This window comes from Paenibacillus aceti (assembly GCF_003614185.1).
Taxonomy (GTDB): domain Bacteria; phylum Bacillota; class Bacilli; order Paenibacillales; family Paenibacillaceae; genus Fontibacillus; species Fontibacillus aceti.
Map to the genome: position 1 here is coordinate 4946017 of NZ_KZ987724.1, position 51835 is coordinate 4997851.

The following is a 51835-nucleotide window of genomic DNA, read 5'->3' on the forward strand; positions in this document are numbered from 1 at the left end:
TGGCATAAATTCCTGCATAAATGCAGGAATTTTACGAAAAATGAGGATATCCGGCTGAAAAACTGCATTTTTGCAGTTTTTCTTTGTTACAGGGAGGAGGAATCGTTATCGTGATCCAGACATGAGGCAATCGTGGGGCAAGAGCAAGATCTAGCTTACTGTGCATTAATATTGAATGTTTTCTTATAATGCTAAATGCGGTTGATTCTGTCGTTTTATGTCCATTATCTGTGCTAAATCGAGGAAAATTTATGCAGTTTTTTCGTATATTTTGCGGATTCATCCTAGAATTTTTCAATTCTGTTGCAAAGTCTAGTCCAAATCCGATGAATTGAAACTTTTTTCCTACTAATGTGACTTTATGGCCGTGCAAACGTTGTTCTTTTGTCCTATAATGTTAAATAGTTACAGTAACAAACCTTACCAATATTCATCCTTTTTGCCTACTTCATGTCGCATAATTAATATTGTACGACATCATTCCCGTGGTGATCATTTTTTATTCATATCGGCTAAATTGCGGCGTTATTCTACAGCTGAGTGGATGGTAGTTTCTTGAAAACTTGATGATGGGAGCAGGGGTCATACAAGAGGCGGTACGTGAGTTTCGAGAAATGTAACTGGAGCTTCAGACAGACTAAGGTTTTAGGGGGATAAACGTGGTCGTATCAGCTGATCTTATAAAACAACTGTATATCGATAAACATTCGGATATGGCGTCCTGGATCAAGTTATTGTTGTACAAGCATCCCGAGACTTACCATCATTCCGTAAGAGTGGCGATGCTGGCTGAGAAAATAGCGAAACCGCTTGAGCTAAGTAATGCAGATAAGGAACAACTGGTCCGGGGCTGCTTCCTGCATGATATAGGGAAATCGATGATCCCTCGAGAGGTTATTCTGCAGAGTGAATCGTTATCGGAGACCCAGCGGGAGATTATTAAATTGTACCCCATTATCGGGGCTGAGATGATTGAGAGCAATCCAGGCTTCGGATCGGAAATTAGCAAGATCGTTAAATACCATCAGGAGAGATGGGATGGCAGCGGTTATCCCGAGCCCGACTCACCCCTCCTCTAGGGAATACGCCGGTCTTAAACGCGCCACTAACTATCGAAACTGGAATACTACCGGTTTTCTTCTATAGTAGTCTTGTCTATGTTCCTTGGGGAGACGAAGATAGAAATATTGAAGCAGTGTGGGACCAAGTTCGATCCTGATGTGGTGCATGCTTTGATCAAGTTGCCAGATCAGGTGCTGAATATTTTCTCAATAGACTAGAAAAAGGAGGGGGACAATAATGCACAGAGGTCCGCAAATACCTGAGTATCCAGATGTGAGTGACAGGGAGCTTCAAGCTGTCGTAGAGCGAGACAAGAGAGTCATTTCCATGCAGGTTACACTGTCCCTGGATTGTGAGCAGCCTTTGCAGCGGATCTGTATGATCGACGCCAAGCTTAGAGCAGTTTATCAGGTGCTGGACAGTAATCCGAAGGTACCGACATGGCTTGGGAAGGAAGCGAGCAGCGAGGTTTACCGTACCTCTTGGCTTATTGCGACAGATACAGAGCCGGAGTACATCAAACGGTGGGTTGAGCTTATGCTGGATGTGAACCAGGTAGAAATTGCAGAGTATCCATACCGATAAAAAAACCAGCCGAAAGTGACGACAGGGGTCATTTCACAGCGGCTGGTTTTTGTGCATTTGTACGCGCATTTGTGCGGTGATATCACGCTTAAGCTCCAGGAAGCGCGGGTCATCAAGGAGTTGCTCTGTACGGGGACGGGTAAAAGGTACATCAATTCTGTGCAGCACCGTAGCGGGCCTGCTTGAGAATAAATAAATGCTGTCCGACAGCATAAGAGCTTCCTCTACGCTGTGTGTAATCATTAACACGGTACGCTGGTTCTCTTCCCAGATATCGAGCAACCAGCGCTGCATATCGCTTCGGGTCAGCGCATCGAGGGCGCTGAACGGTTCATCCAGCAGAAGCACCTCTTGCGGTGCGAGCAGTCCGCGCAGAAATGAAGCACGCTGCTGCATGCCGCCGGACAGCTTATGCGGATAAGCCTGCGCGAATTCGGCTAATCCCGCTCTGCCGAGCCAGGCCTGTGCTTCTTCACGCGCCGCCTTGATGGGCATGCCCGCGATCTCCCGGGCCAGTGTGATATTGTCGAGCGTGCTCCGCCAAGGGAACAGCGCAGGCTTCTGCGGGACATAGCTAATATGTCCGCGTTCACCTGTGACGTCCTTGCCATGCAGCAGTATTTTACCGCTGTCCGGTTTGACCAGGCCTCCGATCACGTGGAAGAGCGTGCTCTTGCCACAGCCAGATGGCCCGATGATGGACACAAACTTCCCGTTCGGCACGGTGAGTGAAATTTGATTCAATACCGGAAGACTCTGCCTGCGCTCGCGGAAAGCCAGATGGGCTGCTTCAATTTCCAGAGCAGATGAAGTCGTTGCTTGCAAATTCGTATTTGAGTTCATGGTTGAAGCCCCTCTCGTTAGATCATCTTTCGGACGGATGGTAGCGGATAAGCCATTTCTCGAGCAAAGAGATAAGCAGGAACATGGCGAGACTGATCGTTACAATGATGGCGATGGCAACGAAGATCCGATCTGTACGAAAGGATGATTTCTGCAGCATCATATAGTATCCGATCCCTTTGCTAGCCCCGATCCATTCCGCAATAATCGCGCCCATCACACTGTAGGTAGCGGCGATCTTCGCGCCGGACATTATGGCTGGCAGTGCATAAGGCACCTCCAGCTTAATGAAGATATCCCACTTGGAAGCTCCAGCCATCCGCATGTAATCCAGCATAACGTGGTCAGTCCGGCTCAGTCCATCCATTGCGGCTACTGCGATCGGGAAGAAGCAGACCAGCGTAATGACGATGATCTTGGGCAGGATTCCGAAGCCGAACCAGATCATAAGCAGCGGTGCCAGGGCAATGATTGGCACGTTCTGGCTAAGAATGATCAGCGGATAGAGCGCCTTGCGGAGAAAAGGGATATAATGCAGCGTAAAAGCGACCAGTAGACCGACCGCCGTTCCGATAGAGAAGCCCAGCAGCATAAGCTTCAGCGTAGCTTGGGTATGCGTCCATAATCCCGCTCCTTCGGCCGCGGCTTCGCGCGAGATATCAGTCGGGCTGGGCAGCATCCATTTATCGATTTGGAACAGCGATGTAGCTATCTGCCAGATAAAGAGAAACAAGATGACCGCCAGAAGAGGCGGCCATACATTGCTCCAGATGCGCCGGATATTCATGGACGATACTTCTCCGTGAGCTTGTCCATGCTGGCGCCTTCCGGGTTATAGTAAATTTTAACCTGAGAGATGACATTTCGGCTGCCAAACTCGATAAGAGCTTCGTTCATTTTTTTAATGATATCCAGCAATTGATCCAGCTCGCCTTCCATCGTCGTCTCCAGCGGATTTACCTGATATTTCACGCCAGAGGCTTGAATGACCTCGATCGCCCGGTCCACATAGGGAATGGAATCCTCTCCGTTCGGTGTCTTCGGAATAATCTGAACACTAACCAATGCATTTGCCACTATCGCACACATCCTCTCTTTACAATTCAATATGAAAAAAGGACTTCTCTAACTGCTTATTCCGGCAGGAAATCATTCGTATAAGCGGCATCCGTATCGAGCGGTTTCTCGATCAGCTTCTTCTCATACATCCAGTCGGAGTAATTCTGCCACACTGATTGTTTCTGTTCACCCCAGCGTGCGGCATCGTCCTGATATTTCGGGCTGAGCCATTTCTGGCTGGCCATAATAAGGTCTTTATCCAGCTCAGGCACGGCCTTCAGCAGAATATCGGCAGCTTCTTCAGGATGCTCAATCGTATATTGATAGCCTTTGGAGGTCGCCCGCAGGAAGGATTTGATCAGCTCGGGATCATCCTTGATCTGTTGCTCGTTGGTCGTAATGACCGGTGTATAATAGTCCAGCTTATCCGAATAATCCTTCACATAGAGCATATCCAGCGGTTCACCGCGCAGCTCGGCCTCAATCCCGGTCCAGGCGTAGAAGATCCAGGCAAAGTCGATATCTCTCTTCACGGCAGTGAAGAAGTCAGCTTCGCCCATATTGATGATATTCACCTTACTGACATCCGCGCCCTCGATATCCATGATGGAGCTCATTACCGCTTCTTCGACCGGGGAACCCCAGCCTCCATAGGTTTTCCCTTCGAAATCTTTAGGGGATTTGATGTTCCGGTCTACAGGCGCTGCGAAGCCGGAAGTATTATGCTGAATCACCGCAGCAATCGAGACGAGCGGAACCCCTTGAGTTCGTCCTTGGGTGACGCTCTCCTGATAGCTGATACCAAAAGGCACTTCGCCAGAAGCGACCATCGCATCCGCACCTCCGGAGCCAGGCATCAGGATGTCTACCTTCAAGCCTTCTTCCTCGTAGAAGCCTTTGGCTTGAGCGACATAGAGGCCGGTATGATTCGTATTCGGACTCCAGTCCAGCACAAATTTAACGTCGCGTAGTTCCTTGGTTTCCCCGTTACTTGCCGCTTTTCCGTCGGCTGTCGGGGTGGTTTCAGAATTTTTTGCCGTGCCACAGCCTGCGAGTAAGACTAGCATGCAGGATAGGATCAGCAGGGTCCATTTTGATCGATGCAATGTTATTCCTCCTTTAAGTATCTAGATCCGCAGCCTGTTCTTGAGGAAGTCATAGCAGCAACTTTTAACGAAATGTGGTATCGCTATTTGCCCCCAAAGAGGCCTTAGAAAATGGTAACGAAACTGGGTAACGCTATTGGGCGAATTTAGTGTTTAAAGTACGGTTTTTTCCCTGAATAACGATATGGTGTTTCGTTAAAATTTTTTTGCCGCTGTGTTTGAGGTCATAGCGCTCTGTAGTTTCGTTAGACGAAAAAAAGCGCCCCGGATCGGGACGCATAGGTGCATGGATAATATGAATAGAGCTTCATATCTGCATTTCTTCCTACGCTGGCATTACCCAGATCAGGTTAAAGGGTCAGTATCTTAACGGGATACAATCTCAGCCGGCCTACTCCAGCCCCCCTGAACTATTTAACTGCGGATTACAATTGCCATTATAGTTCCATGCCAAGGATATGTCCAGTTAGAAAAATGCAAGGATGAACTATCACTTCGCTCCGCCGCTACTTGTTCTGGTGGTCAATCTTGTTTAAGATATGGATAAATCAGTCATGCTTCTGGATTAGCGGTGCTCATGCCAGTCTCTGTGGTCACATCGCGGTATTTCCTCAGCATATAGAGCCGCCAGCGAACAATCATGCCGAAGGCCAGGATGAAGAATAACGATCCGGTCTGCAGAATAGACACATATTGCTCTATAACCTCATGCAGCAGGAGCCGAATGACGAGCAGGCCGATCAGAATGAAGGCGAAACCGCTCGATCTCTTGGCAAACACCTGTCCGTCCTTCATCTCGAAGTGAGTGGTGCGGATTAACGGATAGGAGAATAAGAGCCAGCCAGCGGCAAAAGCGATGAGTCCATACAGGATAGGAATCCGCATCTGCGGTTCGACGAACATCGCGAAGCCGGTTGCCATACCCAGTGGTGGCATCACAATCTTCTTGATTGTAACTGGTCGATTACTGGCCTTAAGCCGGATGATGATGACGGATACGGCCATCATGATCATGAATGTCGTTGCCAGAATGCGCATATAAAAAGGGCTGATGAAGTCCACATTGATGAAATCCATAATAAATTCCCTTCTTCAATAAAATATTTTAGTGTAACCCCTGAAGCTTGAAAATTCACGGAGTTGTTGCGAGATCATTATATCATAAATACGTAGTGTGATAATAATTATTGACAAAAAGTAGAGGTAATGATCACCTCGGTGGATATTACGTGTTTTTGCCGAATGCACCAACTGGACCGATCAGCAAGTATCGGACTGGAGAATATACAGAAAATCATAGGGAGAGGAATGAAGAATATGACGTATTTTGGTCTGAAGGATGAATTGCCATTCTATGTAGGTACATACGCGAAAGCAGAGGAGCCGGGAATTTACTTATGTGGCTTGGATCGTCAGACGGGGGCGCTGCGTATTGTCCATCATTTCGCTGGGATATTGAATCCGTCTTTTGTCAGGGTGAACCCTGAAGCTACACGACTCTATGCGGTGAGCGAGCAGGGGGAAGGGCGCCTGGTTAGCTACAAGATCGATCCGGCCAACGGAGAACTGACAGCGCTGGCTTCATTGTCGTCGGAGGGGGCGGACCCATGTCATCTTGACTTGCTGCCATCCGGTGACGTAATCGTATCGAACTATTCGAGTGGGGTCGTGAGTCGCTACGCCCTTGGGGAGCAAGGGGAAGCGGCCCATATGACGGCAAAGGCGCAGCAGGTTGGCACCGGTCCGATCGCGGATCGCCAGGAGAAGGCGCATGCCCACAGCGCTGTCGCTGACGGGGAAGGAAAATATGCTTACGCATCAGATTTGGGTGCTGATAAAGTTTTTGTTTATAGTCTGCAGGAGGGCGGTCTAGCTCCCCATGGCGAGGTGGCGCTTCCGCCGGGAGCAGGGCCAAGGCATTTCGTACTCCATCCGAACGGACGATATGCCTATGGAATTAACGAGCTGAACAATACGATTACGATCTATAGTTATAACCGGGACGCAGGAATCCTGGAGATCATCGATCATTCTGTTACGATCCCGGAGGATTTCACGGGGGAGAGCTATCCGGCGGATATCCATCTGTCTGAGGATGGACGTTATCTATATGGCTCCAATCGCGGACATGACAGCATTGTGAGATTTGCAATCGATGCGGCGACAGGTAAGCTTAGCGACCCGGACTGGACTTCAACGGGAGGCAGCTGGCCGCGGAATTTCGCTGTGCTGAGCGATTATGTACTGGTCGCGAACCAATTCAGCGGGAATATTGTATCATTCAAGCGCGATGCTGAGACTGGCAAGCTGGAGACGACTGGACAAGAGCTGGCCGTAAGCCAGGCTTCATGCATTGCACCAGTGTTAGGCTAAGTGCAGAACTGGACTAATACCATTTGAACCGACAGGCAGGTTGAAGAGCGACTTAGCTCATCTGACCTGCCTGTTTTTTTGATCGGGGCTGGGCTGGAGCTGCATGTAAGACCTTGAAAATGCAAAACAGGCGGCTGCTTTATTGTAACGAAACTAAACTAGGTATCGCTATTTGTACCAAAAGGAGCAATTTAAGATTTTAACGAAACTGGGTATCGTTATTGGGGCAAATCAGGGGCTAAATGCGGATTTTTACCGAAATAGCGATATGGTGTTTCTTTAGAGCTCAGGAAGACCTCCATAGCCATAATGCGGGTGGGGCTGCTCGCGAGATGAGACAAAGAGTGGAGCAATCCGGTCGAAAAAATGGGACTAAATTCGCAATATTGATTTTCCAACTAAAAAAGTGTTTGACAAGAATACCCAGTACATATAAAATAACACCATAACATACTAAACAGGTAGGAATAATTAAAGATGTTCTCACCGTACAGACGGAGGAACGCTCTACTTGCCTAGGCAGACACGGGTAGCGGCTCGGTTTGACCGTTTGGGAGCAGGGCGTTTCCTCCGTCTTTTGTTATAAGAAGCTACGCCATTAAATCGCGGTCACTTGTCCTTGAACGGAGTGCTGGCGGCGGTCGGATTAGATGAAGCTGATTTGCTTCGTAGATTTGAGGCGGACTTTTTGAACAACTATATACGGTCGGGGAAAGGAAAGTTCCTGCTAGCTTGGTAAGGCAAAATAATACGGGAGATGGGGAGTGATACGATGAGCAAAGTGGTGAAGCAGAGTATTCTGGTCAGTTTGGTTCTGGCCATGTCGGTGGCACTGGCCGCCTGCGGCGGAGACAAAGAGAATGACAAAGCGAGCGCGAATGCCGATGCAGACGGAGACAAGGGGAAGAGCATCCAGTTACTGAACGTATCCTACGACCCTACTCGCGAGTTGTACGAGAGCTATAATAAGGCCTTTGCGGTCTACTGGGAGAAGGAAAAAGGACAGCAAGTCAAGATACAGCAATCCCACGGGGGTTCGGGGAAGCAGGCTCGGGCAGTCATCGATGGGTTAGAAGCGGACGTCGTTACATTGGCGCTCGGCTATGATATCGATTCTGTCCAGGAGAGCGGATTGATTAACGAGGGCTGGCAGCAGAAATACGATCACAACAGCTCGCCTTATACTTCGACGATCGTGTTCCTGGTACGGAAGGGGAATCCGAAGGGGATCGAGGATTGGGATGATCTGATCAAGGACGGAGTAGAGGTCATCACGCCGAATCCGCAAACCTCGGGAGGTGCGCGCTGGAACTATCTTGCGGCCTGGGGATATGCACTGCATCATAATAATAACGATGAAGCTAAGGCTCAGGAGTTCGTAAAGCAATTATTCGAGCATGTTCCGGTGCTGGATAGCGGCGCACGTGGCGCGACTACGACCTTCGTGGAACGGGGACTGGGCGATGTGCTGCTCGCCTGGGAGAATGAAGCCTGGTTGGCGGTTAAGGAGCTTGGGCCCGATAAATTCGATATCGTCTATCCGTCGGAGAGTATTCTGGCTGAGCCGCCGGTCGCGGTCGTCGATAAAATCGCGGACAAGAAGGGAACCCATGAAGTGGCCGAGGCCTATTTGGAATACCTATACTCAGAGGAAGGCCAGACCATAGCGGCCGAGAATTATTACCGTCCCACGCTAGATAGCGTGAAGACCAAATTTGCGGATCAGTTCCCGGACATCAAGCTGTTTACGATCGACGAAGTATTCGGAGGCTGGGCTGAGGCGCAGCCGAAGCATTTCAATGATGGCGGAATTTTCAGCCAGATTTACGTGCCTAAGTGAACGACCGCATCCAGCGGAGGAGCAAGCCTGCACAATTCGTATATGGGTCATAGTAGATGAAAAAATGCAGGCAGAGAAAGGATGAAATTCATGGCAAGCAGGGCGAACACCAAACGCGGCGTGCTGCCCGGATTCGGACTGACGATGGGATACAGTATTTTATATCTTAGCCTGATCGTATTGATTCCGTTATCCGCTCTTTTGTTGAATTCTACGGGACTAACCTGGGAGAAGTTCTGGTCGATTGCGACCGATCCGCGGGTGTTGGCTTCCTACCGGGTGAGCTTCTTGACCGCAGCAGTGGCCGGACTGGTGGATTCAGTTCTTGGATTGCTACTCGCATGGGTTCTGGTCAGATATGAGTTTCCCGGTAAAAAAATATTCGATGCCATGATCGATCTCCCCTTTGCACTGCCTACGGCAGTCGCCGGGGTGTCCTTGACGGCGCTCTATTCCTCCAAGGGCTGGCTCGGCTCCTGGCTGGAGCCGCTTGGAATCAAAACGGCGTTCTCCCCGCTCGGCATTACGCTGGCGCTGATGTTCATCGGCATCCCCTTCGTAGTCCGAACCGTCCAGCCGGTGCTGCAGGACTTGGATGCAGAGGTCGAAGAGGCTGCTGCTACGCTTGGAGCGAGCCGGTTGCGTACCTTCCGTTCTGTGATTTTGCCGGAGCTGCTTCCACCGCTATTGACGGGCTTTGCCCTTGCTTTCTCGCGCGGGATCGGGGAATATGGCTCCGTCGTGTTCATCTCCGGCAATATGCCGATGAAGACGGAAATCGCTCCGCTGCTTATTATGTCGAAGCTGGAGCAGTTCGATTATGCCGGAGCGACGGCGGTCGCGCTTATGCTGCTCCTGATTTCCTTTGCACTACTGCTGCTGATCAATTCATTGCAGAGTCGGGTGCGCAGGGCAGCAAGATGAGCACGGCCGGAACTAATGTATTTGGTAAATCCAAGGGAGGGGCGTAGCGTGGCAGGTTCTGTACCTTTAACAGCAGCGGGGACAAATCCTCCGATAAGGAGTCGCAGATCGAAGGATTCGGGTGTCGTCAAATGGAGCTTGGTCAGTGCGGCGGTGCTTGTGATTCTGTGGCTGATCGGGCTGCCGCTGATCGTCGTGCTGACCGAAGCGCTAAAAAAAGGCTGGCATGTCTATGTCCAGGCTATATCCGATCCTGATGCGCTCTCGGCGCTGAGATTGACGCTGCTGGTGGCGGCGATAACGGTGCCGCTGAATACGATTTTTGGCGTGGCGGCTGCATGGGCGATTACGAAGTTCAAATTCCGGGGCAGGCAGTTTTTGATCACGCTGATCGATTTGCCCTTCGCGGTATCGCCGGTCATAGGCGGCCTGATTTATGTGCTTGTCTACGGAGCGCATGGCTGGTTCGGACCATGGCTGCAGGAGCATGATCTGAAAATCATATTTGCTCTACCGGGGATTATATTGGCCACGTTGTTCGTGACTTTTCCATTTGTAGCTCGGGAATTGATTCCGCTTATGGAGGATCAGGGGCAACTGGAGGAAGAAGCGGCGGTTACGCTGGGAGCCAAGGGCTTCCGGATATTCTGGAAGGTGACATTGCCGAATATTAAATGGGGTCTATTGTACGGAATTATTCTATGTAATGCACGTGCTATGGGAGAGTTCGGCGCAGTTTCCGTCGTGTCGGGGCATATCCGCGGTTCAACGAATACGTTGCCGCTGCATATCGAGATCCTGTATAACGAATATCAGTTCTCCGCGTCGTTCGCAGTCGCCTCTTTATTGCTGCTGCTGGCGCTCGTCACCTTGCTGCTCAAGAGCTGGTTTACGCGAAAAATCAAGAACTAAGGATGTTCATCGATAGGAGGTTATAAGTGATGGCCAAACCGCTGAAGGTAGACAATGTATGGCTGGAGCGGATTGCAGGGATGCTTGATGAAATGGAGTTCGGATCACTAAATATCGTTGTTCATGAAGGACAGATTGTACAATTGGAGCGAACAGAGCGGAGACGCTATGAGGCGAACGGTTCGGCGGCTCAGAGATCCTCGGGTTCGTCCCGGCAGACGGTGAAGCCTCTGCGGAAGTCGGAATCGCGATAATCGGGGGTTAAAACGTAAAAGACCGTTAAGAGACTCTAAATAGGCTCTAACGGTCTTTTTTATTGCTTAAGAAGCTCTCCGTATTCTCCAAAGGGGATGACTGTGGACTGTTCTCGGTGTTTGTCGGCCCGGCATCTGTCTTGTCAACGGCCTGAACGGGTTGAACGGATTGTCGGTTCGTCTGGCTGATCTGGTAATGGCCGACAAAGGGGCGAGCTTTGCGTGGCGTACTCCTCGTAAACAGAAATCCGCCTAGAAATAATAAAATCTGTGCTGCAGCAATGTAAGGGGCAAGTACCGGGCTTACAAAATGAAGCAGATAGAACGCAGCGACCAGAAAGCCCCATAATCGCAGCAGGATAGATCCTTCACTTGGCCGGAAGCCGCCCATAAGTGCGGGATACAAGAGCAGCAGTGAGAATAAGGCCGAGCCGATTCGTACATAAAAATAGATCGTATCCAAGGTGCCTGAGGCCTGTAGTTCCGGATTGATTCCGGTCCAGCGCTCCAGCAGCTGACATACTAATATGAATAAAGCTGCGGCGAATAAAAAAGGAATAGCTGGCTTAAGGCGGAGCCAGAACCGTATTCCCCAACTCGGGCGTTCCAGCCAACCTAACAGCTTGTCCCGTTCTTCGATGAAGCGTTCATTTTCCCGTTCCAATGATCTAAGGAGCAGCGGTAGCCTGGCATTATCACGGTCATCTATATAGGCACCGATCTGTCCCAGCAGATCGGCAGTTGCGTAAGGAGCCGCACGACAAGCGAGCAGACGATCGATCAGCTCGTTCTCCAGCTCCGGTATTGGCTTATTGTCAGCCTCACTGCTCAGCAGAGGGGCGGAGGCGGCTGAGTATAGCTTAATGCTCTTCTCAAGATGCTCCAGCCGGGAGCGAAGGCCAGCCCGTATTCTCCAGTCGGTTACTCCATACAGAGCCAGGAAAGCAACCAGAACCAGGATTGCGGTCAAGGATAGTGTGGCATGCTGCTGCAGCCCATTTATCCATTCCGACAGTGACATCAAATCACCCTTTCGATATTCCTCTCTTCACTATTGCACATGAATTTCCTGTTTTCAAGTTCTACATATATGAAGCGATCAAATTTATTATTAACTCTGCTAGACCGCAACTGCATCTTAAGCCATTAAAATATCAAACGGTATGCCGGGAGCAGCGGGTCCTTGGACTCAATGTTACGTATGAGCTTGAAAGACCTCGTAGGGGCTTGGATGGAGTTGAATGACTTCATGTGACTTAGAATGGCCCCCAATACCCCATATAACCTCATCTTACTCATGCGAACCTTGAAACTGACGCGCGTGACGGCACGATTTGTCCTGTGTGGGTCGTGCGAAGGAAAAAGATGCAAAAATGCAGGCTTTCTGGCTCGAACTCACCTATTCTGAGTAAATTCCTGCAAATGTGCAGGCTTTTCCTCCCTTTTGCGCGTGGCCAGGCCGATTTTGGGAAAATACCTGCATTATTGCAGGTATTGTCCTCTCCGGGGCGGGATTTTTGCGAAATTCCTGCATAATTCAGGCTTTACTTCGGATATGGAGGCGATTAGGTGACTCGACTAGGGCAATTCGAATCTAAGGAGACACTATTTCGCGCTTTGGGCTAATACAAGGCTATACGCTGCTATTTAGGCTAACGCCCAAAAGGGGTATATTATGGAGATAAGAAGGTAGTTCGTGACAGAATCGAAGGGGGGACTTAAGCATGGAGTTCGTAACGGCAGAGCAGATGCGTGAGGTAGACCGGTATACGATTGAGCAAATTGGCATCCCGGCGGTCGTATTGATGGAGAATGCAGGGAGGGCGATTGCTGAGGAAGTAGTCCATTGGATTTTGCGTCAGAAGAAGACGCTTAGCGGGGAACATTGGCTTGTGTTGGTGGGAAAAGGGAATAACGGTGGCGATGGATTGGTATGCGCCAGACATCTGGCAGATCGGGGCGTTCTTGTGACATTGCTATATGTGACGGCGCCGGACCGTCTGAACGGGGAGGCGGGGGTTCAGCAGCGAATCATTGAGGCGCTGGATTTGCCGCGAATCGTGTATTCGGATGAAGCGGAGGGTACACCGGATTGGCGCAGCTATACGGGGATTGTGGATGCGCTCCTGGGGACGGGGACCCAGGGAGCTCCGCGTGGGGTGTACGCTTCGCTTATTGCGGAAGCGAATGCCAGCGGTCTGCCGATTGTGGCGGCAGACATCCCGAGCGGGCTGGATGCCGATACGGGCGCGGTGCACGACCCCTGCATTGAGGCCAAGGTGACGGTGTGTCTGGCCTTCATGAAGGCCGGGCTCACCCAGTATCCGGGGGCCAAGGCAGCGGGGGAAGTGATCGTGCGCTATATCGGCATTCCGCCGCGGCTCCCGGCAGGGCTGGAGGGAGCCGGGGTGATGTTGACCGAGGAGTCGCTGCAGAGCGAACTCGGTCCGGACCTAGGGCGGCGCCGCGAACCGGACGGGCACAAGGGCACGTACGGGCATGTGCTGCTGGCGGCAGGCAGCCTGCCGATGAGCGGCGCGGGCCTGTTGGCCGCCAAGGCGGCGCTGCGCGCCGGGTGCGGCCTCGCGACGTGGGCGCTGCCAGCGTCGCTGCTGCCGCATATGCTCGGGGCTGTGCCCGAGCTAATGCTGGCGCCGGTCGCCGATGGCGGGACCGGCGGATGGGGCACTGCCGCAGCAGCAGACGAACTGCTGCGGCTGCTCGCGGCGCGCGACGTGCTCGCCGTCGGCCCGGGGCTGGGCCGCTTCCCGGGCGAGGCGGCGCTTCTGCGCGCCTTGTGGGAGGGCGCCGCGCGTCCCCTCGTCGTGGACGCCGACGCGCTCAACATCCTGGCCGCGGCCGATGGCCTCGCGGCCTGGAAGCGCCGGGATGCGGCGACGATCCTGACGCCGCATCCCGGCGAAATGGCCCGCTTGGCCGGTCTGACGACGGCCGAGGTGCAGCGGGACCGCATCGGCCTCGCGCGCCGCTTCGCCACTGAGCACGGCGTAACGCTCGTGCTCAAAGGCGCGCGCTCGGTCATCGCGGCCCTGGACGGCCGGGTCTACGTGAACGTGACCGGCCATCCCGGCATGGCGACCGGGGGCTCCGGTGATGTACTCACCGGAATCATCGCCGCCATGCTAGCCCAGGGCCTGAACGCCGTGCAAGCCGCGGCGTTCGGTACCTACTTGCACGGCCTGGCCGGAGAGCAGGCCGCGGCCGTGCGCAGCGGTAACCCGGCCTCGTTGCTCGCCGGAGACATGATCGAAGCGCTGTAGCATCCCAGCAGCGCCTATCCCAGCCGGACATTTGTTCAAAAATGAGGATTTGATGTAGGTTTCCATTTTCAGCCTGCTGGCAAATTGACATTCCATTTTTTTATTGATAGCATCGAAGTGAATTACAGCGAATTTGTCAGTTTGACAATAAAACTTACCCACTTACAGATAAAGGAGAGGATCCAGCATGGCTAAGGTAACCATTATTAACGGAACGCCGACACCGGGTTCCCGATTGACGGCAATTATCACATTGGCAGAGGAACTGCTGGAGAAGGAAGGCTTCGAGGTCAAGCATGTCAATGTTGGCGAGCTTCCGCCGGATGATCTGATTCATACCAAATTTGAGTCCGAGCATATTGTGAAGGCTAACGCGCTCGTGGCTGAGGCGGATGCGATCATTGTAGCTAGCCCGGTCTATAAAGCTTCCTACACAGGCGTCCTCAAAACCTTCCTGGATTTGATTCCGGAAAAAGGTCTGACCGGCAAAGTGATCCTGCCTATATTCATGGGCGGCACCATCGCCCATCTGTTGACGATGGATTACGCGCTGAAACCGGTATTGTCTGTGCTGGGATCACGTCATATTCTGGCTGGCGTATACGCGGCGGATGCGAATGTATCCCGGACTGAGCAGGGCGGATTTACGATCAGCGACGAACTTACTTCAAGGCTGGAGGACAACATCAAGGAACTGGCGGTTGAGACGAAGCGCCGCATCCAATATGCTTCCATACAGGATTAATCATCTAATGAACCACAGCGTATTTTCCAATGGATTGAATGGACTGGATTGAATACGGTGTAGACTGTTTCAAGTCGGACTTCTCGGAGCGTTCCGAGAGCCGACTTTTTTACTTCAAATGCTCTTATCACTAGCCCTTTCTATGGGGGACAGCTTGCTATTGGGCGAGTATTGGAATAAGGCGGTCTGGATAGTATACAATGTTATAAAATATTAGGAGTCGTACATGATCTTTAGGGGGATTTAGAGTGAAGCAGAAATTGGTGTTTTTTGTAGGAGTGGCTGGAACCGGCAAGACGACGGTTGCTAGAAAGTTAGCTAGACGCATACAAGCAGCGTTCCTGGATCGGGACACGGTTGGCGGACGTTTCGTAGAGAAAATACTAGAGATGAACGGTCTCGACGTAAATGACCGGGACTCCGAATTTTATAAGAAGCAACTTCGCGATCTTGAATATGATACAACCAAGGACATCTGTATTGAGAATCTTGCTGCCGGGCAGAACGTATTTATGATTTCACCTTTCACTGCGGAATTGAAAAATAAAACCTGGATCGATGAGGTTCTCGCGGCTGCTGGCTTGAGTAAACAGGAGGTAGACGTCAAAGTCATCGCCGTGACCCTGGGGGATATGGAGACGCAAAGAAAACGCATCGAGCAGCGGCAGACGGAACGCGACAACTGGAAGCTGGAGCATTGGGACGACTTCAAGCAGCGTGTCCAATTCGTTCCCGAAGTGAACTGGGACCTCCCTGCTTCATCGATCCTCGTCTTCGATAACAGCGGCGACCTGACGGACGAGAAGGTAGAGAGCGCATATCAATTTGTGATGAGTGAATCCTGAGCATACCGTCATTTAATATAGATGAACAGAGGATAATAGAATGACAGGTCAGGCTCTAGCCCGGTGAAATTCCGGGTTAGGGCCTTTTAATTTTTTTGGATTGACTTATGTGCTTTATCTCGTTAAAGGGCTTACACTTCACTTTTATCTGTTCTATAATAAAACAACAAGGTTTACTGGTAAATTAGTTGAATATTGTACATGTCAGCGGGGCGCCGATTAATTGGAGATAGCCCTGTCCCATGTAAAGCCTGCACATTCGCAGCAATTTTCTAAGGACAGGCGACTTTGGGCGATAAAGCCTGCAGATTTGCAGGCTTTTCCTTCACCGCGGGACAAACAGCGCGTTACATGGGGAACGATTCTGGGAAAGAGTGAGTTCGTACGAGGAATCCCCTCAATAATAGCTCCCACACCCGGATGATAAGTGCATATTTACAACTATATGCTCCTTCCTGCTTTTCATAGCCGATATAGCTGCATTTCTGCAACTATTCGAGTGAAATATCGTCGGACTGGGGCCAAAACAAGAAAATAGTTGTATATGCGCAGTTATTTCAGTATTGCAACGCTTATTTCGCAAAATAATTGTATTTCTACATCTATTTATTCCACGTAGAAGAAACCACGGCTCGGAACTGTATGGAACGGGACTATATAGGGCTGCATAGGGCTGCATAGAGCTGCCTGAGAAATGCATGACTGGGTACTAGGAGGTGGGCACATGGTTTTATCATTTATCAAAAAATACCGAGTGGCAGCGACAGCGGCGTTCTGTATGATGCTGTTTGAGCTAGCAGTGGAGTTGGTGCAGCCGCTCATTATCTCTAAAATTATCGATGACGGTATTGCGCAGCGGCAACTATCGGTCGCCTGGATCTGGGGCGCGATTCTTGTGGGAAGCGCGGTGTTCGCCTTCGCGGCGGGGATTGCGAGCTCTTTCTTCGCATCTCATGCCAGTCAGGGCTTCGGCTATGACCTGCGTGACAGATTATATGAGAAGGTAGAGGGATTCTCCTATTCCGTCTTCAATCGCTTCGCAACCTCTTCATTAATTACACGGCTGACCGGTGACATCACCCAAATGCAGGATATGCTGTTCATGGGCCTGCGCTTTGCTAGCCGCGTACCGCTGGTCGTTACTGGCAGCATGGTAATGGCGCTAGTAGTTCATGTCAGACTCGGCCTATTCCTAACGATTCTGATTCCGGTTCTGGTGGTGTTCGTATTATGGATGATCCGGCGAATCTCGCAGCAGTTTCGTACGGTCCAGCAGCGTCTGGACAGGCTGAATGGTGTTATTCAGGAGAATCTGTCAGGCATGCGTCTGATTCGTGTATTCGTGCGGCGGGATCATGAGATTTCACGCTTTGGACAGCGCAGTAGGGACTTGATGGAGGGGAACGTCAGAGCGCTCAGATTAGCGGAGACGACGATGCCGTTCGTCTTGTTCGTCATGAACCTAGGGATTCTGGCTGTGCTGTGGTTCGGCAGGATGGATATTGCCGCTGGCGACGCTTCTATAGGACAGGTTGTGGCTGTGGTCAACTACTCCTTGCGGACGATCGGTGCTCTATCGGCATTATCCTGGATCATGACCTCGTATTCGCGGGCAGCGGCCTCCGCACAGCGGGTCAATGAAGTGTTATTGACCGAGGATTCTTCTGAGGAGGAGGCTTTGGATCACAAAGTGGCTTCACTCCAACACTCATTGCCATTACAGGGCAGAGTTGAATTCAGCGGGGTTAGCTTCCGCTATCCTGGAAGCGATTTGCGAGTGCTTGAGGATATTTCCTTCCAGGTAGAACCGGGCCAGCGCGTCGCTATTATGGGGGCAACCGGATCTGGCAAGTCCTCGCTCGTCCAGTTGATCCCGCGGCTCTATGAGCCTACCCGCGGGATAATTCGGATCGATGGCAGGGATATCGCCCATATCGACAGCTCACGCCTCCGCGGCTCGATCGGCTATGTACCGCAGGAGATACTGCTGTTCTCTGGCACGATTAGAGATAACATCGCTTGGGGCCGGGAGGACGCAGCGGAGGAAGAGATTCAGACGGCTGCCCAGCAGGCACAGATCCATGAGACGATTGCTTCCCTATCCCATGGATATGATACGATGATCGGTCAGCGTGGAGTGAATCTATCAGGCGGGCAGAAGCAGCGGCTGTCGATCGCTCGGGCTTTGGTACGCAGGCCGTACATCCTCATTCTGGACGATAGCACCAGTGCGCTGGATATGCGTACTGAAGCCGCCCTGATGCAGGCACTCGATGAATTCTCCTGCACGATCTTCCTTATCACCCAGAAGATCAGCACGACGATTACCGCTGATTTGATCTTGCTGTTGGATGACGGCAGGCTGATCGCCAGCGGGACTCATGAGCAATTAATGAAGGAATCGGATCTGTATCGGAGAATTGTAGAATCCCAGCATAGAGAGGGGGAGGAGCAGCATGTTCAAGGCGCTCGTTGAGCCGTTCCGGCATCCATATCCGAAGGAGGTTATCCAGCGTCAGGAGGGTTCAGGCCGCAAACCGAGAGCCAAGGCCAGAGACTGGTCCGGCACGCTCGGCCGACTCTGGGGGTATTTGGCGCAAAGAAAGGCGAAGCTGACCCTGGTGCTGGTGATGGTCGTATTCAGTTCGTCCCTAGCTCTACTAGGTCCGTATATGCTGGGCGTAGCGGTAGATGATTATTTGGGGGGGAGCGGCGGACAGCCATGGGTCTGGTTCCTGGTAGGGATCGGTCTCGTCTATGCCGGTTCTTCGCTAACCTCCTGGCTGCAGAACATCTGGATGATCGAGATTGCACAGGAGACGGTTTACCGCATGAGGTCGGATCTTTTTACCAAGCTGCATGCCCTGCCGATTTCTTTCTACAGCAAAAGACAGCAAGGCGAGATCATGAGCCGGGTCACGAACGATATAGAGAACGTGAGCTCTACCTTGAATAGCTCGGCCATCCAGATATTCTCTAGCGTCCTGACCCTGACGGGTACGATCGTAGTGATGCTCTATCTCAGCCCTATATTGACCCTACTGACCTTCATCGTCGTTCCTCTGATGATGTTTGGGATGAGATGGATCACCCGGCGTACAGGACCGCTCTATAAACAGCGCCAGAAGGATCTGGGTAACCTGAACGGTTATATCGAGGAGACCTTGTCCGGACAACGGATCATCAAAGCCTTCTCCCAGGAGGAAAGAGTGCTGCGTGAATTTCGCACCCGTAATGCTGCGATTCGCAAATCCGGCTTCTGGGCGCAGACGATCTCCGGCTTCATTCCGAAGCTGATGAATTTCCTCAACAATTTCAGTTTTGCCCTCGTGGCGGGAATTGGCGGTGTACTGGCGATCTATGGTCAGGTAACGGTCGGCGTCATTATCGTCTTCGTCGAGTATGCACGGCAGTTTACACGCCCGCTCAATGATCTGGCCAACCAGTGGAATACGCTGCTGTCTGCGATCGCTGGTGCGGAGCGGGTATTCGAAGTGATGGACGAGGATGAGGAAGCAGCGGATGAGAGCGGCGCGCAGCCGATTGAACAGGTTGCTGGCAAGGTCTCCTTTTCGCAAGTGTACTTCTCTTATGAGCAGGACGGGGATACGCTGGAGGATATCAGCTTTACGGCAGAGCCCGGGGAGATGATCGCACTCGTCGGGCCGACTGGAGCCGGGAAAACGACGCTGATCCAGCTTCTGTCACGCTTTTATGAGCATGATAACGGGATCATTGCGATTGATGATAAGGACATTAACTCGATTCGTCGTGACAGTCTGCGTTCTCATATGGCATTTGTGCTGCAGGACTCATTCCTGTTCCAGGGCTCCATCCGCGACAATATTGCGTTTGGACGTCTGGAAGCGACAGATGCAGAGATTGAGGCAGCGGCCCGGCTGGCTAATGCCCATTCATTTATTATGCGTTTGCCCCATGGATACGATGAGAGGCTCGGGATCGGTGGGGACGGGATCAGCCAAGGTCAGAAGCAGCTTCTGGCGATCGCCCGGGCGATGCTGGCCAATCCTTCGATCCTCGTGCTGGATGAAGCGACCAGCAGCATCGATACGGTAACGGAGCTGAAGATCCAGGAAGGTCTGCAGCGTCTGATGAAGGGGAGGACGAGCTTCGTGATCGCCCATCGCTTGAATACGATCCGTCAGGCTGATAAGATTCTTGTCTTGAAGGACGGACAACTGATCGAGCAAGGGGATCATAGGGATCTACTGAAACGGGACGGCTTCTATAGCAAGCTGTATTATGGACAGCTTCAGGAGCAAGAAGAAGAGAGCAGGAGGTCAGATGAATCATGAGTATATATGAACGAGGGGCATATTTGCGCAGTATGACGCTGCTCAGGGAGGAGGTACCGTCTTTTCAGCGGTACCCGTTCCATCTGCCGGCAGTCGCTGAGCTGGAACGCCTTGATTTTCATCCGAAGGTGACCTATATCGTCGGTGAGAACGGGATGGGGAAATCTACGCTATTGGAAGCCATAGCGGTAGCCCTCGGCTTCAATGCCGAGGGGGGGACGCTTAATTTCAACTTTGCGACGGCGGAGACGCATTCGGAGCTGTACCGTTATTTACGTCCGGTTCGGAGCGCGAACAAGGCGCGAGACGGCTTCTTTTTCCGTGCGGAGAGCTATTATAATCTGGCCACGCAAATCGATGAACTTGATCGGATAACCTCCAGTGCTCCGCGGATTATTGAGTCCTATGGTGGCAAATCACTACATATGATGTCGCATGGTGAATCTTTCTTCGCCACGTTTATGAACCGGTTTAGCGGTAGGGGGCTCTATATATTGGACGAGCCGGAGGCGGCGCTGTCTCCTTTCCGGCAGATGGCGATGCTGTCGCGGATTCATGAGCTGGTGAACAAGCACTCTCAGTTTATCATTTCCACGCATTCTCCGATTCTGATGGCCTACCCGGACAGTGTGATTTATCAATTAACACCGGATGGACTGCGGACGGTTACGCTTGAAGAGACCGACCATTATGTCATTATGAAGGAGTTTCTGAACAACCGCGAACGGATGTTAAATGAATTATTTGACTCGCCTAAATAGCATCCAACCGAGCGTATCTAGCCCAGTCCTCTCGTTCTCAACCGTCTGGCGTCCTCCATCAGCTGCTGCAAGAAGCGCTCGATCGCCATGGAGGGGGAATGATCCACGGTTTGAATCGTGGAGAAATCGCGGGTGAATTTTATCCCTTTGAGAGGGATGCTCTGTAGTGAGCCTGATTCCAGCTCCTTACGGACGACCCAGCGGGACAGAATCGCGAGGCCCAGTCCGGCAGCAACGGCCTCTTTGACGCCTTGGCTGCTGTTGAATACATATGTACGTTTGATTTCAAGCTTATGCTCCTGCAGGAAACGATCGCTGAATGCTCTCGTACCCGAGCCGCTCTCACGCAGAATCCAGCTCCAATGATGCAGCTTGCTGACATCAGCTTGTCGCATTTCACAGAGCGGGTGATCGGGCGCGGCAACGAGTAGCAGTTCATCCTTCATATAGGGAGTGATGGTCAATCCCGGCTCTGTTACAGTTCCTTCGACCAGCCCCAGATGAAGCTCCTGCTTGCGTACCTTTTGCACGATTTCCCAAGTATTTCCGATTGTAACCTGCAGTTCAACCTGCGGGTATTGAGCGACGAATTCAGCAAGCAGGCGGGGAAGCAGGTATTCACCGATCGTGAAGCTGGCGCCTACATGAATGGACCCCGTTACCGTATCCTGCAGTAATTGGATGTCACGGCGGGCCTCGTCGTACAGGGCGAGAATTTTTTTGGCCTTCTGATATAGAATATGTCCGGCTTCGGTCAGCTTCACCTGCTTGGGGGAACGATGCATCAGCTTGGCACCGAGCTCGTTCTCCAGGTTGCGGATGTGCAGACTGACACCCGGCTGAGATAGGTTTAGCAGCTCGGCGGCTCGGGAGAAATTCTTTTGCTCAGACACGGTTACGAATACTTTAAGATTCTCGACAATCATATATAAGTCTCCTTTGTTTGCTACCTCCATTTTACCCTGCCCCCGAAAAGATCAACAACCGTTTTTATCTCCATTCTGGGTTAACCATAAGTATTCCTCATGATCAAGATAGCAGATCTTTATTTCCGCTTTCCTGTAAACCGCCGTATAGTTGTAACCGAAAAAGAACTCTTATTCATTACTTACAACGGTTAGGAAGTGGGAAGGTCATGCGCAACAAGATCCATTTATGGAGGCAAAATAAAGGATTTGGCTTCACCGAAGGAATCGCCATTACACTGATTCTGGCCATTATCGCCAAATTTATAGCCGGTTTTCCATTCTTGAGTATAATGGGCCAGCTTGTGATTGCTATCTTACTCGGGATCATCTGGCGGGCTGTGCTCGGAGTGCCGCAGGAGTCGATGCAGGGCATTCAATTTTCAAGCAAAAAGCTGCTTCGCTTCGGCATCATACTGCTCGGCATGCGGCTTAATTTAATGGATATTATTCATGCCGGGCCGAAGGTACTGGCGATCGCTGTCATCAATATTGTATTCGCTATCTTTGTCGTGTATGGGTTCACCAGACTGTTCAAGGTTGAGCAGCGGCTGGGTATTCTGACTGCCTGTGGTACCGCTATTTGCGGAGCGGCCGCCGTGGTGGCTATTGCCCCGCAGATCAAAGCGGATGACGATGAGACCGCAGTAGGCGCGGCAACAATTGCTATTCTGGGCACGGTGTTCACCCTGGCTTATACGCTGTTATACCCGGTGCTAGGATTAACAGCGGCTGGGTATGGTATTTTCTCAGGAGCTACGCTGCATGAAATCGCCCATGTAATCGCTGCGGCGGCACCAGGTGGTAAGGAGGCGGTCGATCTGGCCGTCATCGTGAAGCTGACGCGTGTGGCCTTGCTTGTGCCGGTCGCAATTATTATTGGCATCTGGGCGAGTAGAGTGGAGCGCAAGAGCAATGCAACGGCAACTGCAACTATGGAAAAAAAAGGATGGAAGGATATTCCGATTCCATGGTTTATCCTCGGCTTTCTGCTGATGAGCGGAGTGAATACGCTGGAGATCATCCCTCCTGGAGTAACGGAGCAGCTGATCGTCGCCGCTTATTTATTGATCGCAATGGCCATGGCTGCACTCGGTCTGAACGTGGATATCGCGACCTTCCGCAGAATGGGCCTCAAATCTTTTGCCGCCGGATTTCTCGGTTCGATTCTGCTGTCGGGCCTTGGTTTCGGCCTGGTGCATTGGTTCGGATTGGCGTGAGATGGATGGCGGCTAAGCCAGTTGACACCCATTGGCGCCCTATGGAGGCTCTAACGAAACTATGGATCTGATCGATCTTGCACGCCTACATTTCACGAATTGGAAATAAATAGAGTGAGTGCAATCACAAATGGCTTTTTGGGGTTTTGTTACGTTGAGGATAACGATCAATCATCTCATTTATGGGGGGAACGATATGTTTTGTTATCAGTGTGAACAGACACCGAATGGCGGATGTAAAGTTGTTGGGGTATGCGGCAAGAACGAAACAATAGCAAGTTTGCAAGATACGATGATTTTTGCATTAAAAGGTATTGCCGCCTATGCGACGCACGCTAGGCAGCTAGGGTATAGCGATCCCGAGGTGGATCGAATTACCCGCGAAGCCTTGTACATGACCTTGACCAATTCCAACTTTAATACACAGGAGCACCTGGAGATGGCTATGAAGGTCGGAAATGCGGCGGTGCGGATCATGGACGTGCTGGATCAAGCGCATACAGATCGCTTTGGCATCCCGCAGCCGGTAACAGTCAGTCAGAATAAAATTGAAGGTCAATGCATTGTGGTGACAGGACATAATTTGTACGCGCTGGAGGAACTGCTGCGACAAACCGAAGGGAAGGGCATCAATATATATACCCACTCGGAAATGCTGCCCGCTCACGGTTATCCGCAGCTTAAGAAGTATGGACATTTAAAAGGCAATATAGGCAAGGCCTGGTACGATCAGCGTAGGCTGTTCGAGCAGTTCCCAGGTGCAATTCTCGCTACTACGAACTGTGTAATGCCGATTAAAGGCACCTATGCGGACCGCTTCTTCTCTTATGAAGTAGCGGGGCTGGAAGGTGTCACGAAGATTATGAATGATGATTTCTCTCCGCTAATTGAGCGTGCTTTATCGCTGCCTGCGGCAAATATAGAATCCGAGCAGGTGCTCACGACGGGATACCATCACGAAACCGTGATCGGACTCGCTCCTGAGATTATTCAAGCCGTCAAAGACGGACATATCCGCCGCTTTTTCGTCATTGCAGGCTGTGATGCACCGGGGACGGGCGGGAATTATTACCGCGAGTTGGCGACTTCCTTGCCGAATGATACTGTTATCTTAACTACTTCTTGTGGAAAATTCCGCTTTAATGATGTAGATTATGGGACCGTAGGAGACACAGGCATTCCGCGTTATATTGACCTTGGGCAATGTAATAATTCGGGCTCGACCGTGAAAATTGCTTTGGCCCTGGCCGATGCTTTTGGCTGTACGGTAAATGAGCTGCCCGTTAGCATCGTGCTGTCCTGGTTTGAGCAAAAAGCGGTCGCCATTCTGCTGGGTCTGTTCAGCCTTGGCATTCAGGACATTCGCATCGGACCAAAGCCGCCCGAATTTATTTCGCCGGGAGTGCTTGATGTGCTCGTAGAGATGTTTGGATTGAAATTGATTACTACCGCCGAAGAGGACATGAAAGCGATGTTGGCACTGTCGTAGGAAAATATATCAAGGGCGGCCCAGAAGTCCGTTTTCACGGACTTTCTGGGCCGCCCCTTTTGACGCGCCACGGCGGGATTCGAACCCGCGACGCACAGTTTAGGAAACTGTCGCTCTATCCTGCTGAGCTACGGGCGCATAGTAAGAAATTCACTGAGTCATTAAAAATCGACATAAAGATATTATAGAATATTATTTGCAAAAAGTGAATCGATAATTGGAATAAAAGGCACGGAAGCAGCAGGAGGTCCTGTCGCTTCTGTGCCTTTTTACTGCTCGATGCTCTTGTTTTCGAGTGAATCAGCTCATATCAGAGCTTACAGATCATCAAACCCATTATCGTCGCCGACTTTGCCGTAGTTGCGGGATTTGGCCTCGAAGAAGTCGGTCTTCGTCGCATTGAGCGCCTCATCCGAGAATGGCTTGATCCAAGGCATGCAGTTCACATCGACGCCTTCGTACGCTTTATCCATCCCCATCAATTTCAGCCGCTTGTTGGCGATGTACTTGATGTAGTCGGACAGCTCATTCAGATCGATGCCCTGCACCTCTTTGAGCGTATAGTGGGCCCAATTCGTCTCCAGCTCGACCGCACGGTGGATCGTACGATATACGTAGTCCATATTTTCCGGCGTGTTCAGTTCAGGGTAATCGATCAGCAATTGCTTGAATATTTCGGCGAAGAAGTAGCAGTGCTGGTTCTCGTCCCGCTGGATGTAGGAGATCATCTGACTGGTGCCCATCATTTTCTGATCGCGTGCCAGGTTATAGAAGAAGGCGAAGGTGCTGTAGAAAAAGATCCCTTCCAGAATCAAATCAGCCACGAGTGATTCAAAGAACGTCTGCGGTGACTGCTCATTGCGGAAGTTCTGATAAATCTCGGAAATGAATGTGTTGCGCTCGAGCAGCACCGGGTCATGCTTCCAGTATTCGAAGATTTCCTTCTGCTCCTGATCGGATACGAGCGAGGATAGCACATAGGAATAGGATTGGTTATGCACGACCTCCTGCTGAGCGATGATTGCGGCGATCGCCTCCAGTGAGGAATCGGTTAAATAGCGCTTCACATCGCCGACGAACATCGTTTGCATCGAATCCAGCACGGCCAACAGGCCGATATTGATCTTGAAGGTACGCTGTTCCTCCGCATCCAGCAGCGGGAATTGCTGAGCGTCCTTATTCATCGGGATTTCGTCAGCGATCCAGTAGTTGAGCAGCAGGACCTTGTACAGCTTATACATATGCGGCATACGGATATCATCCCAGTTCAGGATACCGGAGCATTCGCCGTTAATGATGCGGGTTGATTTATTGGGAGCCTTAGTATTGAAGATCTCCTGTAATTGCAGTGTCATTTGAACCCATCTCCTAAATTTATAATCTTACTATTCTATTCAGAGCACTCTTTAAAAGATTATGATGCGCAGGATTCGCACTCCTCGATGGTTAATGCGCGGCTGCGGACATAGTAGGTAGATTTGATGCCAGCCTTCCAGGCGTGTAGATGCAGATCCAGGAACTCGGACGCGCGGATGTCAGGGCGCACATACAAGTTGAAGCTTTGCGCTTGGTCGATATGGCGCTGACGTGCGCTGGCCATCTGAATCGACCAGTGCTGATCGATCATGAACGCCGTCTTGTAATACCAAATCGTCTTCTCGGACAGGTCCGGGGCCGGGTTAGCCACTTTATATGTCGTCTTCTCTTCATAGGAGAGAAGTTCATAGAGTGGATCGATGCTGGCGGTAGAGCCGGCGATGATCGAGGTCGATCCGTTCGGAGCGATGGCGAACATCCAGGCGTTGCGCACACCATGCTCATGAACCTGATCCATCAGCTCGCGCCACTGCTCGGTGGTCACATATTGGCCTTCACGTGAGCCGTCGGTATAGCCGCGGGAAGTGAAGTAATGACCGGTATCCCAATCCGAGCCTGCGAATTTCGGGTAGCGTCCTTTTTCAATCGCCAATTCCATGCTGGATTTGATCAACAGATAATTGATTCGCTCGTAGAGCGCGTCGTTATATTGTACAGCCTCTTCGGATTCCCAACGGATGCCTTCCAGCGCAAGCAGGTGATGCAGCCCGAAGGTTCCAAGCCCGATGGCGCGGTACTGTCTGTTCGTGTACTGGGCTTGAAGCACTTCGATGTTGTTGATGTCGATGACATTATCCAGCATGCGCGCCTGAATCGGGACAAGCCGATCCAGCACTCCGGCAGGTACAGCACGTGCCAGGTGAATAGAGTTCAGGTTGCAGACGACGAAATCGCCAGGAATTTTGGAAATGACAATCCGGGTCTGTCCGTCCTTCGTCACCAGTTCTTCTTGTTCAACCACGGTCGGCGATTGGTTCTGCATAATCTCTGTACAGAGGTTGGAGGAATAGACCATACCGTGATTGCGGTTCGGATTCGAACGGTTCACCGTATCGCGGTAGAACATGTAAGGCGTGCCGGTCTCAAGCTGCGATTTCATGATCCGCTTCATGATGTCGATGGCTGGCATGGTGATGCGGGATAGAGTAGGATGATCCACCGCTTCTTGGTATTTCTCACGGAACTGACCCTTGCCCACTTCCTCGTCATAGAAGTCCTCTAGTCCAAGCGCCCGGCCGTTCTCATCCTTCCAGCCCATCGTCTTCTTCACCTCATGCGGGCAGAACAGGTTCCACTCGCCACGCGACTCCACTGCTTCCATGAACAGATCAGGTACACATACGCCATGGAAAATATCATGGGCACGCATCCGCTCATCCCCGTTATTCAGCTTCAAATCGAGGAAGGAGAGGATATCCTTATGGAACACGTCCAGATAGACGGCGATGGCTCCTTTGCGGGTACCGAGCTGGTCTACGCTGACCGCAGTATTGTTAAGCTGGCGAATCCAGGGGATAACGCCGGAGCTGGTATTCTTGTGACCGCGGATATCTGAGCCGCGAGCCCGGACTTTGCCGAGGTAGACGCCGATACCGCCGCCCATCTTGCTGAGTCGGGCCACATCGGTATTGGAGTCGAAGATGCCCTCGAGCGAATCATCGACCGTATCGATGAAGCAGCTGGACAACTGTCCGGCCACCTTCTTGCCGGCATTGGACATGGTAGGTGTCGCTGCAGTCATGTAGATATTGCTCATCGCCCAGTAGGCTTCCTTGACGAGCTCCATTCTTTTGTCAGCGGGTTCCTTATGCATCAGGTACATTGCGATCACCATATAGCGCTCTTGCGGCAGCTCCATCGTGCGGCCTTCAAAGTCAGTAGCCAGATAACGCTCTGACAGCGTAAGCAGCCCGATATAGTCGAACAGCAAATCGCAGGTGGGGTCGATCATCTCGCCAAGCTCTTCAATTTGCTCCTTGCTGTAATACTCCAGCAGTTCCTCGCGGTAAATGCCAGTCTTGCACAGTTCGGAGATCAATGGATAGAACGAGCCGTAAGGCTGCTCCGGATAGGATTTATAGCGGCGATTGACCGCCGCTTTCTTATAGAGGGAAGTCAGAAGCGCGCGCGCAGCCGCAAACTTCCATTCCGGTTCCTCCTTGGTGACCAGCTCTAATGCGGACATGGTGAAGGCGTTGCTGATTTCCTCTCCGGTTACGACATCGCGTCTTAATTTGGAATTGACGCCGCGCAGCAGTCGTTCCTTATCGATCTTGTCCAGCCCCTCCAGGATTCGGTCGGCGTAGATGCCCAGGCGCTCGCTATCGAAGGCAAGCTGACGATTATTAGGTTTGGTTACGAATGATGGCATGGAATATCCTCGCTTTCATGATATAAGTTGCAGCAGCAGCTAAGCTGTGTAAATCTACGAATTTGGTTATTTAAAATTGCAGATAAGCGGCGAAAAAAAGGGCGCAGAGGATACACTTGCGCCGGTAAAATTAAATTCCGCTCAAAGAATCACTATGAGAAACATCACAGGTTATCAATTATACTAGAAACGAAGCTTGCTAGAAAGAGTACATGGGTTCCCAATCTATTACTTTTTGGGCGGCCAGACTCTCTTGAATCCTGATGATCCGTTGGTTGGAGCTGCCCCGATAGAGAAGGGCAGGGTCTCGTAAATTTTCTATAAATTTTCCGTCGACGAGCACTTGGCAGCGTCCCAGCAGATGATATTCCGGGCTATCTGGCCTAGCTAGCAATTCTTCGAATGTGTATCCGGTATAGATCCAGATTGGAACCGGTCCAGCCTCTGCCCGCATCCGGTCAATAAAAGCACTGACCTCATCCGCGGAGAAGAAGGGATCACCGCCAAGCAGAGAGACGCCGCTTAGTAGTGGGTTATTTTTGATATCCGAGATAATCTCGTCTTGCCGTTGTTCAGTAAAGGGTTCACCATATTTGAAGTTCCAGGTAGCTGGGCTGAAGCAGCCCTTGCAGCGATGGCGGCATCCGCTGATGAAGATGGCGGCGCGCAGGCCTTCACCTTCATTAATGGATTCTGGGTAGTATCCGCAAATATTCATACTCCGTGCTTCACCCGATCACGCACCTCAGCCTGCTTGGCAGCATTGAACCGTGTCTGATAGTCCCCGGTTAAATAGCCGGTAACCCGGCGCAGACGGCGGATATGCACTTCATTCTCATGCTTGCCGCAGGAAGGGCAGGTCGCTCCGATAATTCCTTCATAGCCACAGGAAGTACAGCGGTCAATCGGATGATTGATGCTGAAATAGCTAACCTGCTTGGACAGGGCATATTTCACAATATTAATAAAGGCGGCCGGATTGTTACGAGCATTGCCGTCCAGCTCGATATAAGAGATCGCTCCCGCATTGCAAAGATCATGGAAGGGTGCTTCCAATTCGATTTTCTTCGATGCACTCAAAGAATAGTACACCGGAATATGGAAGGAGTTCGTATAATATTCACGATCCACCACCTCAGGAACCTTTCCGTAGACAGTGCGGTCGCGCTTGGTGAACTTGCCGGACAATCCTTCCGCAGGTGTGGCGAACAGGGTGATATTCAATTTATGGCGTTCGCTCTGCTCATCACAATATTGACGCATATAGGAGATCAGCTCATAGGCTTTGCGATAGACCTCTTCATCCTCGCCATGATGCTTGCCGTACATCGCCTTCATGCATTCGGCTAGTCCGATGAAGCCGATGGACAGGCTGCCATGCTTGAGCAGTTCCCCGACCTGATCGTCGGGAGCAAGCTCTTCGCCGCCTTCCCATACGCCCTCGCGCATCATGAAGTCAGAGGCCTTGGCCTTCTGGCGAGACTGGATCTTGAAGCGGTGCAAGAGGCCGTCCGCTGCGATGTCCATGTAATGCTTCAGTTCGCGATAGAAGCCGCGTTCATCAGCCTTTGTGCGCCGTCCCAGGGCGATACCATGCTCTAGCCCGAGCTTGACGAGATTAATCGTGTTAAAAGACAGATTCCCTTTGCCAGACAGATGGTTGCGTCCGAAGCGATCGCTTAGCACCCGGGTACGGCAGCCCATCGTCGCGAACTCGGTATCCGGATCAGTCGGGTCATAGTATTGCAGGTTCAGCGGTGCATCCAGATTGGCGAAGTTCGGGTACAGCCGTTTGGCAGAGCATTCTGCCGCCATCAGAAACAGATGATAGTTAGGATCGCCTTGCTCTTGGTTGACGCCTTGCTTGCATTTGAATATTTGAATTGGAAAAATCGGTGTCTCACCGCTCCCTAAACCGCGCATCGTCGCCTTAAGCAGGGATTGAATGACCAATTGTCCTTCTGGAGAGGTGCAGGTGCCGTAGTTAATGCTGGTGAAAGGGATTTGCCCGCCAGCCCGGCTCGACATCGTATTTAAATTATGAATCAGGCTCTCTGCGCCCTGTAAAGTCTCGGATTCGGTTTCCCTGAGAGCATATTTATAGGTTCTTGGATATTGCTCCTGCAGGTCGCTGCGCCCCATCGTAATGTCACCTAGATCTGCAGTCTCGTCACCTTCTTCGAAATAACCGAGTCCCTTGCGGAAATACTTGGCGAAGGACTTGTTTACATAAGGCGCCAGATCATGATCCAGCTTGTTCGCGGAGACGCCGCCGTACTGGGCATTTTGCTGGGATTGGAAAATAATCGCCACCAGCGCCATCGCTGTCATAATCGAATTAGGCGGACGGACGCTGCCATTGCCGGTGTTGAAGCCCCCAGCGAGCAATTTATCAAAAGGAATGAAGATACAATTCGTCGTGCCGATCGCATATTGATCGAGATCATGAACATAGACGATATTATCCTGAATGGCCTGTACCAGATGCATCGGCATAACGAAATGATTCGCATACCATTTGGCGTACTCACTGCCGAACTTGCTCATTTTGCCGGAGAAGCTCTCTCCGTTCAGGTTCGCATTCTCGCGCAGATTCTCCAGGTTGGAGCTGGCTACGATCTCCTCCCCTAAGTGAATAACCTCATCCAGCATTTGCTCCTGATCCGTATAAATCCGATTTAATAAAGCCATAATACAGTTCTCCCCTCGAATTACTCCACATTATTTCCATATAAAAAGCATTTCCAACCTGCTTCGAGGTCGAAAATGCCCGATTGCGCTTCAATAAACACAGTACTCCTGTGTTCAGATGATAGATAGCTTGGCTAGTATGTAGCAGCTGCAAGCGGACACCTACCTGATTCCTCGCAGGTCAATAGCGGTGTCATTGAAACAGGCAGGTCTCCTGGCTTCCGGGCCATCACCGGCGCCTTCCCACAGGCTTGCTTAGCTGCAGTGGCATAATGCCGACGAATCGCTGATAGAGTTTGCGTTCAAAAAGGTCTGGAAATCGACCTGTTGAACACGCTCTGACAGGGCGAATTATCCGCCCTTAAGCTCCCGGTCACAGTGGCGGGACCGCAGCGGATTTACACCGCGTTTCCCTTTTAAGATCCGGCAGTACAAATTACTCCGAACCACCTGTTCATACTATATTTGGTTGTCTTTTATCGATCATAGCCCAATATGTAGTGTTTGTAAACAGGCCAGAAGTCGGGTTAACAAGTGAAAAATAATTGAAAAACAGTAGAAAGCAGACCTGATGCGGCGAGTCGGGGATGAAAATAAATGTGAACTTTTATGGACGGGACAGCTGACATAAATCTGATAATATTTAGCGGCCAGATAGAAGTGAAATTCGGACTGCTGTCTTTGAAGCCTGGTCTAATGAAACGTGGTATCGCTATTTGAGCGAAAGAGGCTTGTTGGGAATTGGAACGAAACTGGGTATCGCTATCGGGGGGAATAAAGGGCAAAATGGTGAATTTCCGCTCATATAACGATATGTAGCTTCGTTAGATTTAATATTCTCTGGTTTTCATGACAATAGCGTTCTGTAGATTCGTTAGAAATCACTGAGCAACTTGCCGAGCAACTTAAGGTGATTCAGAGTTTGAAATTCAGCTGATGTTGTGGTTACAATAGGATTATCATGGTATGGAAGAGGAGTCTTGAAGATGGCGATAGTAGAAGTGACAGTCATTCCAGTAGGGACAGGGAGTACCAGTCTTAGCTCTTATGTAGCCGAGCTGCAGCGTGTGTTGGAGAAACAGCAGGGGATTAAATACACGTTGACTTCCATGAGCACCATCATCGAGGGCCAGCTTGACGACATATTCACCGCGATCCGGGCGATTCATGAAGCGCCATTCCAATCGGGGGCGATGCGGGTCTCGACCTCAATCAAGATTGATGATCGCCGCGACAAAGACAGCTCCTCCGAACAGAAGCTTCGCTCCGTTCGCGAGAAGCTATAAACCGACTTCTGCAATTTAGGGGTTGCATTTTTCCGAAAAAGCGGTATAATATTTTTTGTTTCTAATTATAAATGGATATGCTGATGTAGCTCAGTAGGTAGAGCAACGCACTCGTAATGCGTAGGTCGGTGGTTCGAATCCTCTCATCAGCATCCTACCGCATGAATCACGGTGTTACAGCGTTAAATGCTTCGGTAAGGCTAGCGTAAGGGCTACGCACTCCCGGTCAGAAAACGGATGTACGTCGGTGTAAATACGAAGCCCCCTGCAAACAATCGTAGGGGGTTTTTACTATGTCCATTGATCCGCGCAAGGGTAAAAAGAGGATTGACTTTAAACCAAGACCGTCCGCGAAAAAGAACGAGCCTATTCCGCTTGATCTCGCGTTCAACCTTTTCTATAGCGCAAAGAGAGCGGAGAAGGTTCGTGAAAGAACGCTCGCGGACTATAGGAGTTACTGGCGGTATTTCTGCGAGTGGTTAGACGAATATCATCCGGATATTGACGATGTTAGTTACATTAATACGGAGTTGCTTCGCGGATACCTTGATTACATGTCGTTCGAGCATACGCGGTATAAGGACGATCCGTACCGCAAAAAGGACGACAGAAAACTATCGGCCGCGACCGTAAAGTCAAGGCTCCGCGCATTACAAACGATGTGTAAGTTTTGGAGTACTGAGGGAATAATCGCGGACAACCCAACCGAGAAGATCAAGCCGCCTCGAGTGGATGAAACGGATAAAAACATATTTACAGACGATCAGCTATCCGCCTTATTGAACGCGCCTGATACGAGTACATACGTCGGGTTCCGCGATATTACTTTGATGATGCTTCTCGCGGATACTGGGCTTAGGATCAACGAGGCGCTACGCTTGGTGACATCGCATTTTGACTTTGCGGCCCGCTGTATACGGCTTCCTGCATCACTTAACAAGAACCGTAAGCCGCGCATAGTTCCGATGTCTGCGCCAGTTGTCCGCGAAATAATAAGGCTAATAGAAGAAACGCAATCCTATTTTGATACCGATTGTATATTTGTTTCGGTGTATGGCGACCCGCTAAAAGCCGACCATTTTAGAAAGCAACTCATTAAGTACGCGAAAATAGCCGGGATAGATACGGAAACGACGAAAGTAACCCCGCACCGGTTCCGCGACTACTTTATAACGAACTACTTAGTAAACGGTGGAGACTTGTTCACCTTGCAGCGCATCGTCGCGCACGCAGACATTAAGACCACGCAGGGATATGTCAGAGTTAACGAGGAAGTGATGCGCGATAGTCATTCGCAATACTCCCAGCTTGCTAACTTAAAGGTATCTAAAAAAGTGAGGCGTAAATAGAACCGTTAGTATAACTCGATAGGTTGACTACTCATGTATAGTTTGGTAATATTATCATAGAAAATTTTATAGTTTGTATTAGGTGCTTTGGTCTGTATAGACTAGGGCTTAAAAGGGAAACGCGGTGAAACTCCGCTGCGGTTATTATAACCACTGTATTCGAATATGTTTGAATTTTCGATAGCCAGGAGACCTGCCTAACACTTACCGGACCCGTAAGGGGTAGGTTTTGTGTTGGCGTCTCTTGGCTATTTTTGTCGTCTCACACCACCCTCTTTCTGGCGTCTGGAATCTTATTTTGACGCGGGAGGTGTGAACAATGGAGAACAGACAGTTGGAAATTGTATTAAAAGTAGTTGAAGTGACGGCCTTAATTATTTTTGGCATCATCGGAATTGTTATTAGTTTAATTCAATAATAAGTAGATGAGTGCTTTCGAACAAAAAAGAGCGCAGGTCTGCGGATTAAGTTCCGTTGGGCCTGCGCTCTTTTTTCGTTTAAATAGACGTCCGTATATCGTACCCTAGCATTTATATTCCTCCGCTGTTAGAGCCGCTAATTTCCCGCCTAGATTCGCTAAAACCACGTCATAGATTCCTCATTACTCCGTATCATCAGGAACGAAGTCTATTAATAGGCGGATGTCCATGATTTCTAATGCGTCAGCAATCTTCTCTAACATTTCTAAGTTGACTTCTTGTCGTTTAGGACTGCATAACTTGGAAATCCTCGCCTGTGCAACTCCGCTAAGCCCTGATAACTCGTTTTGCGTGACTCCCCGCTCTTTAAGTAGTTCCTTGAGTTTAACCTTAATTCTAAGCACAAAAATTCCCCCTTGACATAATATGACCATAAGCGTATATTTAGGATAAGAAATATGACCATAAGCGTATATTTTCTGAGATAAGCATATCACTATTTTACAGAAAAAGCCACAACTTTCTGCTTATTTAGTCATGCCTATTTTTTTGACAAGGGGGCCGGAGCATGTACCGCGGAGGTAGACAAATCGATGGAAGGCTCTATGTAAGGACTCGCGGCGGAAATTGGATCGCGCTGCAGTTACTAATTCATAACTAAGGGGGATATTCGATATGGTAAAAAAAATTAAGCTCGATGGATGTGACGCATTTTTGATTAAGGATGATTTGTACGTGCTTATTAACCTTGAGGATGAATGTGCGGTTATAGCGAGGATGTCCGAGATTGGTGGTAAGCCAAAGGGTATGTGCTTAGAAAGCCCGATCAGTTTGAAGGCACTTCACAAAATCCTTACCGCGGACAATGAACTAGACATATTAATCGCGGCATTGGAGGGGTGAGACTATGAACTTCGTGAAAGTATTGGACGAGTACGAAGATCCTAATGTATTCGGAGCGCCTGGCTTTATCGTCCGTGACGGTATCATGTTAAGTCGATCAGTTGCTGTATCCGTTGATCATACTGGACACGGTACATATTTGATGGTTGAGCGTGTTAAAGAAGTTGACGACGAGGTACACGTGGATATCGAAACTGGACACTTGTTTTTTGATACGGAGTTACCGGGTAAGATTTCAGTCCAAAAGCTCGCTTCTATGACCGCGCTTGAGTTCTTGGCAGTCGTTGCAGGAATAGATGGGGAGGCCGCATTATGAGAACCGAAGAACATCGTTATACGTGCGTTCTGGATCGCGCAGGTTGGCGCATCACACTCGATGTATACACGCCGCGACCGGTAACTAGCGAGGAACTGCTACCGCTTGCTGTCGCAGAGGCAATCGAGGACTTGAAGCTTGTCGGCATCGACGCAGCCCCGGACGAGTTCACGCCAGTTGGTTGGAAGGAGGCGCCGGTTCATGATTTCTAAGCGCATATCATTTTTCACGCGCAAGGCTAACGAATACGGCGACCTCAGATACGATTATTTGCGTGGCCGCTCCGCCAAGAGACCGCCCGCACTTCGCTATAAACGATTACTTGCTTATAAAGCTGCGGTCACGCAGCAGATCATATCCGAAAGGGGAAATTTACGTGAAGATCAATCTTGAACGTGTCCTCGTTGTTGACGGTTGTTTCGGAGACGGTCCGCTAGATTATGAACTCCGGGAGTCTTGGCTCATTCGCAGCGACCTCGCACTATATTTTGTTGGTGACGAACTAGTTTTACGGTGTGTCGTGCGTCATACTGACGTGGTTAACCATCCGCGACTCTACATAGCAAAGGAACTGAAAGACTCGGTTAGGGTCGCGAAAGGTATCGACCAAACTGACGAGCTTGTTGCGGAGGTTGCGGCCTGCCTAATACGAATGTCAGCGCTCGACTTTCTTATTGACTGCGTAATGTCCGACCCAATGGCTGGCGAGGAGTTTCGAGTCGTTAGATAACCCCACGTCTCCGATGAACCTAACCTAAAGGTGCGCTAACACCGTAAAGGGGAGGAGACGCCAGGTCATTGTTTCAAGCCCCGCAGTATCTCGCGGCGCCAAACGTGGGATACAGGACCATGCGGGACTCTTTAAACGTCGAGGAGCGCCAACTGCTCGGCAAATCGTGCCATGAGGCACGGTTCTAATCCGGCCGGTAGTGATTCGCGCCAACGTTTCGACTATCGACCGGCGTACGCTAATTCCTGCGGCTCGGGCGCGGCAACGCCCGGATCGTGAGGCCGCATTTATCGATATATCATAGGTTACAAGCAAGCGGGCGGCCGGGTCAAACCGGTTCAGGCACCGCTCGTTTGCGTTTATATAGAGTAATACGCAGGAACATACGTTTGGTTTCGCTAATTTAAAAAATAATTTTCGCTGATAAAATATTATTGTTCACAAATTAGACACAAAAACAGAGAATTACCAAATAATGGGCGTACCTTTTTTTAAAAGTAGTGTCCGTATTAATTATGTAGAGGAAATTTCCTCGAAAAGTGTGCGAGGCTAAAATTTCTCGGAAATAATACTTTAACTGTGCGAAACGATAACAAGCGTCGTTTATTTGTTTGAAAGGTGTGCAAATGCGCGTCGTGGCGTGGATGTATAAATAGAGGTCACGAAAAAAAGTATCGTAAATCTGTGCGAAAACGAATCGACCGGCAACATAGTACATGAAAGGTGTGCGACGGAGGTGTAAAGGTTTGTATATTACATTAGGCGAGATAGAATAGCGGTCATTCCGCTTACTATAAAAACTAATCAAAGGGAGGCGCGGCAATGAATGAGCTTCAACGTCTGGCGCAAATTGCGATACAGCAGAAAGAGGGCGTATTAGGGAGTGAACGAGGCGGATACTCTCCGTCCCTTCACGACTTGTTCCGTGTTCAGTTACGTGAATTAGGCGAGAAATATGATAGAAGGTCGGCGCGCGATGCAATTTTCCTTCTCCTTTATCTTCACGCGTACGTAAACGGGACGGAGTCGAACGATTATTACATGTGGGCGTTCCCGACTGTTGAACAGATTCGCGCGGACACAGGTATTCACGGGGATCGAATTAAGCCGCTTTGTAGCTTGCTAGAGTCAGAGGGACTATTGATTACGAAAATGATTGCTTGGCACGGGAACCCCAAGAAGATGTATTTACCACTTTTCTACCCATTTGATGGTGCAATTCCCGTAAACGGAGCAGCTTAATCCTGTATTCGGGAGCCGACTAAATCCCGTATTCAGGAAGGTAATAATAACGAACTTAACAAAAACGAATTAACAAGAATAAATATACCGCTTCGGTTTCTATCGAAACCTTACGGGACTGTTAGATGATATATTAATACATCTTTTACCGCGGAATAGAGTACTTGAGATAAAAGATAACAAGATACAGCTCGATCCCGGTTGCGGGAATCGCTGCTTATTATGGGGAGGTTAACCGCTTGGACAAATCTTGCGAAATGTATCCGAATATGAAACGCTCCGACTACCGCCGCCACGCCGCCCATCCGTTAAGTATACGTTTAAAAGTTTCCGAAGAGTCCGCAGACCACGCAATGAAATATTTTCACGATACACACGTTCCCTATACAGGCCATTTGCCGACTTACTCTGAATGGAGACGCGTAGAACGGTTGAATGACTATGTTCTCGCGGAAGACCACAAGAAAGGCTTATCACTCCGGGATCGCGCGAAACCTGAGCCGGAAAAGGACGAGATATACCCGCAAGTTGGGAGTTGCGCCCGCCAGCTTATGGATTATCAATACTATCTCGAGTGTGTAGGGCGAGAGCTTTCCGAAATTGAGCGGCGGAGGGTCAAGGTTTGCGCCGTTTGTGGTTGCGAATTTATGGATCGATCTCGCCGGAATAATGCGTTAGTGTGCCGCTATCCTTGTCTAAAAACATACGGAAATATTAAAAAGCGTCGGCAACGAAACGACGGTGATCCACGTTTAATGCGTTATCGTGAACGCCAGGAATTGGAGTATCCGTTCTATTCTCCTGCCGAGTTGTTTGAAATATCTCAACGCGGGGAAACAGCATCCGAAGATATTGGAGACGCAATAACAATAGTGAAGCTGCGGCAGGAGCTAGGGAGACGCGTTCCGACCGAAATCACAATGGACGACGAATTTGGATACTTTCCAAACTCTCATAAGAGATGGCGTTCGGAAGAAGAGGCGAAAGAGCTGGCTGGGCCGGTCGTCATTTATAATCTGCAGCAAGAGCGGGAGGAAGAGACAGACTTTTACCTGGGACATGTATCCTAATAGGTGGGGAGAGAACTGACGTTCTTTTATTTGCCCCGATAGTAACGATTATGACATTAAAGGGGGTTTGTAACAGTGAACGGGGTGGCCGTAAGAGCGGTAAGAATAAGTAAAGGAATGACGCAGGAGGGTTTCGCCAAGATTTTAAATGTATCGCGATCATGTATTGCCGCAGTGGAGAGCGGGTTCAGGCCCGTATCTCCTGCATTGCGAATTAAGATCGCGCAGGCATTCGGGACTGGCGAAGATATTACCGAAGCTATCACGCGGGCCCGAGAGTCCGAAAAACTAGCGCTGTAATAGGCGCTTTTTATTTTGCAATATCACTCTATTATATTACCGTGTTAATTAATTATAGTTTAATAACTTTAAGGAAGGATGATGTCTAGTGTTAACGGAGCAGTTTACTCCATCAAACATTGACTTCACAAACAAGGAAACAATCATAACCAGCGTGGAAGCTCGCGTAGCTGGCTGGAACAAGTATCTTAAGCAAGTGAGGCAAACAGATGTTGACCCACTTCTTCAACAGATGAAGAAATCCAAGCAGGCATATTTCGCCGCCCTTAACGGGCTAAAAGAGAAGGCGCACGAAATTGCAACTGAGTCCGTCAAACTACAGGATCATATTATCGAGAAATATGCATCTGGCGCGCCTGTTGGCAGTTTGGACATTAGCTATTCAGCAAACCGCAGCGCTTATATTAGTCAAAACGAAGTAACCAGCCAGAAAGTAATTTATTAAAACAATTGGGGGGGATCAGGATGAGTTATCAAAAAGCAAAAGCAAGCCTTAAGAGAGCGCGTGAAATTGAACAATCATCTAGTAGCATGATGTTGGAATACAAGCGAAAGCTAGCAGATGAATTGGCTAAAATTGACGCAGACCGTCGATTCACGGCCGAAGGAAAGGAAGAAGCAAAAGCCGAGATTAAGCAAAAATATGCAATTGAGTTTTTGAAAAAATCCCACACAATGAAACAGGAATATGTTGCAAACGTTAAGAAATCGATTCGAGAAGCAGAAAAGGTTATTTACACACCACCTAAAAAGCCGGACGCGGTAAGACTAGGTAGATTTGAGGATACTTTCAAATCACTTAAGACGGAGCTCATGTTCATAATGTCGAAAAGAGCAGCTTTTGAAAAGTTGCGCGGGTTTACCGAGGGGCTGGACGATCCGTATCTTGCCAATCGTGTCCGCGAGGATTTTGCGGAGATTGCTTCGAAAATCCTATCGGCACCGGGAGACGATAATATCTCGAAGGGCGTAGGCGCTGGGGAAATCAAGGTTTCCGCCCGTGCAGAACTCGGCGAGCTGTATGAAGGCTTGCTCAAACCATATCAGAGTGAAGATTTCCGCGGGGCCAATGAGATCATAGAGGTTGCGAAAATGATCGACGAAGACCCGCGCATCCACCGCAGTCCAATCGTTAATAACGCGGCAAAAGAGGCGTTTGGATCGGAGTACGCTCGGTATATCAACGATACGGAATCCTTCTTCGCCGCGCATCCGGAGCACATGCCGGAACCATTTGTCGATGAGGAGGGCGACCGCATCCGTCAGACTGCGGAGGATGTCGCTTGGGTATACCGGGACGCTGTAAATCCGACGTTGAGTTTAGACGGAAAGGGTGAGGACGAGTGAGCGATGATGTTTTAGAGATTGCAAATAAACGCTTGATCCGCGCAGAGTTTTTGATTGCGTCAAGAAATGCCGGAGTCCGGACGGATGCGCTAGATGCTGCGTATAAATTAGCCGATTTGTCCGGCGTGTCTATCGATGATAGCGGCAAGGTATGGGGAGTTGATGACGCGATTCAAGAACTAAACGCAGAAAGTAAATGGTTATTCGCACCAATTGAGAAACCAAAGGCGCGGACAATTGGCTGACCGACAGGAGTGGGCTGGCGTCTTAACAATCGGAAATAGTAAGCAGCAGGGCGGGCCTTCGGGTTCGCTTTTACTTTTAATCTAGGGGGATAACTATGAGATTTATAAAACCAAAAACGAAAAAATTGACCATCGCTGGGAAGCAAGTCACCGCCTCAAAAATTAAACTTATGCAGTGGAGCGAGTTGTCGAGGGAACTGCATGTAATTCCCAGGGCTTTGTTAAGCGCGCTCACTGCCGAAAAGGAGGATATTCCTGCGTTTATCTTGGTCGCGTTAGATCAATCATTAAGTGAGATAGCTAGAATTGTATCCATTCTGACAGGAATTGAACCGGAAGACATAGAGAAGAACGCAACAGCAAGTGAGCTTATCGAATACTTAAGCGAACTCATTGAGATCAACGAGATAAGATCACTGGCGAAAAAGGTCCGCGCTCTATTTGAAGGGAGTATCTCCTAATGTCAGAAATGGTAGATGTCGGGGGCGTTAGGGCTCGTGTTACGGCAGATATTTCAAACTACGCGAGCGCGATGGATCAGGCAAAAGCCAAAGCGCGCGAACTCGGCGAGCAGAGTAAGAAGGCTGCGGCTGACATCAAAACGATGGGGGATTCGGGCGAGAAAATCGCCCACCTCTCGGCGTCCCTTGAGAATGTTAACGCAAAGATTGAGCTGCAGCGACGTAAGCTTGCAGAACTAAAGAAACAATACGCAGAGACGTTTAATGCCGCGGATAGGACTAAGCTTGAGCAGCAAATTCTTAATGTCGAAGCTAACCTTCTCCGGCTAATCAAAGTATCAGATAGTACCGCGGCCCGTCTTAATGCGCTCGATGATGCTGCGGAGAATGCCGGAAAGGGTCTTTCAAGTTTCGACGATAATTTGAAAGCGATCGGCCTTTCTACGGAGCAGATATCGAAAGTAAGTAAAGCGCTAGGCACAGTTAACGCACGACCGACAGAGGCGCAACTCCGGGCCGTCCGGGACGAGTTAGTACGCGTCGGTGCCAGCGCCGATCAGATCGAGAAGGTTGAGCGGGAGCTTAAAGGTGTAACGGAGGAAGCTGAGAAGACAAAGGCCGGAATTAATGGTCTAAGCGCCGGTTTGTCAGCGTTAGGGGCCGGTGCAGCCGCGTCTAAGATCGTGGATACTATTAAGACGTTAGCCGAGGAAGCCAACCAACTTAACATGTCGTATCGTGGCGTGTATGCGGTAGCTAAATCGACGAATAATAGCGTCGAGGATTCCGTTGGTTTAGTCGAGGAGTTATCGGAACGTTGGAGTTTGAACCGCGCAACGGTTGCGGATACGGTTAAGACGTATTTATCCGCGGGGCTGACGCTCGAGGAAACAAAAAACATGATGATCGCAACGGCGGACGCCGCTGCCTATAACCGCGAGGCACATTACACGCTAGAACAAGCAATGTTACAGACCGCACGCGGGATTAAACAAGGTAACTCGAACCTGACGGACGCGGCCGGGATCACGACGAATTTATCAGTTATGTACGATCGTTTCGCGAAGACTCTCGGCACAACTGCCGGAAAGCTTACGGAAACGGGCAAAATTCAAGCGGCCTATAACGGAATGATGGCGGAAGCCGCAATGTTTGCCGGTAATGCCGACGAAGCTATGGCGGGCTATGCGGGCACTCAAGCAACATTTAACAGCACGATTGAACAGGCGCGGACAGAAATAGGCGGCGCTTTTTTGCCGATACTACAGGACCTTCTCGACGGTATAACTCCGCTTATCAAAGGAACGGCTGAATGGGCGACGGAGAACAAGGACATCGCGGTAGGGATTGGAGCAGCTTCTCTCGCATTTACATCGTTTATTGCAGTAGTTGGCGCGCTGTCAGCGGCCTTTATCGTACTTAAATCCGCGATGGGAGGCGTTGGCCTCTTACTTACACTTGTCGGCGCAGTTGCTGCCGGGGTAACGGCGTATGGTGTGGCCGCAGATAAAGCAGCAGGTCAGGTTTTGCGACTCGCTCAAAGTCAGGAAGAGCTTAACGCGAAGATGGCCGATTCTCTTTCTTGGACATCTAACGATTTAAAAAACGCACGCGCTGACATCGAAGAACTTAGGGACATACTTTCAGAACGCGAAAAGTTGCAGAAGAAAATGGAAGAGCTGCAGGCCAAGCTGCCGGATTACTCAAAGGTAAAGGCCGGTTCCGCTGTAACGATCGATCAAGAACTCGCGAAAGAGATAAACAAAGTGCAGCAGGAAATCGACGCGCTCGATAAATCCCTTCGTAAAATGGACTTTGAAACGCCGGAGGAAGCGGCGAAAGCAATCGAACATTTACGTGAGGCGAGCGAGGGCGCCGTTAACGCTATTCTCCAAGAGCAGGACGCGACATTCCAGCTCGCAGCGACGAACAACGAACGTTTGAAGACGTTGGAAGCGTCGTTGGAAACGTATAAAAGCCTAACCGCACAACAAGAACTGGACGCCGCGCAAAAGGCAGAGCTGCGCACCGCCACACAATCGTTAACATCAGCCTACCCCGGTCTTCATGCGATGATGGACGAAGAGGGAAACTTGCGGATTGAGAATATCGATCTTGCAGAGACGCAGATGGGTGCAGAACGCGACATGCTGGACGCGACCCTCGACTATGAGAATCAACGACTAGAGTCGTTAAGACGAACTACCGAGGAGCAAAAGAAATCCGTAGAGGCGCAGATCGAGAACTACAAGGCGCTGATGCAGACAATGCTTGACGTTATTAACGCGGATAATGCAACGTCGAATATCGATTCTTTGAACGCGGAAAAGTTGAGTATCCGAAATGGAAAAAATCTAGACGAGCTTTACGTCGATCAGAATCGGATACAATCCGCCCTTAACGAAATCAACGAGAGACAAGCGAAGCTAAAAGGCGGAAATATTCCGGGGTCTGGCTCCGGCGGTGGCTCTGCTCTATTCGATCCAGGCAAAGAGAAAGAAAAGAAGCCCAAGAAGGAAAAGAAGACGAAGTCGGCCGCAGAACTCGCCGCCGAAGCTCGTAAGAAGGCATATGATGCTGATCTTGCGACGATCCGTTTCCAGGCGGAAATGTTTGATTGGTCAACGGACAAGCAGATTAAGGCTTACGAGAGATTGCGTAAGACTCACGAACGGCATCTCAAGGATACCGTCGACGATCGGCGCACACTCGACCTTCAAGTTAAGCGCTTGAACGAGGACACCGTTAAGTCTCAGTTTGATTTCTCTGCGGAATGGATTAAGCAGGAAGAGCGCCGAATGGAGTTATCGGGTAAATCCGAGAATGAGATTGCGAACATGAAACTTAAGGCGTGGACTCGCGTGAGAGACCGTTATGCCGCAGATTCCGAGTTTTATAAGCGGGCGGATGACCAAGTTTACCAGGCGCGTAAGGCGTTGATGGACAAGACCGTGAAGCTCGCGGAGGACAGCGTTAAGGTGCAGAAAGCCTCGATCGAATCCGTCAAAAAAGCGGAACTTGACGCAATTAAGAAGCGGAAAGAGGCGGCGCTTGCCGATTATGATGCGCGGATCAAAGCTATTGATGAGTTGATCGCGAAGGAAGCGGAATATAACTCGGATGTCGATCACGAGACGGCATTGCGTGAGAAGAATGCGCGAATTGACGAACTCGCTTCCGCAGTCGGTCCCGAAGGTATTGCCGAGCGTGAGCAAGCGATTAAGGACCGCGACCGGATGATTCTCGAACACGAACGGGAACTCCGCAAGCGTGAGCTCGAGTCGCAAAAGGGCGCGATACAGGACGAGAAGAATGCGCGATCTGACGCCTTTGATACGGAGATCGCGGAAACCGAAGCGCAGTTTGATAAGTTGATCGACGCTTTTAATTCGTATTCTGGCGATATCAAAATGATCGAAGCGGTTCTTGCGGAATTCCGCGTAAGTGAAGCGGGCAAAGCTAACGCGGCTATTCTCGAGGAACTTGATTCGTTTGTTTCGCAGTACAACGCAAAGATGGCGCAGGTCGAGACACTTCGGACAGCGGACGAACTGGCGGAGTATAACGCGAATAAGGACGCATGGGCGGCCGCTAAAGCACGTGGAGATACGGCGGAAATGGCACGGCTGAATGTGCGGAACCAAGCGATCCGGGATAAGTACGGCATATTAGAAGATTCCGGACAAAAGTTACAGTCTTTCGCGGTCGGTGGTATCGTTCGGGGCGCTAACGGTGAGCCGGTTATCGCGCAGGTACACGCGGGAGAAATGGTACTTAATGCACGGCAGCAGGCCGTATTATTTGACGCGTTACAGGGCGCTGCATCGCGGACAGTATCGCAGCCAGGCGGGGCAGTTACGACAACGACAATCACGAACCACTATGATCTTGGCGTGGACGAGGTTGTTCTCGAAGACAGGGCCGATATAAGGGGATTTTTCGATGAACGGGCACGGTTCGCGCAACGGACACAAAATAGAGGTGATAAGGCAATATGATGCAATATTTGCAGTCATACGATAGAAGTCGTAAGCGTATCGGCATATTAGTCGATGCTTACGATGTTACGCGGCTAAGACGGATAAACTCCGACGATGAGATGGCCTTTTTTGTACCGATGAACTCTGAGGATTTTCGCAGCAAGATACAGCTTAAAGGGCAAATAAAGGACGAGCGCGGCCAGTTCTACACGGTGAACAGCATAGAGCGCGTCAGGGATGGGCAGAAACTAACGGCGGCGGTAAAGTGTAAGCACGTTATGTTCAACCTTCGCGAATATAAAATCCCTTACGCGTCCTATATTAAGGAGCTTTATGGCGCGCACATATCGCAATTAACCGACAGAATAGCGGCTGCTACCGGCGGCCGTTTTTCGTTTGTCATTCACGACACCTTCGATCTGTACGACATTAAGGATTGGGGCCGCACGAACTGTCTGGCCGCGTTAAATGACGTTCTCAAAATGTATAATGCCGAGATTGAAGCGGACAATTACACGCTTCATATTCGAAAGAAGATCGGCGCGGATCACGGACACCAATACCGACTCCAAAAGAATATAGTTTCCTCAAAATTCTCGGACACTACTGAAAGCCTTGTAACGCGGCTATATGTTCAGATGAAAGACGGCCGCACGTGGATCGGACAACCGGCGACGATCTTGACCGCGGAAGAACGGGCGCGGCTCCAAGCGATACCTGGCGCGATTGTAAACGGGATATTACAGTCTAACTATTTAGTGTCACAGTATGCGGACGTGTGGGCGTCCCCGGATATTCCCTACTATGACGGCGAATTGATCGAACAGGACATTACCGACGTAGCCGAGTTATTGCGATCAGCACGCAAAACGCTCACTGATAATGAAATCCCATCGTTTGAAGTAGACGTGTCCGCGGCTGATTTGCACAAGCTGGATAGGACGGAGACACAGCCCGGCCTCGGCGATACCGTTCATTGCCTCGATCCGGCTCTCGGACTGGATAACGTAACGGCGCGTGTTGTCGAGATTACCGAATACCCGTTCGCGATGGATAAGCATTCACAAGTCAAAGTAGCGAATGTGATGCGTAAGGACTTCGCGGAGATAATGGCCGACCTAGAGCGCGCAAAAGGTATCGTCAATAATATGACCTCTGGCGGCCTTATCCGTACGGAACTATTCGAGGCCTTCGCGAAGGAAGCGGTCATCGACGTAAACAATTCGAAAACGGAAGTTAAGTACGACACGCGCGGAATTGTGCTACAGGACAAAACAGACGCGCGCAATCAGGTTATTATGACGTCGAACGGCATCATATTAACGACTGATGGCGGTGCCACTGCGAGGACCGCGATTACGCCGAAATATATTAACGCGGAAGTAATAAGCGGACAACTCGGCAGTTTCGTGTCTTTGTTAATCGGTGACGGAAATAATGTTACACAGATTAATACAAATGGGATCGCGGCCGGGAACACGACTTTTAGTTCCGCGCCGTTCCGCGTTGATATGCAGGGAAACGTTACCGCGAACAAACTAACCGCGAACTCTGCACAAATCAATACGTCTAACTTAAATTCATCTACGTGGAAGGACGGGTACTTCTCAGGGAATATTACGGCCCAGGGGACGATAACCGGCGCGAACCTAATCGGTGGTAGTATTACGTCTAATACAGATATTAATGTTACGAGAGACGCGCGTATCGGAAACGTTTTATATATGGGGCTAACCGGGCAGACAAATGACCGTCGAATTGAGTTTGTAGACGGTGGAGTATACCGTTCATATATCGGATTTACAAACTCGACAAAGCAACTAGAGGTATACGGAGCGAATGACGTCCGGATTAGTAGTGGGCTAGATATAACGCTATCAGCTATGAGCGCGACATTACCGGCTTATTCCTATATCGGATCACCTACGGAAAGCAATCGAATAGTTGTCACTTCACAATTAGCGGGTAAGGCGGATACATCCGCACTAAACAATAAAGCTGAGGTTAGCGAGGCAGGGTACAGTTTAGCGTTCGATGCTACGACTCGAAATTTGAAGATGTACAGCCGTACCGGGCAAACACTAGCTACGGTAAATATACCAAAATAGTATTTAATAGTGCCTCCACGTTGGGTATAATTAACAAAAAGGAACAGTGGAGGCGTGACAGATGAAAAAACTAGTTATTACAGCGGTTGCAGCAACCTTTCTACTTTGTGGAACAGTCGTCGGCGCGGCTGGAAATAGTCTAATCGGTAAGAAAGTAGACGGGATTGCCCAAGTAAATAATAATGGAGAATTGACGGAGGCGAGGGCGATAATCGTTGATGGATCGGCTTATGTATCCGTGAGAGACGTCGGAAATCTAGCAAATAAAAAGGTAGGATACTCACAGGGGGTTGTATCTTTGGACGATATTTCAAGTTCATCAAGAGAAAGCATTGAACAGAAGATAAAAAGTAACGAGCAGAGGATAAGTGAGTTAAAGAAGATTCAAGAAGAAGGTTATGAGGTAGAAAAGAACTCGGAATATTTTAAATATGACCAAAGCGAATCGTATAAAAGAACGAGCCAAGAAATAGAAAATCTTGAGAAAGAAAACGAGGCACTTAAAGAACAACTAAACAAATAATTAAAGGCCGTCCTTTCGGGGGCGGCTTTACTATTTCATTCGGAGGGGATCGCATGATTCAACGTAATCTAATCGAATGTACGATCGATATATCGCAGCCGTTGCCGGAGCTTGCCGCAGTTATTTCCGCGGTACTAGCGACGCGGCCGGACGTTGATGCACGGATAGAGCTACTTCACGCGCTCGAGGATCAGATAACTACCGCTCTGCTTGCGTTAGAGGGAGGTGAAGAGGATGACGAATGATGAGCTTCGTGTTGACATCGCGGCATTAACGGAGCGCCTGCGTCAAATCCGTATCGAACAGGGACTTACGCCCGATCCGCCGGAGCGAGAAGATTTCGTAGATATTCCGTTATCGCTTGCGCTAGTCGAACGCCTGCAGCCGTTCCGAGCAATCGCGGTCAAATATGCGTCGATCCTAGCGGCTGGACAGGTTACGCGGATTGATATGGACAAGCTTGTGGAGTATGAGGAGATTGCGCATATGCTCATGCGCTCGGTCGGATTCTGGTGCGGACTTCACGGATTCAGCGCGGGAGCAACGCTTCAAATGATGAAGCACATTAACGAAATGATCGACGCGGGCAAGACTGACGAAATTAATACGAGCGACGAAATGCGTAAGATTCGCATCTACATCGGATGGATGACGAAAGATGACGGCCTGGGTCACGACCTATTCGACCAACACGGCAAATACGATATGGACGCGCGGGAGGAAGCCAAGCGCCTATTAGCCGATCCGGATGCGCTACAGGCTGCGATTGATGCCGCGAATAAGATAATAGAGGAGGACGATACTGATGAGTAGACAACGGAAGGTATTAGAGGCGCAGCTCACACCGCAGCAACAGAAGGCCGCGCAGTTATATGTTCAGAACGAATGGGGCGAGTTATTGGGCGAGGGTGGGAAGAAGAAGACAATGCAGGAGCTCGCGGATGAGTTGGGAATCGCTCGCTCGACTTTATTCGAATGGAAATCGCAAGAGCATTTCGCAGCTTACATTAACTACTTGTCTGAGCGTAATCTCGACGCAATGCGTTCGGAAGCCTACGTTCAATTAATGAAATTGATTCGCGGAGGAGCAAACGGAGTTCCTTCCGTTAAAGCGCTTGACCTGTTCTTCCGTCGCTACGGATTGCTTACCGATCGTACTGTCGTTGAGGATATGCGTGATACCGTTCAGACGCGAGTTAAGACTGACGAAGAGATTCGCGCGGAGATCAGCGAATTAGATGCGATGATTAACGGGAAAGAAGCGAGCTAAGACGTAGGGAGTCCGATAGATGTGCGCCTGTGATAACGTGTAATCATGCGTGTTACAGGCGCTTTATTTTCGGATTTATTCGGACTAATACCGCGATTCACCTGCACGCAGCTCCTGGCAGACACGCGCCTACAAACTCGGGGGTCAAACGGCTGGGTGCGGCCTTTTCGGCTTTTTCTCGTTGCATAAACGATGTATAAACGTCTCGATCCGCGGTGAATAATTTACCAGTGGGAATCGTGTTAAGCCGCGCCATTATGCGAAAGGTACTGGAAATGTATATGCGGTGTATAACGCGGAATTATGCATATACGGTACAAACCGCGTAGTGGTGCGGGTTTACAGCGAGTCGGAGGGGCAACGTTTATACTGTGCGTTGGGGGTATCGGTTGCATACGAGTGCATATCGTAAACCCTACGATTATTCAATGCTTTAGTGCGGTAACGCATTACCCCAAGGCACCCACGCGAAGGGGCGACAGCAGGCCCCCGTACAATGCGCGCAGCTTCCAAATCTCATAGGTAAAAAATGTGAATATTAGAGTTGTGTTTATCGCGGACATGGGTTATAGTGGAAGTACGTAGGGCTTCGTATTATGCGTAGGTCATCGGATAAATGCACGTTTAAGGCTACGTGCAGAATACGAGAGGTAACGCCCCTTAAACGCACTCGTAATGCGTAGGTCGGTGGTTCGAATCCTCTCATCAGCATCCTTACTTATTCAAGCGCAGCGCGGTTCCCGAGAATTCCGGGGGGTCGCGCTTTTTTTGTGCAAAAAGCAGATCTTCTACCATTCTTCTAACCTTTCTTGCTTTAAAGTATAAAGTAAAGCAGGATATTATTTCTACTAGTCGAACTTAAAATTTGAAAAGTCCAATCTAGAAGAAGGTGGTGAATGAATTGTCAATCAAACAAATCGGTTATCTCTCAGTGCGGTTGTTGGCTATCTATATATTTTCTCTTGGAATCATCCAATTGGGAAATACGATAAATGTGTGGTTGCAATTGAGAAGCTTGAACAATGGTCCGAATGCGGATCATTCCATATTTTTTGTGAATACTTTAGGACCCTTTGTTCTGTTAACGCTGATCAGTGTGATCATATGGTTCAGTGCAAATAAATTAACAAAGTATCTGGTTCATATGGATGAAAAAGCTGAGACCAAAGTCACCAACTTGGGCTTGAAAGAAGTTCAGTCATTATTGTTTTCAACGGTTGGTTTAGTTTTGCTTGCACGATCCATACCGCAATTATTTCAAATTATCCCTGAAATAAAAATGATCAATAGTAACTTACTATCAGATCCCGCTATTAATAAATCCTATTTTTTCATTGTACAAAGGATATTTGAATTTATTTTAGGTCTTTCTCTTTTTTTAGGATCAAAAGGACTGGTTACGATTTTAAACAAACTCAGAGGTAACCACTGAACCTTCTATAACCAAACCAAATGTGCTAGAGCGCCCAGGAAGGCGTTTTCTATTTTGGCCATTTTGCTATAATAGGACTTGTACATGAAACGGGCTTAAAAGGGCGGTCGGCTAATCTCCCGGAAGGGAGGTGATGCCTGTGGAGATTAAAGACGCTTTGACGATCATGATCAGTTTTGGTGGGCTAATTATAGCGCTGCTGACGCTGGTTGTAACCATCGTCGTAGCGATTAATCAAAACACAAAGAAATAGACCGCCCTACCTATGATATGCTCCCATCATAGTAGACAGTAGAAAAAAACAAAAACTTCTACTTCTATAATGATGGGAGTTTTTCTAATGTCCAAAAAGAGTCCAATTTCTTTTGAGATCAAGTTACATGTCGTAGAACGTTGTCTTCAGAATGAAACTAACCCAACTCATGAAGCGAAACGGCTTGGGGTAGATAGGCACACCGTCACAGAATGGGTTAGAAAATATAAAGCAGATGGTTTTGAGGGATTAAAGAAGTCTAGAGGGTGGAAAGCCTATTCAAAGGATCTGAGGCTTACTGCAATCATGGATGTCCTATCCGGTAATCATTCCATACGGGAGGCGACGAAGAAATATCATATTTCGAGTAAAAGTGTTTTGACGAGATGGATTTCCAAGTATACTAGTGGGGAAGAAATGAAACCTACTCGTAAAGGAAAAGGACTATCTCATATGAATAAAGGACGTAAAACCACTCTCCAAGAACGTATTGAAATTGCTCAATATACGATCGCTAATGATTTCGATTATCAGAAGTCGATTGAGAAATACAAAGTTTCTTATCAACAGGTGTATGCATGGGTTCGTAAATATCAATCTGGCGGTGAGGATGCGCTTCATGATCATCGGGGACGTAATAAGCCTGTAGAAGAGCTAAATGATCATGAACGGCTCAAGCTTCGGATCAAAGAACTAGAGGCGCGAAATGAGTACCTGGAAATGGAGAACGCCCTTGCAAAAAAGTTGGCAGAGATCCGGCGACGAAATACACGTTAACCTTAGTTCGACATGTAGACTTGTATCAAGCCATCCAAGAACTGCACTCGGAGAAAGGCTACGCCATCACAAAGCTGTGTAAGCTAGCTGGAGTCGCTAGGTCTGCCTATTATAAATGGCTGAAATGGAAGCCATCCACCAGAGAACTTGAAATGATTTCACTCGCTAAGGAAGTAAAGCTGCGCTATGACAAGAGAAAAGGAGCACTCGGATACCGTCAAATCCGCACCCAATTAAACCGAAAACTCAAGAAAAATTACAACAAAAAGCGTTACTATCGAATCATGTGTGCTCTTGGATTGAAAGCAGTCATTCGCAGGAAACGACCCAACTATGTGAAAGCTTCAGAAATTCATGTAGCGGAAAATGTAATGAACCGTGAATTTCAAGCAGATGCTCCTAATATGAAGTGGTGTACCGACGTTACAGAATTGAAGTACGGGAACGGTCGTAAAGCCTATCTGAGTGCTATTCTCGATGTATACGATAACTCTATCGTCTCATGGGTGTTAAGCCCCTCCAACAACAATAAACTCGTCATGGATACGGTGAAGAAAGCCTACTGTAAGAATTCGGGGGTCACTCCACTTCTTCATAGCGATAGAGGCTTCCAATATACCTCACATGAGTATAATTGGCTCCATATAAAATACGGATTTATGAAAAGCATGTCTCGTGTAAGCCGATGCTTGGACAACCAACCTATTGAACGATTCTGGGGCACTTACAAATCAGAAAGCTATTATCTTACAAAGCACGATACCTATGAAGACGTCCTCAAAGACGTTAAGGAATATATTCATTA

At 49.6% G+C, this 51835-nt stretch carries 50 protein-coding genes, 2 tRNA genes and 3 riboswitches; of the genes, 39 read left to right on the forward strand and 13 right to left on the reverse strand.

Translation table 11 applies throughout. The features are described from left to right. Positions 1–659: 659 nt before the first annotated feature. Together BFJ94_RS22115 and BFJ94_RS22120 are read left to right on the forward strand one after the other, a co-directional pair. Positions 660–1079: an HD-GYP domain-containing protein gene (locus BFJ94_RS22115; RefSeq protein WP_120464576.1), complete on the forward strand. Its 420-nt coding sequence runs from the start codon at positions 660–662 to the stop codon at positions 1077–1079. A gap of 220 nt (positions 1080–1299) precedes the next feature. Next, a complete protein-coding gene (locus BFJ94_RS22120) occupies positions 1300–1647 on the forward strand; it encodes a hypothetical protein (RefSeq protein WP_120464577.1) in 348 nt (115 codons plus the stop codon). Positions 1648–1680: 33 nt separating this feature from the next. Here BFJ94_RS22120 and BFJ94_RS22125 read toward each other — a convergent pair whose 3' ends face one another. The 5 genes from BFJ94_RS22125 to BFJ94_RS22145 all read right to left on the reverse strand — a co-directional run bounded on the left by BFJ94_RS22125 (position 1681) and on the right by BFJ94_RS22145 (position 5732). Further along, positions 1681–2490, reverse strand: a complete 810-nt coding sequence (locus BFJ94_RS22125; RefSeq protein WP_120464578.1) for an ABC transporter ATP-binding protein — start codon at positions 2488–2490, stop codon at positions 1681–1683. A 22-nt stretch (positions 2491–2512) separates the two neighbouring features. Next, entirely contained in the window at positions 2513–3277 is a 765-nt protein-coding gene (locus tag BFJ94_RS22130) for an ABC transporter permease (protein ID WP_120464579.1), read from the reverse strand. Then, positions 3274–3567 carry a thiamine-binding protein gene (locus BFJ94_RS22135; protein ID WP_120464580.1) on the reverse strand — a complete coding sequence of 98 codons (294 nt, stop codon included), beginning with the start codon at positions 3565–3567 and terminating at the stop codon, positions 3274–3276. The genes BFJ94_RS22130 and BFJ94_RS22135 overlap by 4 nt, the downstream gene beginning before the upstream one ends. A 56-nt stretch (positions 3568–3623) precedes the next feature. Next, positions 3624–4655 carry an ABC transporter substrate-binding protein gene (locus tag BFJ94_RS22140; protein WP_229717178.1) on the reverse strand — a complete coding sequence of 344 codons (1032 nt, stop codon included), beginning with the start codon at positions 4653–4655 and terminating at the stop codon, positions 3624–3626. Between the two features lie 305 nt (positions 4656–4960). Beyond that, a riboswitch (TPP riboswitch) is annotated at positions 4961–5072 on the reverse strand. 135 nt (positions 5073–5207) lie between these two features. Next, complete coding sequence (locus BFJ94_RS22145; RefSeq protein WP_120464581.1) at positions 5208–5732, reverse strand: CcdC family protein; 525 nt, start codon at positions 5730–5732, stop codon at positions 5208–5210. A gap of 240 nt (positions 5733–5972) precedes the next feature. Here BFJ94_RS22145 and BFJ94_RS22150 point away from each other — a divergent pair, with 240 nt between their 5' ends. The 5 genes from BFJ94_RS22150 to BFJ94_RS22170 all read left to right on the forward strand — a co-directional run bounded on the left by BFJ94_RS22150 (position 5973) and on the right by BFJ94_RS22170 (position 10958). After that, on the forward strand, positions 5973–7028 hold the full coding sequence (locus BFJ94_RS22150; RefSeq protein WP_120465367.1) for a lactonase family protein: 1056 nt from the start codon (positions 5973–5975) through the stop codon (positions 7026–7028). Between the two features lie 772 nt (positions 7029–7800). Continuing rightward, positions 7801–8868, forward strand: a complete 1068-nt coding sequence (locus BFJ94_RS22155; protein WP_120464582.1) for a sulfate ABC transporter substrate-binding protein — start codon at positions 7801–7803, stop codon at positions 8866–8868. Positions 8869–8958: 90 nt separating this feature from the next. Next, on the forward strand, positions 8959–9792 hold the full coding sequence (cysT, locus tag BFJ94_RS22160; RefSeq protein ID WP_120464583.1) for a sulfate ABC transporter permease subunit CysT: 834 nt from the start codon (positions 8959–8961) through the stop codon (positions 9790–9792). 48 nt (positions 9793–9840) lie between these two features. Then, positions 9841–10704, forward strand: coding sequence for a sulfate ABC transporter permease subunit CysW (gene cysW / locus BFJ94_RS22165; RefSeq protein WP_438803713.1), 864 nt, complete (start codon positions 9841–9843; stop codon positions 10702–10704). A 29-nt stretch (positions 10705–10733) separates the two neighbouring features. Beyond that, positions 10734–10958 carry a YezD family protein gene (locus BFJ94_RS22170; protein ID WP_120464585.1) on the forward strand — a complete coding sequence of 75 codons (225 nt, stop codon included), beginning with the start codon at positions 10734–10736 and terminating at the stop codon, positions 10956–10958. A gap of 46 nt (positions 10959–11004) precedes the next feature. Here BFJ94_RS22170 and BFJ94_RS22175 read toward each other — a convergent pair whose 3' ends face one another. Next, positions 11005–11979, reverse strand: a complete 975-nt coding sequence (locus BFJ94_RS22175; RefSeq protein WP_120464586.1) for a hypothetical protein — start codon at positions 11977–11979, stop codon at positions 11005–11007. Between the two features lie 703 nt (positions 11980–12682). On the opposite strand from BFJ94_RS22175, the gene BFJ94_RS22180 reads away from it, so the two are divergent. From BFJ94_RS22180 to BFJ94_RS22205, 6 genes are all read left to right on the forward strand, one after another. Beyond that, the gene (locus BFJ94_RS22180; protein WP_120464587.1) at positions 12683–14239 is read left to right on the forward strand and encodes an NAD(P)H-hydrate dehydratase; all 1557 of its coding nucleotides are present in this window, start codon (positions 12683–12685) and stop codon (positions 14237–14239) included. 187 nt (positions 14240–14426) lie between these two features. Beyond that, complete coding sequence (ssuE, locus tag BFJ94_RS22185) at positions 14427–14984, forward strand: NADPH-dependent FMN reductase (protein WP_120464588.1); 558 nt, start codon at positions 14427–14429, stop codon at positions 14982–14984. Positions 14985–15232: 248 nt separating this feature from the next. Further along, complete coding sequence (locus BFJ94_RS22190) at positions 15233–15829, forward strand: P-loop nucleotide/nucleoside kinase family protein (RefSeq protein ID WP_120464589.1); 597 nt, start codon at positions 15233–15235, stop codon at positions 15827–15829. A gap of 724 nt (positions 15830–16553) precedes the next feature. Continuing rightward, entirely contained in the window at positions 16554–18305 is a 1752-nt protein-coding gene (locus tag BFJ94_RS22195) for an ABC transporter ATP-binding protein (protein WP_120464590.1), read from the forward strand. Next, positions 18286–20145, forward strand: coding sequence for an ABC transporter ATP-binding protein (locus tag BFJ94_RS22200; protein ID WP_120464591.1), 1860 nt, complete (start codon positions 18286–18288; stop codon positions 20143–20145). The genes BFJ94_RS22195 and BFJ94_RS22200 overlap by 20 nt, the downstream gene beginning before the upstream one ends. Continuing rightward, positions 20142–20906, forward strand: coding sequence for an AAA family ATPase (locus BFJ94_RS22205; protein WP_120464592.1), 765 nt, complete (start codon positions 20142–20144; stop codon positions 20904–20906). Before BFJ94_RS22200 ends, BFJ94_RS22205 begins: the two co-directional genes overlap by 4 nt. Positions 20907–20923: 17 nt before the next feature. On the opposite strand, the gene BFJ94_RS22210 is transcribed toward BFJ94_RS22205, so the two are convergent. Next, complete coding sequence (locus tag BFJ94_RS22210) at positions 20924–21832, reverse strand: LysR family transcriptional regulator (RefSeq protein ID WP_120464593.1); 909 nt, start codon at positions 21830–21832, stop codon at positions 20924–20926. Positions 21833–22041: 209 nt separating this feature from the next. On the opposite strand from BFJ94_RS22210, the gene BFJ94_RS22215 reads away from it, so the two are divergent. Both BFJ94_RS22215 and hcp read left to right on the forward strand, forming a co-directional pair. Then, positions 22042–23091 carry a YeiH family protein gene (locus BFJ94_RS22215; protein WP_120464594.1) on the forward strand — a complete coding sequence of 350 codons (1050 nt, stop codon included), beginning with the start codon at positions 22042–22044 and terminating at the stop codon, positions 23089–23091. A 196-nt stretch (positions 23092–23287) separates the two neighbouring features. Further along, entirely contained in the window at positions 23288–24580 is a 1293-nt protein-coding gene (hcp, locus tag BFJ94_RS22220; protein ID WP_120464595.1) for a hydroxylamine reductase, read from the forward strand. A 63-nt stretch (positions 24581–24643) separates the two neighbouring features. On the opposite strand, the gene BFJ94_RS22225 is transcribed toward hcp, so the two are convergent. The 5 genes from BFJ94_RS22225 to BFJ94_RS22245 form a co-directional block, all read right to left on the reverse strand. Next, positions 24644–24718: transfer RNA gene (locus BFJ94_RS22225), tRNA-Arg, on the reverse strand. Positions 24719–24897: 179 nt separating this feature from the next. Further along, positions 24898–25929 (reverse strand): ribonucleotide-diphosphate reductase subunit beta, encoded by a 1032-nt coding sequence (locus BFJ94_RS22230; protein ID WP_120465368.1) that lies wholly within the window; start codon positions 25927–25929, stop codon positions 24898–24900. 65 nt (positions 25930–25994) lie between these two features. Beyond that, complete coding sequence (locus BFJ94_RS22235) at positions 25995–28328, reverse strand: ribonucleoside-diphosphate reductase subunit alpha (protein WP_120464596.1); 2334 nt, start codon at positions 28326–28328, stop codon at positions 25995–25997. Between the two features lie 199 nt (positions 28329–28527). Continuing rightward, positions 28528–29046, reverse strand: coding sequence for an anaerobic ribonucleoside-triphosphate reductase activating protein (gene nrdG, locus BFJ94_RS22240; protein ID WP_120464597.1), 519 nt, complete (start codon positions 29044–29046; stop codon positions 28528–28530). After that, positions 29043–31019 (reverse strand): anaerobic ribonucleoside triphosphate reductase, encoded by a 1977-nt coding sequence (locus BFJ94_RS22245; RefSeq protein WP_120464598.1) that lies wholly within the window; start codon positions 31017–31019, stop codon positions 29043–29045. The genes nrdG and BFJ94_RS22245 overlap by 4 nt, the downstream gene beginning before the upstream one ends. Before the next feature lie 187 nt (positions 31020–31206). After that, positions 31207–31488: riboswitch (cobalamin riboswitch) on the reverse strand. Positions 31489–32005: 517 nt separating this feature from the next. Here BFJ94_RS22245 and BFJ94_RS22250 point away from each other — a divergent pair. The 3 genes from BFJ94_RS22250 to BFJ94_RS22260 all read left to right on the forward strand — a co-directional run bounded on the left by BFJ94_RS22250 (position 32006) and on the right by BFJ94_RS22260 (position 33654). Next, entirely contained in the window at positions 32006–32305 is a 300-nt protein-coding gene (locus BFJ94_RS22250) for an MTH1187 family thiamine-binding protein (protein WP_120464599.1), read from the forward strand. 79 nt (positions 32306–32384) lie between these two features. Then, positions 32385–32457, forward strand: a tRNA-Thr gene (locus BFJ94_RS22255). A 141-nt stretch (positions 32458–32598) separates the two neighbouring features. Then, on the forward strand, positions 32599–33654 hold the full coding sequence (locus BFJ94_RS22260; RefSeq protein WP_120464600.1) for a tyrosine-type recombinase/integrase: 1056 nt from the start codon (positions 32599–32601) through the stop codon (positions 33652–33654). 63 nt (positions 33655–33717) lie between these two features. Continuing rightward, positions 33718–33869, forward strand: a riboswitch (cobalamin riboswitch). Positions 33870–34255: 386 nt separating this feature from the next. Here the strand turns inward: BFJ94_RS22260 and BFJ94_RS22265 are convergent. After that, positions 34256–34477 carry a helix-turn-helix domain-containing protein gene (locus tag BFJ94_RS22265; protein WP_120464601.1) on the reverse strand — a complete coding sequence of 74 codons (222 nt, stop codon included), beginning with the start codon at positions 34475–34477 and terminating at the stop codon, positions 34256–34258. A 271-nt stretch (positions 34478–34748) separates the two neighbouring features. On the opposite strand from BFJ94_RS22265, the gene BFJ94_RS22270 reads away from it, so the two are divergent. The 21 genes from BFJ94_RS22270 to BFJ94_RS22375 all read left to right on the forward strand — a co-directional run. Next, a complete protein-coding gene (locus BFJ94_RS22270; protein WP_120464602.1) occupies positions 34749–34976 on the forward strand; it encodes a hypothetical protein in 228 nt (75 codons plus the stop codon). A gap of 4 nt (positions 34977–34980) precedes the next feature. Continuing rightward, a complete protein-coding gene (locus BFJ94_RS22275) occupies positions 34981–35292 on the forward strand; it encodes a hypothetical protein (protein WP_120464603.1) in 312 nt (103 codons plus the stop codon). Continuing rightward, a complete protein-coding gene (locus BFJ94_RS22280; RefSeq protein ID WP_120464604.1) occupies positions 35289–35504 on the forward strand; it encodes a hypothetical protein in 216 nt (71 codons plus the stop codon). The genes BFJ94_RS22275 and BFJ94_RS22280 overlap by 4 nt, the downstream gene beginning before the upstream one ends. Further along, on the forward strand, positions 35494–35685 hold the full coding sequence (locus tag BFJ94_RS22285) for a hypothetical protein (RefSeq protein WP_120464605.1): 192 nt from the start codon (positions 35494–35496) through the stop codon (positions 35683–35685). Before BFJ94_RS22280 ends, BFJ94_RS22285 begins: the two co-directional genes overlap by 11 nt. Before the next feature lie 1159 nt (positions 35686–36844). After that, positions 36845–37264: a hypothetical protein gene (locus tag BFJ94_RS22295; protein ID WP_120464607.1), complete on the forward strand. Its 420-nt coding sequence runs from the start codon at positions 36845–36847 to the stop codon at positions 37262–37264. A 239-nt stretch (positions 37265–37503) separates the two neighbouring features. After that, the gene (locus tag BFJ94_RS22300) at positions 37504–38334 is read left to right on the forward strand and encodes a hypothetical protein (protein ID WP_120464608.1); all 831 of its coding nucleotides are present in this window, start codon (positions 37504–37506) and stop codon (positions 38332–38334) included. Between the two features lie 75 nt (positions 38335–38409). Further along, positions 38410–38634: a helix-turn-helix transcriptional regulator gene (locus tag BFJ94_RS22305; protein ID WP_120464609.1), complete on the forward strand. Its 225-nt coding sequence runs from the start codon at positions 38410–38412 to the stop codon at positions 38632–38634. Positions 38635–38722: 88 nt separating this feature from the next. After that, complete coding sequence (locus BFJ94_RS22310) at positions 38723–39079, forward strand: hypothetical protein (RefSeq protein ID WP_120464610.1); 357 nt, start codon at positions 38723–38725, stop codon at positions 39077–39079. 20 nt (positions 39080–39099) lie between these two features. After that, on the forward strand, positions 39100–39981 hold the full coding sequence (locus BFJ94_RS22315; protein WP_120464611.1) for a hypothetical protein: 882 nt from the start codon (positions 39100–39102) through the stop codon (positions 39979–39981). Beyond that, positions 39978–40226: a hypothetical protein gene (locus BFJ94_RS22320; RefSeq protein ID WP_120464612.1), complete on the forward strand. Its 249-nt coding sequence runs from the start codon at positions 39978–39980 to the stop codon at positions 40224–40226. Before BFJ94_RS22315 ends, BFJ94_RS22320 begins: the two co-directional genes overlap by 4 nt. 95 nt (positions 40227–40321) lie before the next feature. Further along, positions 40322–40687: a hypothetical protein gene (locus BFJ94_RS22325; protein WP_120464613.1), complete on the forward strand. Its 366-nt coding sequence runs from the start codon at positions 40322–40324 to the stop codon at positions 40685–40687. Then, positions 40687–44685: a hypothetical protein gene (locus tag BFJ94_RS22330; RefSeq protein WP_120464614.1), complete on the forward strand. Its 3999-nt coding sequence runs from the start codon at positions 40687–40689 to the stop codon at positions 44683–44685. The genes BFJ94_RS22325 and BFJ94_RS22330 overlap by 1 nt, the downstream gene beginning before the upstream one ends. After that, a complete protein-coding gene (locus BFJ94_RS22335) occupies positions 44682–46775 on the forward strand; it encodes a phage tail protein (RefSeq protein ID WP_162944376.1) in 2094 nt (697 codons plus the stop codon). Before BFJ94_RS22330 ends, BFJ94_RS22335 begins: the two co-directional genes overlap by 4 nt. Before the next feature lie 61 nt (positions 46776–46836). After that, a complete protein-coding gene (locus tag BFJ94_RS22340) occupies positions 46837–47298 on the forward strand; it encodes a hypothetical protein (protein WP_120464615.1) in 462 nt (153 codons plus the stop codon). A gap of 53 nt (positions 47299–47351) precedes the next feature. Further along, positions 47352–47543, forward strand: coding sequence for a hypothetical protein (locus tag BFJ94_RS22345; protein WP_120464616.1), 192 nt, complete (start codon positions 47352–47354; stop codon positions 47541–47543). Further along, positions 47533–48111 (forward strand): hypothetical protein, encoded by a 579-nt coding sequence (locus tag BFJ94_RS22350; protein WP_120464617.1) that lies wholly within the window; start codon positions 47533–47535, stop codon positions 48109–48111. Before BFJ94_RS22345 ends, BFJ94_RS22350 begins: the two co-directional genes overlap by 11 nt. After that, the gene (locus tag BFJ94_RS22355) at positions 48104–48568 is read left to right on the forward strand and encodes a phBC6A51 family helix-turn-helix protein (RefSeq protein WP_120464618.1); all 465 of its coding nucleotides are present in this window, start codon (positions 48104–48106) and stop codon (positions 48566–48568) included. Before BFJ94_RS22350 ends, BFJ94_RS22355 begins: the two co-directional genes overlap by 8 nt. A 901-nt stretch (positions 48569–49469) precedes the next feature. Beyond that, positions 49470–50000, forward strand: a complete 531-nt coding sequence (locus BFJ94_RS22360; protein WP_120464619.1) for a hypothetical protein — start codon at positions 49470–49472, stop codon at positions 49998–50000. A gap of 133 nt (positions 50001–50133) precedes the next feature. Continuing rightward, complete coding sequence (locus tag BFJ94_RS22365; protein WP_438803714.1) at positions 50134–50253, forward strand: putative holin-like toxin; 120 nt, start codon at positions 50134–50136, stop codon at positions 50251–50253. A gap of 87 nt (positions 50254–50340) precedes the next feature. Beyond that, complete coding sequence (locus BFJ94_RS22370; protein WP_162944263.1) at positions 50341–51030, forward strand: helix-turn-helix domain-containing protein; 690 nt, start codon at positions 50341–50343, stop codon at positions 51028–51030. A gap of 20 nt (positions 51031–51050) precedes the next feature. Continuing rightward, the coding region (locus tag BFJ94_RS22375; protein WP_120465370.1) for an IS3 family transposase at positions 51051–51835 on the forward strand (785 nt) is incomplete at its 3' end.

What these genes read in the sequence shown, in the direction of transcription:
- BFJ94_RS22120 (WP_120464577.1), top strand. Translation starts at nt 1,300, where the DNA reads ATGCACAGAGGTCCGCAAATACCTGAGTATCCAGATGTGAGTGACAGG.
- BFJ94_RS22125 (WP_120464578.1), bottom strand. Translation starts at nt 2,490, where the DNA reads ATGAACTCAAATACGAATTTGCAAGCAACGACTTCATCTGCTCTGGAA.
- BFJ94_RS22130 (WP_120464579.1), bottom strand. Translation starts at nt 3,277, where the DNA reads ATGAATATCCGGCGCATCTGGAGCAATGTATGGCCGCCTCTTCTGGCG.
- BFJ94_RS22145 (WP_120464581.1), bottom strand. Translation starts at nt 5,732, where the DNA reads ATGGATTTCATCAATGTGGACTTCATCAGCCCTTTTTATATGCGCATT.
- BFJ94_RS22150 (WP_120465367.1), top strand. Translation starts at nt 5,973, where the DNA reads ATGACGTATTTTGGTCTGAAGGATGAATTGCCATTCTATGTAGGTACA.
- BFJ94_RS22155 (WP_120464582.1), top strand. Translation starts at nt 7,801, where the DNA reads ATGAGCAAAGTGGTGAAGCAGAGTATTCTGGTCAGTTTGGTTCTGGCC.
- cysT (WP_120464583.1), top strand. Translation starts at nt 8,959, where the DNA reads ATGGCAAGCAGGGCGAACACCAAACGCGGCGTGCTGCCCGGATTCGGA.
- BFJ94_RS22170 (WP_120464585.1), top strand. Translation starts at nt 10,734, where the DNA reads ATGGCCAAACCGCTGAAGGTAGACAATGTATGGCTGGAGCGGATTGCA.
- BFJ94_RS22175 (WP_120464586.1), bottom strand. Translation starts at nt 11,979, where the DNA reads ATGTCACTGTCGGAATGGATAAATGGGCTGCAGCAGCATGCCACACTA.
- BFJ94_RS22180 (WP_120464587.1), top strand. Translation starts at nt 12,683, where the DNA reads ATGGAGTTCGTAACGGCAGAGCAGATGCGTGAGGTAGACCGGTATACG.
- ssuE (WP_120464588.1), top strand. Translation starts at nt 14,427, where the DNA reads ATGGCTAAGGTAACCATTATTAACGGAACGCCGACACCGGGTTCCCGA.
- BFJ94_RS22195 (WP_120464590.1), top strand. Translation starts at nt 16,554, where the DNA reads ATGGTTTTATCATTTATCAAAAAATACCGAGTGGCAGCGACAGCGGCG.
- BFJ94_RS22200 (WP_120464591.1), top strand. Translation starts at nt 18,286, where the DNA reads ATGTTCAAGGCGCTCGTTGAGCCGTTCCGGCATCCATATCCGAAGGAG.
- BFJ94_RS22205 (WP_120464592.1), top strand. Translation starts at nt 20,142, where the DNA reads ATGAGTATATATGAACGAGGGGCATATTTGCGCAGTATGACGCTGCTC.
- BFJ94_RS22210 (WP_120464593.1), bottom strand. Translation starts at nt 21,832, where the DNA reads ATGATTGTCGAGAATCTTAAAGTATTCGTAACCGTGTCTGAGCAAAAG.
- BFJ94_RS22215 (WP_120464594.1), top strand. Translation starts at nt 22,042, where the DNA reads ATGCGCAACAAGATCCATTTATGGAGGCAAAATAAAGGATTTGGCTTC.
- hcp (WP_120464595.1), top strand. Translation starts at nt 23,288, where the DNA reads ATGTTTTGTTATCAGTGTGAACAGACACCGAATGGCGGATGTAAAGTT.
- BFJ94_RS22235 (WP_120464596.1), bottom strand. Translation starts at nt 28,328, where the DNA reads ATGCCATCATTCGTAACCAAACCTAATAATCGTCAGCTTGCCTTCGAT.
- nrdG (WP_120464597.1), bottom strand. Translation starts at nt 29,046, where the DNA reads ATGAATATTTGCGGATACTACCCAGAATCCATTAATGAAGGTGAAGGC.
- BFJ94_RS22245 (WP_120464598.1), bottom strand. Translation starts at nt 31,019, where the DNA reads ATGGCTTTATTAAATCGGATTTATACGGATCAGGAGCAAATGCTGGAT.
- BFJ94_RS22250 (WP_120464599.1), top strand. Translation starts at nt 32,006, where the DNA reads ATGGCGATAGTAGAAGTGACAGTCATTCCAGTAGGGACAGGGAGTACC.
- BFJ94_RS22260 (WP_120464600.1), top strand. Translation starts at nt 32,599, where the DNA reads ATGTCCATTGATCCGCGCAAGGGTAAAAAGAGGATTGACTTTAAACCA.
- BFJ94_RS22270 (WP_120464602.1), top strand. Translation starts at nt 34,749, where the DNA reads ATGGTAAAAAAAATTAAGCTCGATGGATGTGACGCATTTTTGATTAAG.
- BFJ94_RS22275 (WP_120464603.1), top strand. Translation starts at nt 34,981, where the DNA reads ATGAACTTCGTGAAAGTATTGGACGAGTACGAAGATCCTAATGTATTC.
- BFJ94_RS22280 (WP_120464604.1), top strand. Translation starts at nt 35,289, where the DNA reads ATGAGAACCGAAGAACATCGTTATACGTGCGTTCTGGATCGCGCAGGT.
- BFJ94_RS22285 (WP_120464605.1), top strand. Translation starts at nt 35,494, where the DNA reads ATGATTTCTAAGCGCATATCATTTTTCACGCGCAAGGCTAACGAATAC.
- BFJ94_RS22295 (WP_120464607.1), top strand. Translation starts at nt 36,845, where the DNA reads ATGAATGAGCTTCAACGTCTGGCGCAAATTGCGATACAGCAGAAAGAG.
- BFJ94_RS22315 (WP_120464611.1), top strand. Translation starts at nt 39,100, where the DNA reads ATGAGTTATCAAAAAGCAAAAGCAAGCCTTAAGAGAGCGCGTGAAATT.
- BFJ94_RS22325 (WP_120464613.1), top strand. Translation starts at nt 40,322, where the DNA reads ATGAGATTTATAAAACCAAAAACGAAAAAATTGACCATCGCTGGGAAG.
- BFJ94_RS22330 (WP_120464614.1), top strand. Translation starts at nt 40,687, where the DNA reads ATGTCAGAAATGGTAGATGTCGGGGGCGTTAGGGCTCGTGTTACGGCA.
- BFJ94_RS22335 (WP_162944376.1), top strand. Translation starts at nt 44,682, where the DNA reads ATGATGCAATATTTGCAGTCATACGATAGAAGTCGTAAGCGTATCGGC.
- BFJ94_RS22340 (WP_120464615.1), top strand. Translation starts at nt 46,837, where the DNA reads ATGAAAAAACTAGTTATTACAGCGGTTGCAGCAACCTTTCTACTTTGT.
- BFJ94_RS22345 (WP_120464616.1), top strand. Translation starts at nt 47,352, where the DNA reads ATGATTCAACGTAATCTAATCGAATGTACGATCGATATATCGCAGCCG.
- BFJ94_RS22350 (WP_120464617.1), top strand. Translation starts at nt 47,533, where the DNA reads ATGACGAATGATGAGCTTCGTGTTGACATCGCGGCATTAACGGAGCGC.
- BFJ94_RS22355 (WP_120464618.1), top strand. Translation starts at nt 48,104, where the DNA reads ATGAGTAGACAACGGAAGGTATTAGAGGCGCAGCTCACACCGCAGCAA.
- BFJ94_RS22365 (WP_438803714.1), top strand. Translation starts at nt 50,134, where the DNA reads ATGCCTGTGGAGATTAAAGACGCTTTGACGATCATGATCAGTTTTGGT.
- BFJ94_RS22370 (WP_162944263.1), top strand. Translation starts at nt 50,341, where the DNA reads ATGTCCAAAAAGAGTCCAATTTCTTTTGAGATCAAGTTACATGTCGTA.